The 57,671-nt window shown below is 37.3% G+C and carries 57 protein-coding genes and 3 riboswitches (1 of these 60 running past the window's edge); of the genes, 10 read left to right on the forward strand and 47 right to left on the reverse strand.

Translation table 11 applies throughout. The features are described 5' to 3' along the window. Positions 1–42 precede the first annotated feature (42 nt). The 16 genes from NQZ71_RS21390 to NQZ71_RS21465 form a co-directional block, all read right to left on the reverse strand. A complete protein-coding gene (locus NQZ71_RS21390; protein WP_144454382.1) occupies positions 43–633 on the reverse strand; it encodes a YdeI/OmpD-associated family protein in 591 nt (196 codons plus the stop codon). Between the two features lie 167 nt (positions 634–800). Continuing rightward, positions 801–2,384 (reverse strand): hypothetical protein, encoded by a 1,584-nt coding sequence (locus NQZ71_RS21395; protein WP_317012380.1) that lies wholly within the window; start codon positions 2,382–2,384, stop codon positions 801–803. Positions 2,385–2,624: 240 nt separating this feature from the next. After that, complete coding sequence (locus NQZ71_RS21400) at positions 2,625–2,813, reverse strand: hypothetical protein (protein ID WP_144454379.1); 189 nt, start codon at positions 2,811–2,813, stop codon at positions 2,625–2,627. A 56-nt stretch (positions 2,814–2,869) separates the two neighbouring features. After that, positions 2,870–3,157, reverse strand: a complete 288-nt coding sequence (locus NQZ71_RS21405; RefSeq protein ID WP_144454378.1) for a DNA-binding protein — start codon at positions 3,155–3,157, stop codon at positions 2,870–2,872. Positions 3,158–3,360: 203 nt separating this feature from the next. Further along, positions 3,361–4,761 carry a M24 family metallopeptidase gene (locus NQZ71_RS21410; RefSeq protein ID WP_275009017.1) on the reverse strand — a complete coding sequence of 467 codons (1,401 nt, stop codon included), beginning with the start codon at positions 4,759–4,761 and terminating at the stop codon, positions 3,361–3,363. A 427-nt stretch (positions 4,762–5,188) separates the two neighbouring features. Beyond that, positions 5,189–8,944 carry an alpha-L-arabinofuranosidase C-terminal domain-containing protein gene (locus NQZ71_RS21415; protein WP_317012382.1) on the reverse strand — a complete coding sequence of 1,252 codons (3,756 nt, stop codon included), beginning with the start codon at positions 8,942–8,944 and terminating at the stop codon, positions 5,189–5,191. A gap of 218 nt (positions 8,945–9,162) precedes the next feature. After that, positions 9,163–9,978 carry a uroporphyrinogen-III synthase gene (locus tag NQZ71_RS21420; protein ID WP_317012383.1) on the reverse strand — a complete coding sequence of 272 codons (816 nt, stop codon included), beginning with the start codon at positions 9,976–9,978 and terminating at the stop codon, positions 9,163–9,165. 197 nt (positions 9,979–10,175) lie between these two features. Beyond that, the gene (locus NQZ71_RS21425) at positions 10,176–10,613 is read right to left on the reverse strand and encodes a YfmQ family protein (RefSeq protein ID WP_150908985.1); all 438 of its coding nucleotides are present in this window, start codon (positions 10,611–10,613) and stop codon (positions 10,176–10,178) included. 148 nt (positions 10,614–10,761) lie between these two features. Continuing rightward, positions 10,762–11,151 (reverse strand): hypothetical protein, encoded by a 390-nt coding sequence (locus NQZ71_RS21430; RefSeq protein WP_275009013.1) that lies wholly within the window; start codon positions 11,149–11,151, stop codon positions 10,762–10,764. A gap of 177 nt (positions 11,152–11,328) precedes the next feature. Continuing rightward, entirely contained in the window at positions 11,329–12,096 is a 768-nt protein-coding gene (locus NQZ71_RS21435) for a 3-oxoacyl-ACP reductase (protein ID WP_260055342.1), read from the reverse strand. A gap of 14 nt (positions 12,097–12,110) precedes the next feature. Then, on the reverse strand, positions 12,111–13,571 hold the full coding sequence (locus NQZ71_RS21440) for an acyl-CoA reductase (protein ID WP_317012384.1): 1,461 nt from the start codon (positions 13,569–13,571) through the stop codon (positions 12,111–12,113). After that, positions 13,568–14,704: a LuxE/PaaK family acyltransferase gene (locus NQZ71_RS21445; RefSeq protein WP_317012385.1), complete on the reverse strand. Its 1,137-nt coding sequence runs from the start codon at positions 14,702–14,704 to the stop codon at positions 13,568–13,570. The genes NQZ71_RS21440 and NQZ71_RS21445 overlap by 4 nt, the downstream gene beginning before the upstream one ends. Next, on the reverse strand, positions 14,701–16,023 hold the full coding sequence (locus tag NQZ71_RS21450; RefSeq protein WP_394374150.1) for a solute carrier family 23 protein: 1,323 nt from the start codon (positions 16,021–16,023) through the stop codon (positions 14,701–14,703). Before NQZ71_RS21450 ends, NQZ71_RS21445 begins: the two co-directional genes overlap by 4 nt. A gap of 35 nt (positions 16,024–16,058) precedes the next feature. Next, positions 16,059–16,568 (reverse strand): energy coupling factor transporter S component ThiW, encoded by a 510-nt coding sequence (thiW, locus tag NQZ71_RS21455; protein ID WP_144454368.1) that lies wholly within the window; start codon positions 16,566–16,568, stop codon positions 16,059–16,061. 56 nt (positions 16,569–16,624) lie between these two features. Continuing rightward, a riboswitch (TPP riboswitch) is annotated at positions 16,625–16,734 on the reverse strand. Positions 16,735–16,812: 78 nt separating this feature from the next. Beyond that, positions 16,813–16,921, reverse strand: a riboswitch (TPP riboswitch). Positions 16,922–17,125: 204 nt separating this feature from the next. Further along, a complete protein-coding gene (locus tag NQZ71_RS21460) occupies positions 17,126–18,007 on the reverse strand; it encodes an aldose 1-epimerase family protein (protein WP_317012386.1) in 882 nt (293 codons plus the stop codon). A 365-nt stretch (positions 18,008–18,372) separates the two neighbouring features. Next, positions 18,373–18,585 (reverse strand): hypothetical protein, encoded by a 213-nt coding sequence (locus tag NQZ71_RS21465; RefSeq protein ID WP_317012387.1) that lies wholly within the window; start codon positions 18,583–18,585, stop codon positions 18,373–18,375. A 484-nt stretch (positions 18,586–19,069) separates the two neighbouring features. Here NQZ71_RS21465 and NQZ71_RS21470 point away from each other — a divergent pair, with 484 nt between their 5' ends. Next, the gene (locus NQZ71_RS21470) at positions 19,070–20,209 is read left to right on the forward strand and encodes a PP2C family protein-serine/threonine phosphatase (RefSeq protein WP_144454366.1); all 1,140 of its coding nucleotides are present in this window, start codon (positions 19,070–19,072) and stop codon (positions 20,207–20,209) included. A gap of 17 nt (positions 20,210–20,226) precedes the next feature. Here the strand turns inward: NQZ71_RS21470 and NQZ71_RS21475 are convergent, their stop codons facing one another. The 4 genes from NQZ71_RS21475 to NQZ71_RS21490 all read right to left on the reverse strand — a co-directional run bounded on the left by NQZ71_RS21475 (position 20,227) and on the right by NQZ71_RS21490 (position 25,334). Continuing rightward, positions 20,227–21,048, reverse strand: coding sequence for a CheR family methyltransferase (locus NQZ71_RS21475; protein ID WP_144454365.1), 822 nt, complete (start codon positions 21,046–21,048; stop codon positions 20,227–20,229). Between the two features lie 41 nt (positions 21,049–21,089). Beyond that, entirely contained in the window at positions 21,090–23,852 is a 2,763-nt protein-coding gene (locus NQZ71_RS21480) for a hybrid sensor histidine kinase/response regulator (RefSeq protein ID WP_317012388.1), read from the reverse strand. Between the two features lie 286 nt (positions 23,853–24,138). Then, positions 24,139–24,573 (reverse strand): hypothetical protein, encoded by a 435-nt coding sequence (locus tag NQZ71_RS21485; RefSeq protein ID WP_275009043.1) that lies wholly within the window; start codon positions 24,571–24,573, stop codon positions 24,139–24,141. 173 nt (positions 24,574–24,746) lie between these two features. After that, positions 24,747–25,334, reverse strand: a complete 588-nt coding sequence (locus NQZ71_RS21490) for an NAD(P)H-dependent oxidoreductase (protein WP_260055350.1) — start codon at positions 25,332–25,334, stop codon at positions 24,747–24,749. 234 nt (positions 25,335–25,568) lie between these two features. Between NQZ71_RS21490 and NQZ71_RS21495 the strand changes: the two genes are divergently transcribed. The 3 genes from NQZ71_RS21495 to NQZ71_RS21505 all read left to right on the forward strand — a co-directional run bounded on the left by NQZ71_RS21495 (position 25,569) and on the right by NQZ71_RS21505 (position 27,933). Next, positions 25,569–26,357 carry a HipA family kinase gene (locus NQZ71_RS21495; protein ID WP_260055351.1) on the forward strand — a complete coding sequence of 263 codons (789 nt, stop codon included), beginning with the start codon at positions 25,569–25,571 and terminating at the stop codon, positions 26,355–26,357. Positions 26,358–26,492: 135 nt separating this feature from the next. Next, positions 26,493–26,816, forward strand: a complete 324-nt coding sequence (locus NQZ71_RS21500; RefSeq protein ID WP_317012390.1) for a hypothetical protein — start codon at positions 26,493–26,495, stop codon at positions 26,814–26,816. Between the two features lie 58 nt (positions 26,817–26,874). Beyond that, positions 26,875–27,933: a tetratricopeptide repeat-containing glycosyltransferase family 2 protein gene (locus tag NQZ71_RS21505; protein ID WP_275009003.1), complete on the forward strand. Its 1,059-nt coding sequence runs from the start codon at positions 26,875–26,877 to the stop codon at positions 27,931–27,933. A gap of 42 nt (positions 27,934–27,975) precedes the next feature. Here the strand turns inward: NQZ71_RS21505 and NQZ71_RS21510 are convergent, their stop codons facing one another. After that, positions 27,976–28,587: a polysaccharide deacetylase family protein gene (locus tag NQZ71_RS21510; RefSeq protein ID WP_275009001.1), complete on the reverse strand. Its 612-nt coding sequence runs from the start codon at positions 28,585–28,587 to the stop codon at positions 27,976–27,978. Between the two features lie 155 nt (positions 28,588–28,742). On the opposite strand from NQZ71_RS21510, the gene NQZ71_RS21515 reads away from it, so the two are divergent. Both NQZ71_RS21515 and NQZ71_RS21520 read left to right on the forward strand, forming a co-directional pair. After that, positions 28,743–29,723: a CgeB family protein gene (locus NQZ71_RS21515; protein ID WP_144454359.1), complete on the forward strand. Its 981-nt coding sequence runs from the start codon at positions 28,743–28,745 to the stop codon at positions 29,721–29,723. Positions 29,724–29,974: 251 nt separating this feature from the next. Continuing rightward, on the forward strand, positions 29,975–30,454 hold the full coding sequence (locus NQZ71_RS21520) for a hypothetical protein (protein ID WP_144454358.1): 480 nt from the start codon (positions 29,975–29,977) through the stop codon (positions 30,452–30,454). Positions 30,455–30,593: 139 nt separating this feature from the next. On the opposite strand, the gene NQZ71_RS21525 is transcribed toward NQZ71_RS21520, so the two are convergent. The 16 genes from NQZ71_RS21525 to NQZ71_RS21600 form a co-directional block, all read right to left on the reverse strand. Continuing rightward, the gene (locus tag NQZ71_RS21525; protein ID WP_144454357.1) at positions 30,594–31,061 is read right to left on the reverse strand and encodes a C40 family peptidase; all 468 of its coding nucleotides are present in this window, start codon (positions 31,059–31,061) and stop codon (positions 30,594–30,596) included. Between the two features lie 254 nt (positions 31,062–31,315). Beyond that, on the reverse strand, positions 31,316–32,146 hold the full coding sequence (locus NQZ71_RS21530; protein ID WP_275009000.1) for a methyl-accepting chemotaxis protein: 831 nt from the start codon (positions 32,144–32,146) through the stop codon (positions 31,316–31,318). Between the two features lie 137 nt (positions 32,147–32,283). Continuing rightward, a riboswitch (cyclic di-GMP riboswitch) is annotated at positions 32,284–32,366 on the reverse strand. A 642-nt stretch (positions 32,367–33,008) separates the two neighbouring features. Continuing rightward, positions 33,009–34,100: a low temperature requirement protein A gene (locus tag NQZ71_RS21535; protein ID WP_144454352.1), complete on the reverse strand. Its 1,092-nt coding sequence runs from the start codon at positions 34,098–34,100 to the stop codon at positions 33,009–33,011. A 274-nt stretch (positions 34,101–34,374) separates the two neighbouring features. Next, positions 34,375–35,571 (reverse strand): DUF4085 family protein, encoded by a 1,197-nt coding sequence (locus tag NQZ71_RS21540; protein ID WP_317012392.1) that lies wholly within the window; start codon positions 35,569–35,571, stop codon positions 34,375–34,377. A gap of 254 nt (positions 35,572–35,825) precedes the next feature. Beyond that, complete coding sequence (locus NQZ71_RS21545; RefSeq protein ID WP_260055357.1) at positions 35,826–36,008, reverse strand: hypothetical protein; 183 nt, start codon at positions 36,006–36,008, stop codon at positions 35,826–35,828. A gap of 188 nt (positions 36,009–36,196) precedes the next feature. Further along, the gene (locus NQZ71_RS21550) at positions 36,197–37,141 is read right to left on the reverse strand and encodes an aminopeptidase (RefSeq protein ID WP_317012393.1); all 945 of its coding nucleotides are present in this window, start codon (positions 37,139–37,141) and stop codon (positions 36,197–36,199) included. Positions 37,142–37,154: 13 nt separating this feature from the next. Continuing rightward, entirely contained in the window at positions 37,155–37,826 is a 672-nt protein-coding gene (locus NQZ71_RS21555) for an AroM family protein (protein WP_317012506.1), read from the reverse strand. A 51-nt stretch (positions 37,827–37,877) separates the two neighbouring features. After that, on the reverse strand, positions 37,878–38,825 hold the full coding sequence (locus NQZ71_RS21560) for a DUF1177 domain-containing protein (RefSeq protein ID WP_317012394.1): 948 nt from the start codon (positions 38,823–38,825) through the stop codon (positions 37,878–37,880). A 25-nt stretch (positions 38,826–38,850) separates the two neighbouring features. After that, the gene (locus NQZ71_RS21565) at positions 38,851–39,495 is read right to left on the reverse strand and encodes an S-methyl thiohydantoin desulfurase domain-containing protein (RefSeq protein WP_394374151.1); all 645 of its coding nucleotides are present in this window, start codon (positions 39,493–39,495) and stop codon (positions 38,851–38,853) included. A gap of 131 nt (positions 39,496–39,626) precedes the next feature. Next, positions 39,627–39,911 (reverse strand): S-methyl thiohydantoin desulfurase domain-containing protein, encoded by a 285-nt coding sequence (locus NQZ71_RS21570; protein ID WP_317012395.1) that lies wholly within the window; start codon positions 39,909–39,911, stop codon positions 39,627–39,629. A 10-nt stretch (positions 39,912–39,921) separates the two neighbouring features. Further along, positions 39,922–41,544 (reverse strand): OPT/YSL family transporter, encoded by a 1,623-nt coding sequence (locus NQZ71_RS21575; RefSeq protein WP_144454346.1) that lies wholly within the window; start codon positions 41,542–41,544, stop codon positions 39,922–39,924. 61 nt (positions 41,545–41,605) lie between these two features. Continuing rightward, positions 41,606–42,277 (reverse strand): aspartate/glutamate racemase family protein, encoded by a 672-nt coding sequence (locus tag NQZ71_RS21580; RefSeq protein ID WP_317012396.1) that lies wholly within the window; start codon positions 42,275–42,277, stop codon positions 41,606–41,608. Between the two features lie 143 nt (positions 42,278–42,420). Then, entirely contained in the window at positions 42,421–43,941 is a 1,521-nt protein-coding gene (locus tag NQZ71_RS21585) for a PucR family transcriptional regulator (RefSeq protein ID WP_317012397.1), read from the reverse strand. Between the two features lie 347 nt (positions 43,942–44,288). Continuing rightward, on the reverse strand, positions 44,289–44,897 hold the full coding sequence (locus NQZ71_RS21590; protein WP_186304005.1) for an alpha/beta hydrolase: 609 nt from the start codon (positions 44,895–44,897) through the stop codon (positions 44,289–44,291). After that, entirely contained in the window at positions 44,894–45,838 is a 945-nt protein-coding gene (locus NQZ71_RS21595; protein WP_317012398.1) for a ring-cleaving dioxygenase, read from the reverse strand. Before NQZ71_RS21595 ends, NQZ71_RS21590 begins: the two co-directional genes overlap by 4 nt. A gap of 195 nt (positions 45,839–46,033) precedes the next feature. After that, positions 46,034–46,252: a hypothetical protein gene (locus tag NQZ71_RS21600; protein ID WP_317012399.1), complete on the reverse strand. Its 219-nt coding sequence runs from the start codon at positions 46,250–46,252 to the stop codon at positions 46,034–46,036. 172 nt (positions 46,253–46,424) lie between these two features. Here NQZ71_RS21600 and NQZ71_RS21605 point away from each other — a divergent pair, with 172 nt between their 5' ends. Together NQZ71_RS21605 and NQZ71_RS21610 are read left to right on the forward strand one after the other, a co-directional pair. Beyond that, positions 46,425–47,099 carry a response regulator transcription factor gene (locus NQZ71_RS21605; RefSeq protein ID WP_144454339.1) on the forward strand — a complete coding sequence of 225 codons (675 nt, stop codon included), beginning with the start codon at positions 46,425–46,427 and terminating at the stop codon, positions 47,097–47,099. After that, on the forward strand, positions 47,096–48,133 hold the full coding sequence (locus NQZ71_RS21610) for a HAMP domain-containing sensor histidine kinase (protein WP_317012400.1): 1,038 nt from the start codon (positions 47,096–47,098) through the stop codon (positions 48,131–48,133). The genes NQZ71_RS21605 and NQZ71_RS21610 overlap by 4 nt, the downstream gene beginning before the upstream one ends. A gap of 44 nt (positions 48,134–48,177) precedes the next feature. Here NQZ71_RS21610 and NQZ71_RS21615 read toward each other — a convergent pair whose 3' ends face one another. Continuing rightward, the gene (locus NQZ71_RS21615; RefSeq protein ID WP_144454337.1) at positions 48,178–48,300 is read right to left on the reverse strand and encodes an FbpB family small basic protein; all 123 of its coding nucleotides are present in this window, start codon (positions 48,298–48,300) and stop codon (positions 48,178–48,180) included. Then, on the reverse strand, positions 48,297–48,458 hold the full coding sequence (fbpA, locus tag NQZ71_RS21620; protein WP_394374152.1) for a Fur-regulated basic protein FbpA: 162 nt from the start codon (positions 48,456–48,458) through the stop codon (positions 48,297–48,299). Before fbpA ends, NQZ71_RS21615 begins: the two co-directional genes overlap by 4 nt. Before the next feature lie 421 nt (positions 48,459–48,879). On the opposite strand from fbpA, the gene NQZ71_RS21625 reads away from it, so the two are divergent. Then, complete coding sequence (locus tag NQZ71_RS21625; RefSeq protein WP_275008990.1) at positions 48,880–49,197, forward strand: winged helix-turn-helix transcriptional regulator; 318 nt, start codon at positions 48,880–48,882, stop codon at positions 49,195–49,197. 58 nt (positions 49,198–49,255) lie between these two features. After that, entirely contained in the window at positions 49,256–49,891 is a 636-nt protein-coding gene (locus NQZ71_RS21630) for an FMN-dependent NADH-azoreductase (RefSeq protein ID WP_275008989.1), read from the forward strand. Between the two features lie 49 nt (positions 49,892–49,940). On the opposite strand, the gene aroQ is transcribed toward NQZ71_RS21630, so the two are convergent. The 8 genes from aroQ to NQZ71_RS21670 form a co-directional block, all read right to left on the reverse strand. Beyond that, on the reverse strand, positions 49,941–50,384 hold the full coding sequence (aroQ, locus tag NQZ71_RS21635; protein ID WP_127739635.1) for a type II 3-dehydroquinate dehydratase: 444 nt from the start codon (positions 50,382–50,384) through the stop codon (positions 49,941–49,943). A 25-nt stretch (positions 50,385–50,409) separates the two neighbouring features. Next, the gene (locus NQZ71_RS21640) at positions 50,410–51,309 is read right to left on the reverse strand and encodes a quinate/shikimate dehydrogenase (RefSeq protein ID WP_275008987.1); all 900 of its coding nucleotides are present in this window, start codon (positions 51,307–51,309) and stop codon (positions 50,410–50,412) included. Positions 51,310–51,357: 48 nt separating this feature from the next. Then, on the reverse strand, positions 51,358–52,536 hold the full coding sequence (locus tag NQZ71_RS21645) for an MFS transporter (RefSeq protein WP_144454333.1): 1,179 nt from the start codon (positions 52,534–52,536) through the stop codon (positions 51,358–51,360). A gap of 42 nt (positions 52,537–52,578) precedes the next feature. Next, the gene (locus tag NQZ71_RS21650; protein WP_275008986.1) at positions 52,579–53,781 is read right to left on the reverse strand and encodes an MFS transporter; all 1,203 of its coding nucleotides are present in this window, start codon (positions 53,779–53,781) and stop codon (positions 52,579–52,581) included. A 522-nt stretch (positions 53,782–54,303) separates the two neighbouring features. Next, entirely contained in the window at positions 54,304–55,329 is a 1,026-nt protein-coding gene (locus tag NQZ71_RS21655; protein ID WP_394374153.1) for a LacI family DNA-binding transcriptional regulator, read from the reverse strand. A gap of 156 nt (positions 55,330–55,485) precedes the next feature. Beyond that, positions 55,486–56,028, reverse strand: coding sequence for a PadR family transcriptional regulator (locus tag NQZ71_RS21660; protein ID WP_144454330.1), 543 nt, complete (start codon positions 56,026–56,028; stop codon positions 55,486–55,488). A gap of 45 nt (positions 56,029–56,073) precedes the next feature. Next, positions 56,074–57,258, reverse strand: a complete 1,185-nt coding sequence (locus tag NQZ71_RS21665) for a YhgE/Pip domain-containing protein (RefSeq protein ID WP_317012403.1) — start codon at positions 57,256–57,258, stop codon at positions 56,074–56,076. 162 nt (positions 57,259–57,420) lie between these two features. Next, positions 57,421–57,671 carry the end of a YndJ family protein gene (locus tag NQZ71_RS21670; RefSeq protein WP_317012404.1) on the reverse strand. Its footprint extends 1,330 nt past the window's final position, so 251 of the gene's 1,581 nt are visible here — the last part of the coding sequence; its start codon lies beyond the right edge, outside the window — the gene reads right to left on this strand; its stop codon occupies positions 57,421–57,423.

Raw genomic sequence — 57,671 nt, forward strand, 5'->3', positions numbered from 1 at the left:
AAAACCTTCCAAATATAACGGAAGGTTTAATCGCAATTTTATTTACTTATCATTTAAGCCTTTCCCCTCAAGAATATGCGGTAAATACTTTTCTATTCTTGCCTCTCTTGTTTTCGCCTGTTTTGCTTGCGAAAAATGCAACAGATAGGCTCTTTGTCTCCCAGGTGTTAATGCTTCAAAAGCTTCTTTAAACGCAGGATTTTCAGCGAATTTTTGCTGAAGCTCTTCTGGTACGCTGTATTCTTCATTCTTTTTAAGCTCTACCTCTAAGCCAGCTTCCTCGACTGCTATTGCTTCGTGAATATAGGCTTTTATAACTGCTTCCTTTTCCACTATTTCTTGTAAATTAGTAAAGCGAATTTGACGGGCTGCTTGGACATTTTCTGTTTGTTGAACTAAAATCCCCTCTGGATCCTTTAGCAACGCACCTTTATGAAACAGCAATGCAACATATTCTTTAAAGCCATGTATTAACACAATGTTTTTGTTATTTAGCGTATAACAGGGATGCATCCACTTAAATTCTTCAGTAAGCTCGCAGTCGCGAATAATGCTTCTCAGCTTAATATATTCCTCCTGCCAGCTCTTGGCTTTATTTATAAACTCATCAACCTTCGGATTTAATGTTGTCATGACCAGATACCCCTTTATATTTTTTCGATTCTGACAGTGATTCTAATTATATAAAATGGCTGCCATTTCAAAATAAGGAAGTACTTGAAATGACAGAATTGTTTTCCGAGTAATAATAGGGCATTAATGGTGCGGTGTCAAGGTGAATACCGGCTGGCTCGCCTGTTCTACCCTCTTGTTTCAATCCCTTTCAAACAAAATTCAATGGCACATACCTGTTGTTGTTCTAATGCATTTCCATATTTAAATAATAAGGTTTTTATAGATTCGATTTGCTGCTTTGTTGGTAATACAAAACTGCGATTATATTGTGCAATCCATCTTTCTAGCTTTCTTTTGCCTAATCTGGAAATTTTATCGTCCTCGGCATTAACACTGAACTTTATTATATAAATAATTGCCTCCCATTTTGGGAGTGAGCTTAACAACAAAGCTGTATTGTATTTTGTATGGTCGTATATAGAATCTTTATAAAGAGTATATAGAGGTTCTTTCAAATTCTCATAATTTAGGGAAGCAATTGCCTTCATTGCTGCTTTAGAAATACCTCTATGTTTACAATTCAGCAATTCAGCAATGCTCCTTTTATATGTTTCACCGTCTAACATGGTTACTGCACGAATTGCTGCCTTCATGAAGGAAACATTGTTATGTTTTAAGTAAGGGGTAATTAATTCTGCATGCTCCTGTCTGCCAACTTCACCTAATCCTAAAATTGCTGTTTGTACAGACAGGTTAGCGGTTAACATTTGACTGTAAAACATAATGAAATCATATGTTTCATCTTGTTTTTTTATTAAAAATCTAGCAAATGCGCGAATCGCCCTGCTTTTATCTAATAAGGCTGCTTCCAGCTGTTTAAAACTTTCACTCGGAAAGTAATAATTAACTTTTTCTAATACCTTTAAACGAATTGTCGGAGACTTGTCTCTATTTAATAGAGGGTAATAGCTCTCAAAGACATCGACCGTTAAATCTCTCATCCATTCATTAAAAAGAAACAGTCGTAATGACGGCTCTTTTTCTTTGCTATAGTACTTCATAAGGGATTCTTTATTAATTACATTCAAAAACATCATCATTTGATAACAAGCTAACCGAATTGTCCTGTCTTTTGATTCTGTGCCCTTATCCAAATAAGGGAATGACTGCTTTTCGGTTAAAAGCTGCACAGTCTTTTTAAAAGCGTTGCTGTTTTCGTTGTTTATAATATACGGAAGACACTTAATAATTCCCTTCAAATGCTGTTCAGTTAACCGAGACTCTACATATTGTTCAGCTGGCTTTCTTAACTCTTGAACCCAATCATTACATCTTAATAGCAAATAAGGTAATTCTTTCCCTGTATTTTGCTGTGCTAATTTATACAGTGCTTTTTCTCTAAAATATCCATTTGGATGAAAACTGCATAAGCCTAATATAACTGTTTTCTCGTCCTCCGACATAATAGGTATAAACAGACTTTCCGGGTTTTCCTTTTCCCATCCATAAGACCAATGCTGTGATGTACGTTCTCTAAATAAAGAATCAAGCTTCAATAAATCTAAAACATTTAAGGTTGATACACACTTATACAAAACTTGAGCTGCTCTCATTTTCAATTCCGGCGAGCTTGTTAGTAATAGCTCAAAAATCGCAGGGATTTTTGTTAATAAGCTGCCTCGCGTATAATTAAGCACCTCTTCTATATATTCCTTTGAATAGTTATCTGCAGGATAATAGGATTTCTTATTAAAAAATGGCCATTTCAAATTGAAGACATCCTCCGATTCAATAATAGTTTTATTTTACTAGAGTAGCATTAAATTCTCTTGCAGAATTAAAAAATACAAATTAATAAAAAGATAACTGCCCGCGGGCAGCTATCTTAAAGGGGAATATTAACTTTTTTATAGCATAACATGGAGATATTTTTCGATTAGCAATTCCAACAGAGAAATTTACATCTTTAAAAAACTAGTCTATACCAACTTTATTTCGACTCTCCAACTTTATAGATATGTAACACCCATTGTTACATAAACAAAAACAGAAATCGCAAGGAAGCCTACAAAGAAAAATATTTTACCTCTTTTAGTCCAGCTGTTCATCCAGCCCCATCTTTTCCGATTTTTATCAAGCCAACAAAAATCAACAATCACCACTAAAAAAACAATAAAGAATACTAGAAAACTACTCATAGTCTCTTTACCCCCTTTGTTATCTTTCTTTTAGTAATCGAATAACGGAGTTCCAGCTATCTGTTTTTATAAATATCTTCTGATGAGAGCCATTGTGTGAAGTGTTCATACGGATAATAGGTAGTTCCTTTTAACACTAGCTTAGGTGCTTCGGGATACTTTACTAACAGCTCTTTCACCTCTTCTGGTCTCAAGCCTAAATAAATATATAAGTCTTTTTCTTTAATTAGAGTTGGATGTCCTGACGGGCTTCCTTTTGGATTTTTGAAATTTTTCAATCCATCTCCGATAAAATAACCAAACACAGCTAAGCCTGCACCTATCCAGAAAAAATCAATATCCACTTTTTCAGTCCCTTCATCTAATTTATATATAATTATACGATAAAAAGGGGTGTAGGTTTCCAAAAATCTTCTATTTTTTAACATTTACTGTATTATAATCAACAAAGGGTTGTTCTTCCTGTAAATAGAAAAAACAACCCTTTCTTACTTAGTGTGAAATTCGAATAGCATAAAAGCCATATCGTTCTAACTTTTATTCATTTTTAGCTTTTCACCTTAAATGCATATTGTTTGTTTAATAGGTATGGTCGCATATAGCCATTAATAGTAGACAGTGGCAGTACTTCTGGCTTGAGATTGATTCCTAATGTATTAATCATATAATCCCGTCTTGCTTGAATTCGCTCCCAAACATCTGGATATAGTGCTGCAAGCTCATCTCTTAATTTTTCGTCAGCAATCGCAACACCATCCTCTGCACTAGCACCACCATAGCCAGGGATACTTGGAATGATATCCATTTGGAATAGCATTCCACTTTCTACAGGAATTTCAGATCCAGAGTATATTGGGGATGACATCCATTCTTCTCCTGCTGTTAAGTGGCCCGGATTCAGCTTCCAGCCATATTCAGCCTTCGGAATAACCTCTTCAATCAATTCATACATTTCATTGCCACGCAAACCAATCGCGATATTTTCATACCATGCTACACTTGCAGCATAATATGGCTTGGCTACTGCCTCTAAATAGTCTCTCACCTCTTCTGGAAGATCTTCCTGTGATGTGACAGCATAACCAGATCTGCTGCTTAGGCCGCCTCTAAATCCTAATGTTGCGGAAAACTTATCACCAATGCTTACTTTTTTTGCTCGAGGTGCTACGACTGCATTTGTAAATCTGTCGCCTGTTGCAACAATCGTCTGCACATTCGTCTGCTGGCCCCAGGCTGCCAGTTCACCAGCAAGCTCCATTTCCGTCATGCCAGTTTGCAGTTTATTAAGTAAGCGCAGCATGCGGTCTGATGCTAATGAAGCACCAAACTCATAATGGGCTATTTCGTTGGCGTTCATAATGACCCGTGCCCCGGAGCCTGGATGAATAAATATGGAAGTTGCATTTAGTAATAAGCCTTGCTCTCCAACTACCTCTTTAATTGCTGTAACGATAAAATATGGCACATCATAGATTTGCTCATTATCCTCTAATGAACTTGTGAACAGCTTCCATCCGGCAATTCCCACCTTCATCCCCTGTTTTATCCCGGCATCCTCCATCAATCCAGCCAATGTTTTGCTGGTTTCCATCGGCTGATTAGGCAAAGAGAAATAAGGTGTATGTACTGCTTCCACTTTAATACGACTGTATTGCTGCATCCTTAACGATTCATTTCCTAACATCATATAAGCCTTGCCGTCTTTATGAAGTACTAATGCCGCTTCCTCAAATCTCGGTTCAAACCCAGTTAAATAGCCAAAATTCACGCCATGCTCCCTGTCTGCATATACGACTATTACATCAAGCTGCTTTTCCTGCATGCGCTTCAATATTTTCTGTTTATGCTGTTCGAGTGTTTCATCATTTAAATCTACCGGCTCATTAGCAGCCGGTGTAGTTGGTTCAGGCACTTTTGTGTACTCGATTGTCTTCCTTGTAATCATCATAAGAATTCTCCCATCTATATTTTAAATCTGTTAAAAATTTATACTCGAAAGTCACTTCTACCGTGCCTCTCTATTAAAGGCAAAAAGCTTTCTCTCTGCTAGCCATAGAGATTCGCTTCACTCTCATCATGTCATACTTCTTGCCATTTAGTCTAGTTGTTTGTAACCGCTATACTTACCTGAATTCTGTCAAATGGTTTGTAATTGGTATAAAAATGGCTTTCTGTGTTTTTATTGTTCCGCAACGGCAATTTTAAGTGTAGAGTATCTAATCTGCACCAAATCTAAAGCATATCATCACTATTATATCCCATTCTTTTCTTTTGCTTTCGGATCATTATTTGCTGAAAATTAACAAAAGAAAACCAAGACTTTTCAAATGGTCTTGGTTTTCTAATTGGGTTTTATAATAAACGAAATTTGTAGATTAGCTTAATTTCCTTGTCAATACAAGCACATTAACAGAATTAGCTGCTAATTTAACAACCGCTCCATTTTCCTTCAGACTGATTTGTGTTTCGACTGGAACAATTTGCTCGGCATTCTTTTTATTTACGTTTGGAGTATGCACAAGCGATTCTTCTCCTGTAACAGTAATCATTTTGCCTGCTGTATCAACTTGAAGGTCTTTTATTTCAAGCTTCGTCTCTTTTACAAATGGATCAGCATTAACTAGCTTAACGTATACATGATTATCGTCTTTCGTAACAGAGTGGAAAATGTCTCGGTTATAGGCTTCCAATTTATAATCAAGTTCTTTACTTGTGAAGCTTCCATCTGTGTAGGAACAGATTAGACGTTCTCCTTTACTGCCGCCATAATTGACTGTGATCGTATAGAGCTTATTATCCTCAAGCTCCTCGTAGCAGCTTGCACGTAAATTGCCTGCTGCGGTGCTTGATGAATAGTCGCCAAGCATATAGCCTTCTATTCCTTGCTTATGAACCTTTACTCCTGTTGCGTTACCATTATAGCCGATAGCATATTCTATAACGTCCTTTGTTTCTGGTGAAATATCAGTCAAGCCGACACCAACATAGATACCGTCATTACCGGAAATCTTTGCGGCAACGACTTCTACTTTATAATTAGTCCAAGCTTCATTTTTTATATATAAGCCGTTTAGTCCGCCGTTTTGCGGCTGTAATACTAGGCCTCTTTCTTCATCAATTGAGTATCCTGCTGAGCCAGGAATGTTTTCCCAGTCAGGAAGCAAGTCTTTTCTGAAATCCTGTTCAAACAATATTTCACCACTTATATTACTTATAACCTTGACTGATTTCACTTCGACTTCTGCACTTCCTGCAGCTATTTCAATACCGCCCTTTGGTGCAAGCTCAGTTAAGCTCCCATTTTGATAAGAAGAAAAGGAAGTTCCTAAAAGCTTTGTTCCAAGATATTTGCCAAACAGCTGCTGCACATAGTAGTTTGGTGTGTACCAAACTGTTTCATCGTCAAACCAAATTAAATCAGGTGTCCATCGGTACGTTCCGTCTGTGAGTACTTTATTGAAAAGTGGTGCATATGCAACTAAACGAACGACATCTGAATTCCTTTCAAATCCGGTCATTACGGCAGCTTCTGCAATTGCACCGGCAAGTGTATTTTTATCTGTTGAGGCAAATTCGCCAACAAACACTTTAGAAATATCAGTTTCGTTGATACTTCCGTCTTGTTGATATGCTCTGTAGTAATAATTATATCTGTCTGCATTGTTTAACAAATACTCATTAGAACGATAATAATGCTCATCGGCAATTGTATCCATGTAATGTGGCTGCTTTTCATACCATGTAATATTTTCTTCTGTTTCGTTCTGTCCATCTGTGAAGGTAACTGTTGCTGCTTCTGTCAGGTTGCCGCTTAGGAATTTCCAGCCTTCCTGGTACGCATCATCGTCTGCTTGAGCACCAACTGTTGAAATGATTTGCAAGTGATGGTTTGGATAATTAGTTTTCATATATTCATCAATGGCAGCTTTAAAATATTCAAAGTTAGCAAAGAACTCTGTACCCCAGTTTTCATTTCCTACCCCTAAATATGGGAGCTCGAATGGTGCTTCATGGCCCATTTGCTTGCGTAATACAGCCCATTCGTTCTCTTGAAAATCTGTGCTGATCGCAAAATCAATTAAATCTGTAAAGCTCTTAACATAATAATCTCTCAGCTCTCCACCAGCAGGATGGACATAATCAGATCGGGCCTGACAAAGCACACCACACGCCATAACAGGCAATGGAATGGCATGTAAATCTTCTGCCAGCTGGAAGTATTCCATATAGCCTAACCCCATTGTCATCATATAGCCCCATACATTAAAGTTTTCCTTGCGCAGCTCCACAGCTCCAACAGAATCCTTCCATTCATACACATTGTCCCAAATGTAGGAGCCCTCTGAAATACAGCCTCCAGGAAAGCGCAAGAAGGTTGGATGCAAGTCGACAAGTGCATTCACCAAGTCCTTACGTAAGCGATAGTTTGGATTTCCTTGATAATTAGTGTGGGCCGTAGCTGATCTTACTTCCTCACCAGCTCCCCAAACATCCTTTGGTATCAAGGAGACCATATCGATGGAAATTTCACCATCAAAGGATAAGACAAGCTGACCTAATACCGTTTCAGAACCAGTAAGGACAATCTTTGTATTTCCGCCATATTTCTCCCACGTATTCATTCCATTAACCTCAATAGTTACACTGCTGCTAATTGGGTTCCCATGCTTATCCTGAAGCTGTGCTGTAATCCTTCCAGCTTCCGTCGCTTTCGCCCATATCGTGAAATGGTAATCGTCTCCTTCTTTAATAAACATCGCACACTGATTGTTTGAATCGGTGAAGCCTTTATTAATAAGAGTGCTGCCATGTGGGACTGTAATATAATGAGAATTCACCTCTTTATCTGTGATTCCAAAAAACTCATTCAAGCCTCCTGTATTGTTGACTGTTACAGAATTAGTATCGCCAAACCAAGCATGTAGCGGCTGTCGGTTTCTTCCTGTTGAGCACCCGCAAGCTCCAGAATGGTGTGAATATGTATCGAATTCGAAGGATTCAAAGGAGCGGTTTTGAACTAGCTCTGCATAAATCCCGCCATCTGCAGCGTTATTAATATCTTCATAGAAAAGTCCGTACATTGTTTTGCTTATATCTAAAACCTCGTCATTGCCATCAATCGTTAATAAATGAGATGGAACTCCCTCAGGCAGGACAGTCAGCGGAAACTCTTTTTCTGCAGTGTCATGTCCTTTTCTTAAGATAGCTGTCAAGGTAACTCCAATCGGCTTATCAATTTTTCCAACTACACCTTCACTTGTTAGTGCTGCTGAATCACTGGATTTCCATGTGACAGACACGTTTCCACCCATTAAAAATTTAGTAAGGGCAACATTTTTTGAAACAACCGTTATTGGAAAGGCTAAATACTTATCTTTAGCAAGCTGAACAATTTCTGCATCTGTAAGAGACTCACACATTACCTCAATTACTTCATCCTGTGTCAGTCCAGCCTTATAAATGCGGAAATCAGAGACAGAGCCGTTAAAGTCAGCATCTGCTTCAAATTGTGACTTACCGATAAAATTATTGCTGTAGTTGTCCGGATAAGAAAAGGTATCGAACCAACTGCGCAGCTTAGCATATGTGCCACTTGACGTTTGGCTGATTGATCCGTCTGCAACAACTTCACCGTTCACGTAAATAACAGGGCCTGCACTGCTTAGCCTTCCGCCTTCTGTGCCGCTGACACTCATCGCCACATGAAGCCATTCACCTGCAGAGTAAGTTCTGCCTGCATCTGCGATAAGGTCTGAGCCGGAAAAACAATTGCCTCTGAAATTCCGAGTCAAAAACAGGTACGGTCCTGTTTCTCCTTTTCCAAAATCAAAAATCCGCTCCCATACATTTGAGCCTTTTCCTAAATAAAGCCATGTGCTGACAGTTATCCCTGTGTTATCATCAATATCCGCAAAAACCCCTGCAGGTAACCTTAAATAAGATGTGCCAGATTTTCCACCTGACAATGTAACAGAAGACCTTCCGCCAATTGCTTCTATTACTGGTGGTACAGTTCCTTCAGCAGTAGCTTGATTGCCATTATCGGAAACATCTTTTCCTATATTATTCGGATCATTAAATGGATATTGAGCAATGATTAGTTCTTGCAGTGAATTGCTGTTTCGATTCATTTGTATTCTCCTTATTATATATTTATAAGCGCTTACTTTTTATTGAACCTAAACTTGTATGCACCAGATGAGGAATATCACTAACTTATACTTACAACTATTATAATATTGAACTATAATTTTTCCAATGATTTTTTATAGAAATTTTCTATAAACTTAAAAACCTTAATCTAAAAAAATAAGGTATCGGTTCTAATTTCACCGATACCTCAAAATACTTATACTCTACTTTTTTCAAAGTAACGAGAAAGCTCAATAATCATTGCCCCCATACGCTCAAGCTCTGGCACAACAATTCGCTCAATCCCTTCCTCTGATAAAGCCTCTGCCGTCACTTTCCCGACTGCAACAGCTAGTGTATTGCTTTGAAATGCAGCCAATATTTCTTTCGTTATACCCTTGTCTTTAGCAAACGTAAATAACGATCTTGCTTGAATGGCGCTAGTAAAGCAAACCGCATCCACTTTCTTTTCTATGATTTCGTCAAATAGTGTTTGAACAGCGTCCCATTCTGGAGCAATATGCTGATATGGCAGGATAGTTTGAACACTTGCTCCTTTGCCCTCTAAAAACTCAATCAGCTTAGGAGCAGTTTCTCCATGAAGCTGAACAAGCACTTTTTTCCCTGTAAAATCAACATCTTCAAGAGCGCGTATCAGTCCTCTAGTTGATCCATCCTCATCCAATACAGCAGGCTCAATGTTTATTTTTTTGAGGAAGTTTTTCGTTTTATATCCTCTTATTGCCACATTCGCCTTGGCGATTTGCTGCAGGTAGGTTTCCTTCACTCCAAGTTTATCAGCGATATTCACTAACGTTTCTGTTCCGATTCCTGTCGTAAAGATTACCCAGTCCGCACCTTCCTCTACAAACTTAATTAGTTCAGGCTCAACCTCCTTCTCTGCCAAAAACACCGTTCCTTGCAGGGAACGAACAAGAGGAATGCCTCCCTGATTCTCTATCAATTTGCTCATTTCCTCTGTTTTACGAGAAGCTCCAATTGCTACGCGTTTTCCTTCTAAGCCTTTACCCATCCTGTTACCTCATTTCATTACAATTTAAAGTTTGTTTGTTCTATTAGTTTTTCTACACATATACCTTCTATTATACTAGCAGGCCGCCTTAAATTGGTATTATATTATACAATATTCTATTTATTTTGAAGATAAATTATTACACTAAAAAAGCCATATAGTGTCACTATAATGGCTAATTTGTTTCCTTCTATTTATTAAGCTTTATTCATTTTGTCGAGATCAAGCTCAAATGGGTATGTGCTATATACGACAATTTTGTTCTTATATTGTTTTACTACATCAATTCTGTCCTTATAACTAGACAACAGCAGCTTCCACTCTTTTTTGCCTGCCTTCGTATGAATAGTTAGAGAGTAATCGGCATTTTCCGGATGTAGATAGCTATCTTCACTGCCTGGATACAGACTGTATTTTTCTCTGACAATCGCTTGATTAAAATGGTTTAAAATATCGGCTTTCGTATCACCTTCAATTTTTCTGCCATTGTATAGGATATCTGTATGATCATTAGAAAGCTTCATATGCAATTTATACTTTCCAAGCAGCCACTCAACGGCGCCTGTCGGCAAGCATGTCATTAAAACCTTCACGATACAAAATAGAACTAATGCTATGATGGAAATCCAAGTCATAAATGCTCACTCCAATATTAAAATCACATCATGATAATTATATCACATTCCTATCATACTGGATTCCCCACAAAAGTTAACCATCCAATTAGGGTATTTATTGACCATCCAATTTTTAAAAATAGCGTCTTATCCCATTAATCGCAAACTATTCCATTGTATTGATTACCCAATAATGGGTGCTGCTCGTGTCAATCACCTCATTAGAATACTTTGTTTCACTTTTATTATCTGTTAGGAAGTATGTATAAAGAATATAACCCTGCATCGCAATTTCTTTCAGATTCGTTGTTCTGCCTATCGTCACAAATGGACTGTTTTGTTCCTGAGCGTGTCTTGCTGCAAACTCTGTCACTAATTCATCTTTTTCATTAATATAGGCGAACACCTCCATAGGATTAGCTCCTTTTGGTAATCTCACCTTTTCTTTTGCAAAAAAATACAGTGTATCATTTAAAATCGTTGTTGCAAAGTTAGATTTTTTTAATGTTTGTTTTAAATCCTCTATCGTCTCTTCATCCATTTTTAATATCATCATATACCCCTCTTTCGTCTTAAGTGCCGGTTGATTTAGGTTAATTATATAATAGCTTATTCTATTACAAAAGCTTCTCTAATGTTAAGGAGAAGGTTTCATATCCAAATGCAGGAACCAACATACACGAAAAAGTCCATTCTTGAATTGAATAATACATTCACGACAAGGGGCAATTTCTCATTTCATCACTAACCCGCCATCCACATATATGCATTGTCCTGTAATAAATGCAGCGAGGTCGGATGCTAAAAATAGAGCACTGCCTGCGATATCCTCTGGTTTCGCCAAACGGCCCATTGGTGTCATGTGAATGATCGATTCTCTGACAGATTCCTGCGTTTCAGAACTAGAGTCTGTCGGGTATGTCAGGCCAGGCGCAATGGCATTGACTGTTATTCCGAAAACCCCTAGCTCCTTAGCCAAGTTTCTGGTGAAGCCTAACAGCGCCATTTTTGAGGTTGTATAGTCATGATATGGAATAACGGGAAGTTCTATTAAATTTGTAACAATATTAATGATTCTCCCGTTCGTTTGCTCTTTCATATAAGGCATTACTGCCTTGCAGACATTATAGGCTCCGTGTACATTACCCTCCCACTGGCTGTTGTAATCCTCCCAGCTGATATTCCACGCTGTTTTCCGTGTTTTTGGATTAAAGGTGTAGTGGCTTAGTGCATTATTGACGACAACATCAATTGTGCCAAACAAATCACCAATTTGAGTAATCATATTGGCAACTTGTTCCTCTACTTGAACATCTGCTTGTATGGCTGCTGCCTGTCCGCCGTTTGCCTCAATTTCCTTTACCACCGAATCAGCGAGAGTCTTGTTTTTTAAATAGTTAATAATAACAAAGGCACCTTCTGCAGCAAACTTCTTTGCAATTGCAGCGCCAATGCCTCTGCTTGCACCAGTAACCAGCACGACTTTTTCCTGAAGATTCATCTATACACATCCTTTTACTCGACATCCTCGTCGTATTTTTCCATCTCATATTCAAGGTTTCTTTCCATATCAACCATCCGAACAAGCTCGATAAGATTAAAACCACCGTCATGATGCCAGCCTGGTTTTGCTGAATTCATTTCACCAATCGGGCAAAACCGATTAACACCAACAGCACCTAACAGACTTGTAATAGAAAACAATCTGGCCGGTTCAACAGCCAAACCGCACGACTGAAGGTATGTCTCATAAGATTTAAGAAGATCCGCTGCCGCTTCCAGTTTGTCGATTGCATATACATGAACAGTACGATTTAAAGGGGTTCCGCTAAAGGCTGGTTCTTCCTGATAAATAACTGTCCAAGCTGTATCCTCTTTACTACTGTAGACCGCTACTTTATCCGAACTTAAGCTTTTCAGATGATATTGATTGCGAATGTTTTGAATGGCCATTGCCTCTTCGCCTGTTAATCTTGCTCTAGGTCTTTTTAGATGATACCGTTCAAGCTCTCCAGCCAATCCTTGGGCGAATTGCTTCGGGCTTAGCGCCCCATCCTTTTCTACATAGATTACTTGAGGCGAAAGGCAGCTTTGCTGGTCGTAAATGGACACATCCTCAGCCACCTTATGCAGAGTTTTAGCGAAATGATCGGCTGTTAATGCTTCCTTGCCGATTAACGCCATACTTATCTTATGTCCATATGACAGCAGCTTCTTATGTACAGGTGTTCTTTTTTTGATTGCCTCTACTGTTTGATTAGATCCATACACAATAACAGCCTCACCCCAATCAACGGCAGCCTGTTCCAGCTCCACTGTTCCACCCTTCCACGGTATAACTGCCATAGATTCAGCTAAGGCCTCGTCCACTTCTTTCAGTGCCTGCAGAAATAATACAGGTAAAAGCGGCTCTGATAATGAGGTTTTTCCAATTGCAGCTGATTTAAGCAAAAGACCCATCACTAAACTCCATAGCTGCACACCTGGCACATTTCCTGAAAAAATATGAAATATCGTGCTTGGACCAAAGGCTCTGCTCATTCCCCCTGACTTTCTTGGGCGAAATTCATCCAGTATTGCAGGCTGATCAAATTCCTCATCAAGAAAACGAAGGAGCTCTCTCTTGCGGAATGTCCGCATATATTTTTTTAGCTCGAGGCGTACCATATCGCTATCATAGCCAGTAATTGCAGGAACAAGGGATTCGGCTAATTGTCTTAATGCATAATCAGGATTGAGCCAAAGCTGTATTACTTTATCGATTTTAGCCACTATTTCACTTGTCGGAAGGGTTGCTAAATAAGTCCTTCTATTTTCCTTAACTGCTGCAGCTATTTCCTGAAGCTCCTGTTTCTGAATAACAGGATATCTTAATAGGTAATTTACTCCGTTTACAAAGATAGGTTTTTCCTGGAAATTTTTCAGTTTAATAGAATTGGGCAGATAAAAGGCATCAACGATTACATGATTGCTCACGAGAATGATGCACCACCCTCGGCTGCCTGCATTAACTGGTCAACAGCAATCGAGCAGCCTCTTGCTTCAGAGCCTTTTATCCTGCCAAGCAGCTGAAACCCTTCGTCTGTTTGTACACCCTCATCCTGTGTCAAAATTGCTATACATGAATTCCAGTTCGCTAAATCGACATGTGCAATCACACCTTTTGTTCCTTTCTCGACAGGCTTTAAGGTTTCTGGATCAAGTATGACCGTTCTCACCCAGGCAGGGCCTGCTTTATCATGTATTACTTCACCATTGCAGCTTGACAGTATTGTCTTGTCATAAAGTTGGGAGCTTAGTTCTGTCATGCCATACATATTGATGCATTTTGATCTGCTGACGTGGAAAAATGCTTGAAAATGCTGATACAGCTCCTCCATTTCTACTTCACGGGACTGTCCCTTAAACCCGCCTGTATCAAATATCCTGCTTCCTTCTGCGAGCTGAAAGTGCAGATTTTCTTCTTGTAAATAATCAAGAATATGTACATATGCAAATGTTGCGCCAATCAATAAAACCGGTTCTTGCTTTTGCTCACATTTCTGCAATTCCTTTATCAATTCTTCCATGTCTAACCCGTTTTCTTTAAATAATAACTTGCTGTCCTCTGTACCGAAGTTGGCTACAGCATTTGATAAATACCTAGAAAGTGAAGAGTTTTTATTCAAATCCTCTGCAGGTGAAAGTACTAACATTGTCAGCTTCTCTTTATCTGGCATAACAAATTGTTTAAATGGATATTTCATAGAAGCATCCCAAACGCGTAATGTCGGGTGATAATTTCGGCCCTTTTGTTCAGGATTTGTTGTTCCACTTGTCATAAATACTGCTTCTGTCTCATCTGCCGGTTCACAGGATAATGTCAGCTCCTTATAGCCTTGAATCGGCATTGGTGGAATATGTAACCAATGCTTAACAGTAAGCGGTGTCCTTTTCTTTGTCTGACAGTATTTTTTATATGGCAAGTTATGCTGAAATTGATAGTTAAATAGCTGCAGTGACAGCGTATTAAAATCTTGTTCATATTCTTCCAGTTCTTGAAAGCCCTCTTTATATTTATCTATAAATAAGAGAATATCATTTGTTATTGCCATGGCTCTCTCTTTCATTTTCCTGTCCCCTTTCTAAACCAATTTGGGATATTAACAAACAATAGCTGCAGAATAATCGAACTGAATGCTCCAATTAAAATTGTATTAGAAAGGAACGTTCCAGCAGCACCAGTTAGTCCTGTTGCAAAGCTCGGCAATGAAATTGCCAGCAGTATAGATAATCCTATAATCATATAGTTACAATCATTTTGTTCTACCTTTGCTAATAGCGAGATTCCGGTAAATATTAATGTTGCAGCAGCAGGCAGAAAAATCCCGCCAACTACTGGACTTGGTGTTAAAGCAAGCAACGCTCCTGCTTTTGGCACAAATCCGAGGATAAGAAAAATAACTCCTGCAATCATCACTGGATATCTTGAACCAACACCTGTTAAACGAAGGAGGCCAACGTTTTGAGCATATGCAGTCGTCGGAAAGCCGCCAATCAGTGAGGAAAGCATGGAACCAGCCGATTCACCAGCAAAGCCATTTCTTATCCGCTTTGCATCTATTTCTGTTTTTAATATTGTGGACGATGCTTGATAAACACCCATTGCTTCAATCACTGCCACAATATAAGCAACAAAAAATGTTATAAATGTCGTCCATTCAAACTCCAGTCCTCCATACGGCAAGAATGTCGGAAGACCGAACCACGGCTTTTCTGCTATCATCGAATAATCTGCTTTTCCGAGGAAAATTGCGATAATATCACCAACAACTAATGCAATAAGAAAAGAAAATGATTTCAAATACCCTTTTCCAAATATCGATAGAAGGAGAACGATACATGCCGTCGGAATCGACATCATTAATATCGCTGGACTGGCAAAACCTTCGTCACCTGGTGCTCCACCAAGGAATTCTGATAGTGTAAAGCCAGACAATGAAATCCCGACTAAGAAGATAACAGTTCCCGATATCACTGGAGTAAACAGCACCTTTAATCTGCCAAGCAACCCAGTGATTGAGAGGATAAATACGATTATCGCACTCACAAGAATTGCTCCGCTCGCTGCAGCAAGCCCATTTGCTTTTCCGGCAGCTATCATGATGGAGTCAAACGCCGCTGACGGACCTTGAACGATTGGCAGCTTCACAAATCTGGCTGCTTGCAGCAATGTGACAAGCCCTGCTGCAATAAAAATCGAGTTTACTAGATTTGCAGATAAGGCAAAAGGCAGACCAATCATCGCTGCTACAAAGATAGGATCAAGCCAAACATTGGAAACAAAGACATGCTGCAATCCGTATAGAAAGTTTTTTAATGGTGGGAGCTTTTCTTCAAGCCCCACTGTTATTTGTTGCTCATCTGTTTTTGGTGTTATTTCTGTCATCTTTTTCTCCTTTTATACAAGCAATAGCTTGCCTTTTATTTCTTAAGCCAACCTGCATTTGTTAGCACAATTGATTGTTTTTTTACAAATACACTTAAAATAATGAAGCCTAGCAATGCACCGGCAATCGAGCTGAAGATAAACAGCGGGATGAATCCAAAAAGTGTCGCTTTTTGCCCAAGCAGCAAGGCAGCTATCGGATATGCCAGCATTGCGCCAAGTACACCTGTACCAACAACCTCCCCAAGAAATGCCATATACAGCTTCCTTGTCTTTAAATACAGGAAGGATGCTAACAATGCACCAACCATGCTTCCTGGGAATGCAAACAGAGAACCTGTTCCCAACATATTTCTTAACAGGGAGACGCTAAATGCTTGGAGCACTGCATAATAAGGTCCTAGCATTACTGCTGAAAGTACATTAAGAAAATGCTGGATAGGAAAGACCTTTGTAAACCCTATCGGAATAAAAAACAGATTGCTTGTCATTGTTCCAATCGCAACCATCATCGCTGTTAATGTGAGCTTCCTTGTTTTGTCCATAAAAAAATCCCTCCAGTAAAATAGCACTGAGGGAAAGGGTAGCCAAAAAAACAGCTATCTCCAAGTGAACACTTTCCTACGCTGGCATTATCCAGTTCAGGTCCAAAAGGGTCAAGACAAAAATGTCTACTCTCAGCCGATAATTCCGGCTCCCCCAGTGCGATAAAATTATTTAATTGCCATGCTTACAAACATAAAAAAAGCCAGATCTTAAAAAGACCTGGCTTAAATAGCAGTAAACAAATTACTTCACTGACTACTTTCCTACGCTGGCATCACCCAGATCAGGTCCAAAGGGTTAAAAAAATCATTTTTTCTCTCAGCCCTCTTTCTGGGCACCCCTAGTAGTTAAATCATATGTAAAATTCAGATTAAGCATAAACCTAACTTGTGCTAATGTAAAGAGAATTTTGAAATGGACTTTAAAGACTCAAAGAGAAATCTTATCTACCGACTATCTTAATAGCCAAGTAGCATTCATGTCCGAAGTTGCTAAAAATGTGTAAATCATGACAGCCTTCTGCTACTAAGGTAGTCAGCAATACTTCTCGTTACATTTATATAAACCTTACTTCGTATTCCGCTTGGAACGTTTCTCCTGTTTCCAGCTTATTTACACCGAATTTTTCATTCAGTTTGCCTGTTGTATTAAAGGTATCAGCAATTCCGTACCATGGCTCAATGCATACAAATGGGGCCATTTTTCCTTCTGTTTTGGAATAATTCGACCATATTCCTACATATGGGAAATTAGCAAACCTCACTTCTACCCCATGATTCGAAAGATTTGACGCTAACTTGATTGAATCAATATGACTATATATTAAAGCATCTTTTTCAAATAGAGAGTCTTTAATCTGAATGGCATTAATTTCATTAGCGTTACCTTTCTCATGAATAAGGGCATCCTTTAACTCATACTCTGTTACACTTTGGTTCTCTGCAGGCGTAAAATACAGTGTATAATCTGCAGCGGTTTCATTTTCTGCCAGCGGCACGTTAAAGGCAGGATGTGCACCGATAGAAAAGTACATTTCCTCGTTGTTTTCATTCACTATTTCCCAGCCAACAGCCAAAGAATCTTCTTTTAACTTGTAATGAATCAACGCTTTAAACTCATATGGATATACATCAAGGAAACGCCCACCAGATTCTACAACAAACGTAACAGCTGTGCTTGTCTGCTCAGCAACCTCAAAAATTACATCACGTAAAAAGCCATGCTGAGACATTTCATATGTCTTTCCGTTCAGTTCGTATTTATCATCCTTTAAACGTCCGACAATTGGGAATAATACTGGTGACACGCGTCCCCAATAGGCTTTATCACCTGTCCACATATAATCAAGCTCCGTTTTTTTATGCTTCACCTTGCGTAATTCTGCACCGCTGCTAGCGATTTCCACCTTAAGCAACTCATTTTCAATAACAATTGTCATGATAACTCCCTCTTTTCTCAAGTGACTTTTTTTATATGAAATACCCATTTATTTACCTACTAACCCAATTTAACATAATATCTCCATTCTCAAACATACATTATTTACATTTATTAGATTTTTTGTTATATATTATAATAAAACAAAGCATGAGGACCATTCTAAAATGAACCAGCTTATAAAAAATGTAAAAACTTATAAAATAATTATTACTTTTGGGTTATTAGCTTCTATTACGTCCATTGGCTTTTGGTTATTTAATATTACTGTCAAGCTTGGTGAAGCTGTTGGTGAACTTATCTTTCATATTACTCATTAATACATATGTTAATAATTCATTGTATAACTGATGTAAGCTATGTTTTTTAGCTTTCTGTAACTGTAACCGTTTTTGTAACTAACTCTATTAATTCAGCTAAATCCCCAACACATTTTTTTACTTCTGAAAGATGGTAAAAGGTGCAGGTTGTCTTTAGATCCTCTATCTCCTTTCCTGGAGTATAAAGAAAAGTTATCTTCCCTTGGCCAAGTGCAATCCCTAATTCTATGTGACTCCCTTTTCCTGCAGGCTGTAACATGATTAGAAAATCCGCATCTTTTACCCCTGTTAGTTCTTTCTGACCAATTTCTGTTAAAGCATCAAGTGATGATGCCCTCTTATTTTTTGTCCATATCCTTTATTGACTAATATTTCACTGACATATTGTACTAAATCTATATTTTTAAAGCATGAAGCAATGTAAAACTTATTCATCCAAACCCATCTTTCTATTTGCTTGTTTCGAACGATGATTTATTAATGACTTGACTACCGTTTTATGAAAATACTATCATAAAGATAGGTTTGTAAAGGATTCGTTTTATCTACATAATCTGTTAGAGTACGTTTTAACATGTTAGTAACCACCTGTTCCTACTGAAATTATAGCATTTTGCCGCTTTTATCTCCTTAAAATCTATCTAGAATTAATTAAATTTATTTTTTTATGTTTATTTTAATTTATAAAGGGTATTTAAAAATGTTGTATATAGAAAAACAGAAAGTAAGTGAGGGGACGATAATTGGGAATTCTGATTGTTGATGATAATGAGGCTAATTTATTCGTTATCGAAAAGTTGCTTCAGCGTGCCGGGTATATTGATTATCTGTCGTTTACTTCCGCACAGGATATGTTTAACTACTTATATTCAGATACCCCATACGTTATTGAGAGCCAGGTGGATGCTATCTTAATGGATATCATGATGCCGGAAATTGATGGAATAGAAGCATGCAAACAACTCCAGCAAGTTGAGCATTTAAAGGATATACCTGTTATTTTTGTAACAGCTTTAGAGGATTCAAGCAAGGTGGTCGAGGCTTTAGATGCAGGTGGCACAGACTACTTAATGAAACCGATTAACAAAACGGAGCTGCTTGCCAGACTTCGAGTGGCCATCCGCTTAAAATATGAAAAAGATTGGCATAAAAAGCAGGAGGAAAAAATCCGCAATGAGCTTGAGCTGTCTACACAAGTGCAAACAAGTGTATTAAGCCGTCCAATTTATAAAGAGAACCTGCTAATAAAGGCATCCTATGTGCCTGCATTTCAATTGGCAGGAGATATGTATTTCTGGTATGAGATAAGTGACCACCGTTATGCCGCCATTCAGCTTGATATGATGGGACATGGAATTTCGGCCTCGCTTGTTTGTATGTTCATTTCCTCGGTATTGCGTGATACTATTCAAACAAATCCTGATCCTGAGTATGTTATACAAGATTTAAATCGCAGGATGAGTACGCTTAACTCAAATCAGAAAATACCTTATTACTTTACAGCAATTTATTTAGTGTTAGATACGAATGAACGAACGATAGAATACATAAACGCCGGGCATCTCGACGGCTATGCTTTAATTGATGATAATCATATAGCGGAACTAAAAAGCAACACTACAGCTGTCGGTTTCTTTGACGATATAAAAACAAAAAAGAATATTATTACATACTCTGAATCTATACAGCTTATCCTCTGCACAGATGGTGTACATGAGGCCATTGATAAATATGGTCAAACAGGGATTGATTGTATCAAGGAAGCGGCTTCATGCCGACTTGCTGAAGCAAAACTATCTGAACCAATCGACTTAATTACATCTAAGGATCATCAAGACGGTGCCACAGATGATATGTGTGTAGTTCTTATTCAAGCAAATTAAAAATTTAAAGCAGTGTCCTAATAAGGAACACTGCTTTTTTTGCGGAATAATTTTTCCTGGATGTTAAAATTTTCAAAGTAGGCAGAATCACTGCGTATTGTCTCTTTGCTGCCTAATCCAAGAAAACCTCCTGCACTCAGGCTTTCATTAAATAAGTTGTATACTTGCTGCTGTAATTCAAAATTAAAGTAAATCAGCACATTACGGCATATAATTACATGAAATTCATTAAACGACCTGTCCGTTACTAGGTTATGCTGTGCGAACACGATATTTTTTAGCAATGTAGAATGTAACACCGCTCCATTGCTGTCTGCTGTGTAATATTCAGAGAAGGATCTTTTCCCGCCTGCAGCAAGATAGTTTTTCGTATATGCCTGCATTTTCGGGAGTGGAATCACTCCCCCAGCAGCTTTTTCCAATACAATGTCATTCATGTCTGTTGCATATATCTTTGTTTTGTTAGCCAAGCCCTCTTCCTCTAGCAGGATTGCCATGGAATATGCTTCCTCCCCAGTAGAACAGCCTGCATGCCATACTCGGATTTCAGGCAGCTTTCTTAAAACAGGAACTACCTCTTCCCGAAATGCCTTAAAAAAGGATGGATCTCTGAACATTTCCGTAACATTTATGGAAAAGTCTCGCAGCAGCTTGTGCAGCACGTCTTCATCATAGATAATCCTTTCTGTTAGGCCAGTAATAGTAAGCAGCTTCTCTCTGCTTAAGCGATTCTGAACACGACGCATCAAGGAGGAACGCATATATTGCCTAAAGTCATAGCCAGTAAGTCTGTAAACAGCTGTTAAAAGTAAGTCTAATTCAATTTCTTCTTTTTCCATGCAATCATTTCCTTAATTTTTTACTTGAGACTATTCCAAGCTTAGGACAGCCATACACGCATTGCAGATAATAATTGATCTAGCTTCAGAGGCTTACTGATATAATCTGACGCCCCTGCTTCTATACATTTATCCCTGTCGCCCTTCATCGCTTTTGCTGTTAATGCAATGATAGGAATATCATTATGTGTTTCCATGGTCCTAATTCGTTTGATTGTCTCATAACCATCCATAACAGGCATCATAATATCCATTAAAACAATATCAAAATGCTCCAATTCTTTCATCTTCTCAAGACATTCAGCACCATTATCAGCGGTAATAACGTTCATACCTTCTTTCGCTAACGCGTTTTTTAATGCATAGATATTCCGATAATCATCGTCCGCCACAATCACTGTTTTCCCTTGTAAAACAGTTGATGGAGTCTGCGGTGTGCTTTCCTCTGCACTGACAGCAGATTCATTCAGCTCATATTCAGGCACTTCTGTTCCTGTTGTTGAAGCTTGCTCTTCTTCTGTGTTATCTATCCCTATTAAAGGAATACCTCCTGGCAAATTAGGAATGTAAATAGTGAAGGTACTGCCTTCGCCTTCCTGACTTTCTACTTTGCACATACCGCCAAGGAGCTGCGAAAATTCTCTAGATATGGATAACCCCAGACCTGTGCCACCATACTTCCTCATTGTAGCTCCATCAACCTGCTGGAATGCCTCAAATATCATCATATGTTTATCTGCAGGTATCCCAATTCCTGTATCTGAAACAGACATTTTCACCCATATATCTGCATAGTTAGAAAGCGGCAGCTGCGATACTTCCTCCGCATTTGCTTTATTAACATTAATAGATACTTTGCCTTCTTTTGTGAATTTGAATGCGTTCGACAATAGGTTTTTCATGATTTGCTGTAATCTTTGTTCATCTGTGTAAATAATTGGCGGAACATCATCTGCGTAATTAATGTCGAAGTCTAGCTCTTTGCTTTTTGCAATTTGCGTAAAGTTACGCTTCAGCCTATCGACGAATTCACTTAAGTACACTTCTTCAAAGCTAATTTCAAGTTTTCCTGCTTCCACCTTGGAAAGGTCAAGAATATCATTGATTAAATTTAATAAATCATTACCAGAAGAATTAATAACTTTCGCAAATTCTTTTTGTTCTGGAGATAATTCTACATCAAGGTCATCTGCAAGCATTTCAGAAAGCAGCAAAATGCTGTTAAGTGGTGTGCGAAGCTCATGAGACATATTAGCCAAGAATTCAGATTTATATTTCGAGCTAAGCTGAAGCTGTTTCGCCTGCTCCTCTAATTCTTCTTTAACAGTCACAAGTTCCTCTGTTTTAAACTCTGCATCATTTGTGCGTTCTTCCAGCTGTTCATTTATCATTCGCAGCTCTTCTGTCTGTGTTTGCAGTTCTTCTGATTGCGCTTGTAATTCTTCTGATTGTGTTTGCAGCTCTTCTGTTTGGGCTTGTGATTCAAGCAATAAGCGCTCGACTTCCATTCTCCCCAGAATATTCATAATACCGATTCCCAATGTTTCCAGGACATTTTCGATAAGCTTCTGATCAGCTTTAGTGAATTCCTTAATACTCGCTATCTCCAAAACAGCAACAACATCGTCCTTCACTAATATTGGTGCAATCAGTACAGATTTCGGCTTAACCTCTCCTAAGCCAGTAGAGATTAAACGATAGTCCTCAGGAACATTATTCAAAACAATCATTTTCTTGTCGTGCACAGTTTGACCAATAAGACCTTCGCCTGCAGTAAATGCTTGTCTTCCAGTCTCTGAATCTGCATATGCAGCGACTTTTTTAAACACAGCCTCTTTGCCTGTTTCATCCATAACGTAAAATGCACCAAAACTAGCTTTTGTAGCAGTTACTACCTTCTTAATAAATTGCTCTGAAAGTGTGGATATGGAAACGTGGCGGCCATATAATTTGATGATTTCAGCAGAATTAGATTGAACCCAGTTTTGTTCGGAAATTTCGTCGACAAATTGTTTTTCCTTTGATGTGTAATTTTCAAGGGACGCAGCCATTGAATTAAATGATCTTGCAATATCACCAATTTCATCATTACTGTCCAATTGAATGCGAGGAACTTCAGCCAAATTATTAAAGTCAACATCTTTAATGACATCAACGATGGAATTAATATTTCTTGTAGTACTTCTAATAACCCATAGCATGACAGAAACAATTAGTATAAGTGCAACGGAAACAACCGAAATAAGTGCAATAACAAGCTGTTTGTATGTAGCATTGGCACCACTTAAAGCGTCACCCATTAAGGATTCCTGATAATCCTTGAACTCATCAATTTTGCTTAATAGCACCGTTCGATTTGCTGCGCCATCATTATAAATGGCTTGCAGCTCTTGTGTAGAGCCATTATTGTTGTACACAGTTAAAATCTCTGTTTCCATTTTGGCAAACTCTGTGTAACCATTACTAATTTCTTTAATTAGCGATTTTGCCTTATTTGTATTCAATATTACTTCAAGATCAGCTATTTTAGTATTAAGAAGGGTAATATCCTCCGCAGATGATTCAGCAAAATCTTTATTGATATTCGCACTTCTTCCGTTCATCAGGTTAAGCATATTACGGTCTTCCAAATAAATCTGCTGCCTGATTTCAGTAGCCTCATTCACCTTATGATAGCGGTCCTGCACAATCTCCAGCATATTATCTTTAATGGATTGCATCATAATAAGAACGATTCCCATTAAGAGAACCATACATAAGACAGTCAATCCTAATCCAAAATATTGCTTCCTTTTGTATCCCACAACTGTTCCTTCTTTCTACTTGTCAATACTTCAACTATAACAAACATTTTGCTAGTTTACTATTTTACTTCCTTAGTGTTATGTAAGCAGGAGAAATATAGTTATTTTTAATAGATTGATAATAATAGTATTTTAAAAAAGTAAATTGTTATATATCTATAATCGCTTATTAATTAATTATATCATAATAACAGATGTTTTTAATTGAATTCCCTTTATATCTTTAAGGGAAAAAGAACCTAAGCTGAAATTGCTTTGGTTCGGTTGGCTTTACTAACATGAAACTTTAGTCTTTTCTCATTATTTTTAAATGTAAAGGAAAAAAGAAAAGGAAAACAAAAATATATACTGGAATGGAATACCATGTATGCCAGCCTTTACTTATCATGTATCCTGATGCTACCGCTCCCCATTCTAACACGAACGAAGCTACTGCAAAAATCCATCTGTATAAAATAGATTTAGTAACTGTTAAAAAGTTCAAATAGATTATGCCGATTGCTGGTGGAACAAATGCCACAAATATATAGTCGATTGGAGAAGTGACAGGCGAAGGTCCAATTTGAAATCCCTTAAAAACGTCCCCTACCAACACATCTCCAAGCCAAGTGCCAAAGCCAAAGACTCCAGCACTATAATACATCTCCTTGAATGTCAGCTTTTTTGGCATAGTAATTAGGATGAGTAGAAAAATCCCTATTATCGTGTATGGATACCACATTTTCAAGCCCACAATCCTTTCACAGAATCCTTTTAGCCTTTATCCATAAAATATCCTAATTTCTTTATCGCTATACTGCCGCAAGGAACCATGGCTTACTTTTTTGTAAAAAAACAGCTGACTCTCAGCCAGCTGTTTGAAAATTAAATAATATACGTATAATACAAAGATATTCATTTGTCTATTTTCTGGAAATATCGATAAATCTTTGCTAATTTCTTGCTGTGATTTCCTTTAGGACTTTCCATATTTCCGAATTCAAAAAACTTCACCTTTTTTATTCCGACAAAATTAAATAGCGCTTTTTTCATAAGAATTTTGTGGGCGTTATTAAGCCACAGCATCGGATAATTAGTCGGCCCCTTCATTGTCGATATGCAGACAACAGATTTCCCTTTCAAAAGACCCTCCGGAAAAAGTCCTTTTTTATCTTTATAGGCAAAATTCGAGGCAAACATTTGATCAATATATCCTAGTAGCATGGCAGGTGGTCTTCCCCACCAAATAGGATAAATAAACACTAGCTTGTCAGCCCACTTTATTTGTTCTCTATATTTTTCTAACTCCGGATTAATATGCATATCACGTCTTCGCTTTTGTTCATTGAATACTAACAAGGGATTAAAGCCCTCTTCGTATAAGTCAAGCATTTGAATTCCCTTTATATTGGCGTTTTCTTTGCTCCCCTTCATTACTTGTTGGGAAAAAGCATAATTTAAGCTTTTATGATTTGGATATGTATAAACGACTAACATTTTCATCTGCACACCTCCTTATCTATTAAAAAATGTTCAGTAATTCATTAAGAATTCTGATATAGATTAGTCATCCCATTAATATTCTCCCATGTGCTTAAAAACCCTCTATTCTTGTCAGTATTCGGATGCATATACATATGTGTTTTTCTTTTTTCCAAGGGCTTTCCGCCTCACAATCTAAGTTTATGCAAATAAAATATAAAGACCTAAAAGCGAATGTTGTAAAGGAGGGGACAAATGTCTGTTTATGCAGTTGAGTATATAAAGGATGTAGAAGAGGGCGAAATGGCTGCAAAGCTATTCCTGTGCAGTGATGGGAATATATATATTGTAAAATTGATGTCCAACCCAAATGGCAAGAGATCGTTATTTAATGAATTAGTGGCATATCGACTAGGAACGCTATTACATCTTCCTATAGCAACTGGTCAAATAATAATCTTTTCAAAACATAAACTTAAAGATCCAAAATTATTAAAGAGAATGGCTATAGAAGAAGGACCACATTTCGGAAGCTTACTTATTAATAATGCCAGTATGTATACACCCGGAAAGCTTAATCATTGTAAAAACATTTCCACACTCCCAGAAATTATTGTATTTGATCACTGGATATCGAATTATGACAGAAAAGATGAGCCGCAAAACATTTTGATATCTGGCCAAAAACCTTACCAGCTTGCCTATATCGATCACGCTGATGCTTTTCATGGCCCTGGATGGACTATTGAGAGTCTTAACTATTATACATGGAACAGTCAGGTCTTCTGGGGTTCCACTTATGATGAATTTGTACCTTTCATTGATAATGCAGACCCCTTCGGATTAGCTTTGATTAAGCTTGAATCAATAAAAGATGAGGAGCTTGCTGCTGCCTTCGGGAGGGATATTCCATCGGAATGGCAAGTATCAAAAGAAGAAGTAAAAACATTGTTGTTCCATTTGATTATAAGAAAACGGCAGATGAAAAAACTTATTGCTGAGTTAAGAAGGTACTTCCCTATTTGGAATTCTTCGAAAGTCTAAAAACACCATTTCATATACAAATATACAAATATACAAAAATCTAATGAAAAACATACGCTTTGTTATATTTGTCCTAGAACTATTTTCTTGTTAACGTAATATTTTATAGTAACTTACAAAATGGAGTTGATGAATATGCCACCAAAACCTCCTAAAGGTCCAAAAGGTCCTAAAGGTCCCCATAAAAAACACCTTCTTCCACACGAGTTAAAAAAGCTTAAGGGAGTTACCGGGTTAACTGGGGTTACTGGAATTACTGGGATTACTGGGATTACTGGGATTACTGGAATTACTGGAATTACTGGGATTACTGGGATTACTGGGATTACTGGGATTACTGGGATTACTGGCACGACTGGAGTTACGGTTTCACAGAATCAAAATCCGATGACAAATGATCAAGATTATCAAACTTGGATTGAAGATTTGTACAACCAGTATATTAATCCAGAAGGCTAAACAAGATGATTGTCTGCATCCTGCCACAGGATGCAGACATATTTATATGGAGGAATGTATGATTTCAATTAGCTTATGCATGATTGTCAAAAATGAAGAGAATACACTTGCCAGATGTTTAGATTCCGTAAAGGATATAGTGGATGAAATCATTATTGTTGATACAGGTTCAACTGACCGCACAATAGATATCGCCCGAAAATATACGAATAATATTTACCAGTTTAAATGGATTGATGATTTTTCAGCTGCCCGGAATTTTGCCTTTCAGCATGCCAGCAAGGACTATGTTTTGACGATGGATGCTGATGATACCTTTCAAGATAAAGAAAAATTATTACGTTTAAAAGAAACCCTTCCATCATACGTCAATGCAATTACAATGAAATACCATGCAGCGTTTGATGAAGGAGGCAATGTTTTAGCAAGCTTGAGGCAAGTTAGACTTGTCAAACGATCCAAACAATTTAAATGGCACGGAGCAGTCCATGAATTCCTTGATGTGAGCGGTGAGGTATTGCATAGTGATATTATTATTTGCCATAAAAGAATACACCAAAATAATAACAGAAACCTGCTTATATACAGAAAGAGATTAAATGAAGGAATTCCCTTTACCCCTCGCGACCTCTTCTATTATGGCAATGAACTTTATGATAATTCCTATTACGTGGAAGCCATTCCTGTTTATAAGGATTTTATTAAGACTGAAAATCATTGGCTGGAGGATGAAAGAACAGCTTATCGTAAATTATCTGATTGTCACTCAGAAATGGGAGATGTAGACAATGCAATCCATTACATCTTAAAAACATTCCAATGTGGCTCTCCCCGTTCTGAAGACTGTTGTCGACTCGGATTTCTTTTCATGCAAAAGAATGAACCGAGAACGGCACTTCATTGGTTTCAGTATGCGACAATTCTTCCTGAAATAGATGATGGCAGTATCATAAACCATGGCTGTTCTACATGGATTCCTCATTTGCAGTTGTGCGTCTGTCATTCGATGCTGGGTAATAGCCATAAAGCCTACCAGCATATTGTTATCGCTTATAAATTCAACCCTACCAACAAATTAATCCTAGAAAACAAATATTTGTTGGAAGCGCATATTTAAAAAACTCCCCGCTATTAATTGGAGGAGTTTTTTTCCAGTCACTTATGATTTTATATTATATACATGATAAAAGTACTCAGGCATTGTCAAAAACTGATAACCTTTTTGTCTTAACTTTTCAATTATCCTAGGCAATGCCTGCACAGTTCTTTCCCTAGGACCTCCCCCATCATGCATGAGGATGATTTTATATTCCTTTTCGCCTCTGATTCCATCCATTACACGATTTTCTATTTGGTCTTCCTGTGATAAATCCCAATCATTTGTATCGATATCCCATAACACCGGTATTATACCAAGTTCATGTAATATCTGGTATGTCTCCTCATTAATTGCTCCATAGGGAGGTCGGAAGAACTTTATATCATGAACAGCAGATTTCTTGAGCTCCAAATTAAGTGTATGAATTTCCTCCAGCAATACATCTCTTGATATTTGTGTAATATCTGGATGGTTCATGGTATGGTTTGCCACCGAATGCCCATCCTCCACTATTGCTTGAAGAATTCCGGGATATTTGTCTAGACTTTCACCTAGGATAAAAAAAGTTGCTTTTACTTGAAGGGTTTTAAGGATTTTAAGAATCTCCAGTGTATAGGGTGATGGTCCATCATCAAATGTTAAAGCGATAAAGCGTTTAGAGTCATTTCTCAAAATTATCCCCTTTCTTTTGCAATAAGAGTTTTATTTATTTATAAAATATGCCAATGTTTTTCTATTTGTACCATATTTAAAATTATTTCATTCAAGCCGTTTCATGTTTGTCCATCTTTTCATATATTATTAAAAATTGCTGGTGGTGACTCCTTTTGAGAATACTCTTTATTGATAGTAATGAACTTTTAATGTTTGGGTTAGCAGCCGGGTTTAAGGATGCGGGTCATGAGGTTTTGGTTTCAGGAAAAATAGACGAAAAGACAATTCCTAATCTAATTGCGAGCTTCCGGCCTCACCTTATTTTTACCGAGGGATGGTCTGAAGAAAATGATAGTCCGTGGAAACAGAAATTAATAAGTTCACAAATAAAGGCTTCGGGTATCCCCCATATATATTGGGCTGTAGAGGATCCCCATTTTACACTTAACTTTACCCTTCCTCTGATTGCCAGAATGAAGCCAGACTTTGTTTTCACATTAAGTACAAGTTTAGTGGATTTCTATAAAAAGTTAAAAATACCTGCAGCTCATCTTGATTTCGGCTTTGAGCCTAGCATTCATTATCCGGTTTCTAATGCTCAAAATAAATATGATATTGTAGTAGTAGCAAACGCTTACCCTCATATTCTTACAGAATCTCCTGAGCATTATCGGAATAAATCCCTTCAAATGCTGATAAAGCCATTGATAGAAGAAGGAATCCGTATTGACTTTTGGGGAGCAGATTGGGATAAGATGGGCAATGTACTCGGCGTAAATATCCCAAGTGATTGGATACACGGTTATTTGCCATACAGAGATGCTTATAAAGTATACAATAGCGCAAAAATAATTATCGGCCCGCAAAATTACAAATCACAGGTGACACAACGTACCTATGAGATATTAGGTTCGGGAGGTTTCTTACTCACTTCTGACACTCCAGGTGTTAGAGATTTATTCACTCCAGGAAAAGATTTAGTTGTATCTAATAATAAGCAACAAACCCTTAGCTTAGTCGATTATTATTTAAACCATCCACAAGAAAGAACCAAAATCAAAACACAAGGACATAATACTGTGTCTGATCACTCCTATGTAAAAAGAGCTAAACAGGCTATCCAAACACTTATTAACGAAGGCATTATTAAATAATTCAGGGTGCCTTAGAAATAACATGTTATTAATGAATATTTCAGAAGGTATTTTATAGTTTCCAACACATGTAACCTGCATGCTCTTTGAAATTCTGGATCAACAGCTCGAATGGTTCAGTCTCATTACTTTATAGCCAAATTCCAGTATCCTCAGTAAATATATGTATCACATACGTTAGGATATCCATTTTATTTTTTAGGAATGAAATCCTCAGATGTTAAATAGCATTAAAGCAGGAGGTGTTTCCATTGCTAAAAATCTTTAAAAAACGGTGGATACTCTTTGATCAAGCGGTCAGCCCTTATAAACCATATGTAACGGTTGATTATGGCGTCACTTCCGTTTCACCTAGAGATATCATTGGCTTAAGCCACACACCTAAAGAAATAAAAAATGACGAAAAAATGATTGAACTACGTAAATCAGTTGAAACACAAGGCTGGGATGATGACGAATTGATAGCTGATTTACATTTAGTTCGCCTGCCTAATGGTAAGTACACAGCAATTGGTGAAGGAAATCATCTGTCATACCTTTCTGATCAATTAGATATCCCGAGAGTAAATGCTTTTGTTTCAATCCTTATTCCTGAGGAGTATATACCAGAAAACATAAAAGCAGAGATGGCCGAATACTCCACTAAGGAATATTTATTTGAGAAAAGAGCTTCAACATTGCTTTCATTAGCAAAATTTCTTAATTTACTCCCTAAGACAGGGAAAGATTAATTTCTACTATTCATTGTATATTTCCCCTCTTAAGTTCACTAATTTTCCCTCTTACCATTCCCAATCAAACACGTTAAAAAACAGAGCACCAAGGTGCTCTGTTCCTAAAAGTAATGGCATTGTTGCAAGTTAATTTAATTTAAATTCGCTTTGCACTATAGTATGCTGATTTCCAGTAGCTATTATTTAAGCTCGTAATAGTAACACCTTTAGTGGAGTCTGCATGAATGAATTTATTGTCGCCTATGTATATACCTACATGGGATGCGCCTTTTTTATATGTTTCGAAAAACACCATGTCTCCCTTTTTCAATTTGCTTTTAGAGACTTTTTGGCCTTTTTTATAAAGCTCTGTAGTTGTTCTAGGCAAGCTTTTACCTGCCTTTTTATAGGCATAGTTGACAAAACCTGAGCAATCAAACCCTGCTTTTGTTGTTCCGCCCCATTTATATTTTGTCCCAACGACCTTTTTGCCTTCTTTAACCGCTTTATCTTTATATGAAGTAGAAGATGCAGCTTCTACCTTTCCTGAATCGATAGGTGAAGGAGCTAATACTCCTGCGAATAAACTTAAACTTGCCAATCCTGCGATAATGGCCTTTTTCATATGATGGTAACCTCCAAAATTTATGTGTTTTCCATTGGCTATGTATCTCGACGTTTTAACTATCTCAGTATATCAATATTTTCAGAAAAATATAGTTAATTCTCATTACACTTATATTAAAAAATATTACTAGTATTACAGAAAATGCTAGATTTTGAAAAAATAGAGGAATATTAAGGAAAGAATTATCTTTTAGGAGATTAAATAAAAAAAACCGCCAAAATTGGCGGCAAAAAAAACTATATTAGGGTAGCTTATTTACGATTATTTAATCCTTCAAACTCATCCATCTTTCCACAAATCTCCGTTTGTGTGGTTTTAACGACTTCCTGTGAATTTTTCGTTACATCACTTACTCTAGTTACTTCTTTTGAAATGTTTTCAATGTTATTATTTATTTTTTTAATAGCTTCTTCTACACTACCGGCTAATTTTCGTACTTCCTTCGCAACAACATTAAAGCCTCGTCCATGCTCACCAGCACGGGCAGCCTCGATTCCTGCATTAAGCGCCAGAATATTTGTTTGTAAGGAAATATTTTGAATGGATTTAGACAGATGTCTGATTAATTCAGTTTGTTCCTCTAATGAATGAATCGCAATCATATTTTCCTTTGCTGTTTCTGTGACGATTTCTCCTAAATCAAATGATAGATTCTTTAATAATGAAACAAGCTCTAATGTTTGATTTTCACGTTCTGTAATATCTGTTGCTATCTTAAGAACATTTGTCACTTCACCTTCGTCTGATAAGACAGGAATGTATGTTGCTTCAAGCCATAATAAGTTGCCTTGCTTACAAACACGTTGGATTTTCTCCTGAAACTTTAGGCCCTTTCTTAAATTAGTCCAAAGCTCTTCATATTCCTTGCTAGCTTGTAATTCCTCCGTACAGAATTGCTTATGCATCATATCCTTTAATACATGAACATTATAACCAAGTGTTTTCGCAAAATTTTCATTTGCCCAAATGACCCTACCGTTCAAATCAAATTCAACAATAGCCAAATTCGACTCTAATGCAGCTAAAACAGCATTTCCTTCTAATACTTGAGTACTTATGTTAATTCCAGCAGTTGTGTTCAAGTTTCTTCTTCCTTTTTTTCATATATTAGGATACTCTATATATCCTTAAATATCTCTATTACTAACAACGACGACCAATTCACAGTTAAGCTGATAATATATACATTTATATTAAATTTCTAACTCATAAATATCCCTTTGGTAACCAAGCCATCAAAGCAAAAGCCCAGACCTGCAGTTTTTTAGTCCCTACCCTTCGATAGGTTTGCCTTTTTCATGAATTACTTTTCTATTATCCTGTATATACTTTATAACGGCTGAAAAAGCAGGATTTTTAGTAGGAAAATATGACTAAATTTTAGTTTGTTAAAGGATGAAAATATAAGTAGATAGAAATCTTAGAATAAAGGGGAACATTCACAAACAATCCTAAACTTTTTTTAATAAAATTAGATTAATAGGAAGAATTTGAAGCTGAGGAGTATAATGAATAATCCTATAACGAATAAAATCGGGGCTGTTTTTATTCGTTATAGGATTATTGAGCGGGCAAGAAATTAGAAGCAGCATTTGATTTCATTAAACAAAAGCAAATCGAAATTGTTACCCCGATACAGCATGGACACTATTTTCATTTTAAAGATGGAAATGCACTTATGGATTGTAAGTGTTGATTTCTTCAATTCAAGTATTAACAGCTATTAATTAACAAATGAGTGTTAAATAAAAATGCCAAAGACTTCAAACCTTTGGCATTTTTATTTTATGTTTTTTATATGGGCAGTGCTTACTAAGAATTAGCACAGCAATACATTCAACTTTATCAACAGATATAATAAGTACCAACGTATATAAATTCCAATCCCATTCATTGATAACACAGCTTTTATTGTTTTTCTTTCATAATCATTCCATAATTTTATTAAGTAGTAGTCAACTTAGCATACACAATGAAAAAGAATGTCATCTCTCCGACGATAACAATTGAAGGTACTGGGACTAGTAAATTAAAGATAAAAAATACTCCGAGAATCCCTAAAAATATTCCCAAATGATATATTTTCAAGCGATGGTGCACATGTCTGTATTGATGGAATACAAACGTAGTTGCGAAAAAATAAAGTAGTACGGAACCGAAAATAAAGAACAAGCTGAAGAAATATTCTACTTCATGTAAAACCAAAAGTCTGATTGATGCTGCTACGGCACTTAATGACATTAAGATAAAGAGATGTCCATAGATGATTGTTTGCCCAGCGGTTTGGATTGATTTATCTACTTTCTTCTCCACGTTATCGAAGTATTGCCACCACATTGCGATAATCAGTACAAACGATATGACTGCAAAGCCTATCGAGTGCCAATCTCCTTGGGTAGGCTGAATAACTGCCAGTGTACTGACAAGAGATTCACCAAAAAGGATAATCGTAAATAAGCCAAATCGCTCCAGCAAATGGGCGGTATTAGTTGGGACTTTAACTAAGTATTTTCGACCAAGCATTGGCACGATAATATCAATCATAATACCTAAATATAGAATAAAATAGCGAATCCACGAATCGAAGAACAGTGAAAATAAGGAGATAATAATTCCTATCCAAAAATACTTTCCTAAGTACCGTGCTGCTTCCTTTCGCGCTCCCTCTTCAATGCGCTGGACAACAAGGTACTGAATAGCAGTTACTGTTCTTAAGCCAATATAACCTATTAAAAAGGTAAGATAATATGGATCAAAATCGACATTTAAACTGGAGGTCATTACTAATGCAAAAAACATTTGCAGAATTAAAAACAGACGTTGATGAAACAAATCCTGTCCAAAGCGGTTAACAAACATAGTTTGTCCTACCCATGCCCACCAGATTGGAACAAAAATCAATACAAATTTAAATAAATATTCGGTATGAATGTGTCCGTCTTCTACATGTATCAATACATGTGTGGCAACTGCGACGGACGCCACAAATAATAAATCATAAAAAAGCTCTAACCAAGTTACTTTCTTTTCAAACACTTTTGTATTCCTCCCATTTCCCCTCTAATTATTTATCTCTTTTGACTTAATATTCAGAACACTCTATTGACAGCAAATAGTGAAAAATCTCGAAATAAAGGTATTGATTTTAGGTTTGGATAAAAATATCTTTGATTACCCCCTCCCTTTATCTCTATGATTTCATTGTTGTAAAGAATGCCTAACATAACATATTTTAACAGAATAAATACGTTATAAATAGTAAAAAAAACAAAGCTGCCAATCGGCAGCTTTGTTTAAAGTCTGGAAACAGCTAATCAATCATTGCTTGAAACTTTTGGATCACTTCATCTGTAAGGATGCCTTTTTCATTAAAATCACTGATAAATACAGCAAGCAGCATTTCATTTTCTTCTGAAATCTCTGTCTGAAGTAATACATTGTTAATCAAGTCGACATGATTCATAGGATTGGCAAACAATGTATTCCATGCACGCACCTGCAATTCCAAATCAGAGCCTAAAATGGCGGATTCTATTTCTTCCTGAGGTAAAGGTTCATTATTTTGAGCATATGGATCTTCGTACGTTTCAGAAAAGATAAAGTTGATTGGATGATATTCCTCCATGTTGTATTCATAACGACTGTTCCCGACTGAAATAATTATTTTGTCCTCTTCTAAGGACATTTTGCCATTTTCTAAAATGACTTTATTGGAATCAAACTTTATCGGACAGCTAACATCAGGGGTTATTAGCCAATAATTATGGTCAGGATTTAACTGCTGCATATAATCTTCAAAGGATAATTCTTCCGCCATCTCTTCATTATAATATATAGTGTAAAAAGCCGGTCGGTAATAGCAAGAGGCTTCTATACCCTCCATGCTTATGGTCCATTCTGATTCCGGTGCATCGAATAACACACGAAGAGCATAGCCATCCTTTATTCTCACTAGCTCATCATATATCATATACTGCCCTGTTTGCAGCGGCATGTCTGCAATTTCGGTTAATACATTCTGAAAGACTAAGTGTACATATGACTTATTATAAAAGCCGCTTTCTGTATTAATAAAAAGATGAAGGTTTTCCCCCTCTCTTTCCACACGCTCTATAATCGCGTCATGAAATCCTTCTGTCAGAACAGCTTGAGCTGTTGGCGGTAAGTTCGCTGCAGCCTTCTCTGATTGATCATAGGCAGCCTCTAATAGCTTTTCAAAAATTTCTTCCTGCTTTCTAACCCACTGTAAATAATCGTTACGCACATCCTTAGGGAGGACCGGCTGATTCAACGTACCATTTTCTAAAAATGGGATAAAGCGGCTTGGCAAAACTTGCAGTAATTCCGCTTTTGCTTCCTCTAGCTCAGCTTTAAGAGTTGTATGTATATCTTCTCCTTCTTCTTTTGCTTCCCTTAACGTTATCTCCCAATCCTCATCTGTTTCATGTATCGGCAGGGCTGTACATGTCGAAAAAGCCTTTTTTGCATCAATTGAAATATTCCACATATTATGACCTCGTTTTTTATTAATGGGATTGCCGCAAAATACTATACATTCTACGGTCATATAAGGATAAAGTTTCTAGTATTCGGAAATTTTACATAAATTATTGTTTATCCACTTAAGTTAACTATAAAATAATTATGTAAACTTTCAATATCTATCACCCCAATAATCGTAACATTGGGGTGATAGATCACTTTGTCAGTCGTAATTCTCGTTTACTTTCATTCTTAAACTTAGGCTTTTTTAAGACACTTTTACTGTCCTGGCTGCTTTCTGCTGAAGCCCTTTATTTCATTCGTTTCCCATATCAAACGTGTTTCTTTCTCTCCGTCACTTAAGTAATAGACATTGTTGTTGATTATATTGCCGTTGCTTTGTTTAAAAGGGTTGCTGATAAGAAGCTTAGAGCTTCCTGCTACCATTGTATTTTTTTCCATTTTATTTTGCTTTATTTTGTATTGGATGAGCAGCTGTCCACCATCCAAAATTTAGTGACATTTTTATATGACACTCCTCCATGTTATACATTTCAGTTATTCTCCCGAATTTTTCATATTGCACCTAATTAAACTGAACTCACAAAAAAACGGCGCCATAAGCTGCTTAAGCTTATAACGCCTGTAAATTAGTTTAGTTCCCCATTATCAATTATTCCGTTATCATCTATATAAACTGTTGGCTTCGTGACAACTCCATCAATATGTACACCTGCAGCTATTGTTCCTCCGAATGTATTGTTACTGCCAAACGCTACATGGATGGTGCCATACACCTTTTCATCCTCAAGAACAACTCCTGTAATTCTGGCTTTATCATTTGTACCAATTCCAAATTCACATAGCAGTTTGCCATCTTCTTCCCCTAAAATGGCGAGGAGCTTTTCACTTTGTTCTCCCTCGGCCTTTATAATTCGACCATTTTCAATTGTCAGCAGGACAGGTGAGTCTAATCGGCCAATTCCTGCAATGGAGCCATCAATTAAAATTTGGCCAGCTGCACTTCCTTCTATTGGTGCAATATACGCTTCTCCTGATGGCAGATTACCTGATTCACCACTGTTTACATACATCCCAGTACTCGGAATCCCTTCGCGACCGTTTATGGAAAAGGAAAGGACATATCCGCCCTTTTCTATTTTGATACTATTCCCTTTTGACAATATGTCTGTATACTTTTCTGTTAGTGCTTTTACTTTTACATAATCTGCAGCGATTGCACCCTCCAAAAACATGTCTTCTGTTATACCTGGCATTGTTGCAAGTCGTGCTCCTGCAGCTGCTGCATTTTTTCTTGCCTGTGTATGTGTCAAGGAATGCTGGGTCACACACACTACAACATCCGACCTGCTCATAGCTAGAGCAATCGGGGCTGGCGGTTCCTGTCCAGACTTGTCCCTTTCTTTCATCACAACAAGCATAGCTTCTGCACCGAGTAATTTACCAGCTTCATATAAGGATTCAGCTAATTCCTTTTTTACATCATCAGCCACGACAAGGAAGCTTTCTCCCTTTCGTAAACCAAGACAGTTCACTAATACATTTTTACTGATTTCTACTAATCTTTCGCTCATTGTAATCCTCCTATTAAACAAGTTCTGCAACTAGCTTTGCCATAATCGCATTAGACAATATAACTGGTAATCCAGTTGTATTTGCGACAATATCCCGTGCTTGCTCTGTATATCCCATACAATCGAGCAGGATAACGTCTACATTGTCTTTTAATTCATTGGCAGCATGCACAAAGCTCTCTGTATCGCCTTCATATGGAGAAGCAACAGCAAAAGATGGATTCAATCCATATAGTGAGTATTTCGGCTTTAAGTTCGTCTTTTGTTCTGGCAATGGAACAATTACGCCAAAACGTCTATGACCTACTAATGCTTTTGCTGTCGGCGGGATTATGTGATCTGGTTCAATTAAATAAGCGCTTTGTGTAGTGAGACCAGGAAACACTCCTGTGCAAAGCAACAGAATACTTTTAATCCCCTTGTTCTCTAAATAGTTAATTTTCTGCTGCAATATCGGCTTGATTTTCTCTCTTGACATGACAACAGATTCACCTGTTGTTAGTCTTGAGGTCAAAACATAATCATTTTCTTCCGGAAACAAGTTTTGCTCAATATATTCCTTTGTCATGCCATCCAGTACGCCAGCTTGAAGGAGTTCTGCTCGTCCATATAAATATTTTTCAAGAATTGGAGCAACATCCACACGTGGAGCTTGTCCTATCGTTATCATCCCAAGTCGTTCCATCATAACCCTCCATCTAAAGAAAAAGAAGAGGAATTTCCTCTTCCTCCTCCATTATTGTTGTGACGCCTTTTCACCCATTGTTTGCAGCTTTTTCATAGAACCATAAAGCTCTGTTATTTGGCTGAATTCAGCATCACTATAAAACTGACACGTTCCATTTGTTGCTTCCTTAGCTGTTTCCACAGCGAAGCGAACAGCATCTGCAATATCTGTTTCATGACTTGCTCCTGTTCCACAACCAGGAACAACCGATTGTGCTGTAATAGCTACCCCAACTACTGGTGCATCTGTCGCAACAGCTGGCTGAAGGATAGAGTTAATATGATAGAGTCCATTGCCGTATGGAGTTATATCCTGAACTGTAATCGGGAAGGTAACTGCAAATTGTCCTGTCGTCATTTCCATGATGCGCAGTAAGTCTTCGCTTACTCGCAGTATATATCCCTCTTTTACTGTTGGAGATATGGCAATGCCTTTATGGTTAATAACTCGGTTTCCTTTTGTCGTATCAATGGATAGAATGGCATCCATCTCAGAAGTTACTTCATGCTTATTCATTGTTAAAATATCGACAGGTGAATCCATAAAATCAACTGGCTCATGCGGGCGAGTTGGCGCATCAGGACAAATATGTGTTGTAATAATAACATCTCCTTGAAGATGATCTCCCTTCACTTGCATGTCTGCCAGCTTTAAAGCAGAAGCGATTGCTGCAATTGCACCGTCTGCATCTGATACTAACCCAATTCGGCTTGGGCGTGCCCCAATGCCGCCAAGTCTTCCAATAATCCCAAACGTTGGAACAGTGCCACCGTTTGTTTTCCCATTTGTCCCAGGCACGAGGATTTTTATGAAGTCTGTGCTGCCTTTTTCGCCAGTAACAGTCGTAACCGTTACCTCGACATTTGAAAATTCAGAGAATAACCCCTTTACAATTTCTCCTGTTACATATGAACTATCCAATGTTTCCAGTGCAAGCAATGTTTGTTTAAGTACCATTTTTATTTTCCCCTTTCAAACTTTATTAATAGATATATGGAATAATAGATTTATTAATAATCCCCTCAATCGGCTTCATTAATTTTTCGTTGCTCATCGTTGTACTTAAAATTAATTTTTCCTTTGGAACGGAAATAACCGTTATGTTTTGGCCTTTTTCGATTGCTGCCGAAACAATTGGTTTTGCTGTTTTAGCATCCAAAGTCATAATTAAATCAGGGAATGTGCCAAAACGATCACCGTTTTTTTCAATTGTCATATATTCATTCCAAAAGGTTAATTCATATGAGTTATTTATTGTTATTGTTCCAATATCAAAACCGCCAGTCGTTTCCAGCACAAAGTCTGTGACAGTACCTTCAGCAACAACCTTGCCGCCAAGTTTGTTCACGACTGCTGCGATTGCTGCTTCCCCTTTGTTACTTAGCAGTGCTTCACCTACCGCTACCGCCTGCTGAATAGCTCCTGCAGCGCCATTTTGCTTGGCATATGCAACAGTTACCGGATTTCTCGCAACAGCCAAAAGTCCGCCAGCTTCAATGGAGGCTTTTCGAACGACTGTAGATACCTTGTCAAGCGAGCCTGCGAGGCTTAATTCCATATAATCTGGACCCTTGCCGCCAACTGCAGCTTGGTAGGAAATATAGTCTGTTTGTTCTGATAAATTCATTGAGCCCATTGATCCAGTTGGATGTGCGCGACCGTTGCAGGGAATATCAACTACCGGGATTCCTGTAACAGCTGATTGAAACCAGCCGTTAACAGTCGTGCCTGCTCCATTTTCATTTGTGATGATGCCTTTTATGTTTTTCCAACCCTTTGAGTCAGGATTTCTAATGCTTTGGCATAATGGATTGGTTTTACATACTTATCCTTTGCTGCAGGTGCTCCAACAAGTGAGACTGTTACAAGTAAATCCTCATCTTTAAGACTATCTATCGTTATCAGCTCTGGCTGGCCAACCTCAAAGGCAAGCTTTCCAATTTGCAGACCGTCTTCAATCCAGCCACCACCGCCGCCGCCAAGAATAGCTCCACCGTATACGGCATATTCGACCGTTTTTTCATCAATGATTATTTTTGACAATGTACTCACCTCATTTTCCTAACTTAAATACTGAACTGAAGAAGCTGTAAATCGCGTCACCTGCGATAAACCCTGCTGCAAGAATACTCATAGATGCATCCGCTTCTTGTCCTTTTGCTTTTCTCCAAATAACGCGGATAATAATCCCTGCTAATACAGCAAAGCCTGCATATGGTGTTGTGATAAGTAAGCCTGTCGCAAATAAAATTCCTAATTGTCTGCTGGGACCACCAATTAATTGCAGGATAGCTCCTGGAATTGCCCATATTAATAATTGTTTAGCTACTTCCAGTGATGTGCCTGCTTGGATTGTAGAAACATATACAGCATCAACTGGCGGCACTAGATTTTGTGCGAAATAACCTTTATAAGTGAAAACAACTGTTAGAAGAGCAATCCCAAAGGCTATCATTGCCGTAATATATTGCTGCTCTCTGCCTTTCTTTTCATACTCTCTGTCCTTGCCATGCCCTCTTAAAATATGGCCTGCTTTAAAGTCATAACCCATATCAGCAAATGCTGGACCTGTCGCTGCACTGAATCCTGCAAGTAATGCAAGTGCAACTGGCGGGAAGCCGATCATCATTCCAATTAGTAAGGTAATAAAGGCAACAGCAAACGCTGGGAACCAACCAGAATGCATTGCTGCAATTCCTACGATTAATTCATGAACAAATGCTGCAAAGGCTGCAAAAAATAAGAAGCCGATAAACATGCCTGGTGACATGTCTGTCACAATCCCTCCTGTGATTGCAATAATTAGAGCTACTACAACATACGCTAAAAACCCTAAGCCTAACGCCCTTTTCGCTTCCTTTATTGGACGAGTATATTGTGAATCATCTGATAATTCTATCGATGCTGCTACTTCTGGATTACTAGATTTCTTTGATGGCTTGTCTTTCGAAAAGATCAGGATAGATACCTGTACTAATGCTACTAAGCCTGCACCAATCATAAGGCCATGTGGAATATATAATGCATTGACATCAACACCAAAGAAGGGAACGGAATATTGGCGGAACAACAAACCGATACCGAACATTGTTAGTGCCCAAATATTACCGATAAATGCTACACCGAAAGCCGACATTGGAATATGAAGGAATGCACCTATTATTCCAATTCCTGTACCTACACCTAGAAGCCCAGCTCTTTTTCCACCTTTATCACCAGCAAGAATTGCTTCCGCAGTCGCTGCTCCAGGTGCCCATGTACCTTTTGCTGGGAAAAGCTTGGAATCGAATAGTTTATATAGCACAGCTGCATCAACAAACATTGCTAAGGCCGCACCAATAAGCATTGGAATAATTAACTCTGTATTACCCATCAAAAACGGTATACCAATTGGGATTAGCAAGCTGTTGGCTGCACCAAAGGTTGCTGACGAGATGGAAGTTTGCACTAAATTTTGACGATGAATTGACTTATATTTTTTAAAGATTGTAATCGGAATTCTAGCAATAAGCATGGCAATAAGTGCACCAATGATAGATGTGTTTGGAGTTACTCCAAGTGTTGTAATTATTTGCATACCAATGATGGCACCAAAAATAGCTGTAACAGATGTTAAAATAAGTGCAACTGGTTCAAAAATTCGTGGATGTTTTGGTTCATTATGATTGTTTTTCACTTAAATCCTCCTAAGTTACCGAAAATGTTCTTTCTATTACGTTGTTAAGGCACAATCTAAATTACAAGAAGCCTGCTTGAGATGAAACAGATGGAACTGACTTTTTCAATAAATAAGAAGCAAACAAGCCTTCTGCTTCAACTGCATCAATCACTGGAATATTTAAGCTTTCTCTCAATTCTGCTGCAAGTCCGATTGTCGAAAAGCCTGTACATGCAAATACAATAGCTTCAGCACCGAGACTTATAAGATGCTCTGCTGCTTCAATTCCACTTTGTTTTCCTTGAGGTGTTAATAAATCCGTAGTATTTGTCACGCCATCAGGTCTTTTATAACCAACAAGCAACGAACTCAGTAAATCTTCCACTACTGCAGGAGCATTATTAGTAATGCCCATTACCCCAACTGGTTTACCTATAGATAAAGCGGTAAGTGCAGCAGCACTTCCTGCTCCGATTACTGGAATTGATACTGCTTTTCGAAGCTCTTCAATAGCTGGGTCTGCTGCACAGCTAATTACCAGCACCTTTGAGCCTTCTCTTTCTAGCTCTTTGCCCAATTCCACAATTTTGGGGATTGCATGTGCTTCTGTTTCTTCATTAAATATTCCAAGGGGTTGATCTTGTATACATTTGCTTACTGTAGGTATATTACTAGTACTTGTGATTACCTTTCCGTGTTGATTTAATATCTCTTTATTATCAGTCGTAAATACACGAATAACTCCTATCATGACAATCACCTCTTCATCTTGTTCTATTAATTGATTGAATATAAAGAATTATTATAATTTTAAGTATTTAATCAACCTTTTACAATGTTCCCAAAAACCAAAAATAAATAAAGCTCGTTGTGCTCTGAGCACAACGAGCTTTTTCAATTTGGATTTTTAAACAAATAATAAAAAATGCATAAATAGTAAACAAATTTCTCTCGAAAGCTTGCTATTTTAATGTTTGCGACCTTTTCTATCTTATCCATCCGGTATTTAACAGAATTGCGATGGATATACAAAAGGTTTGCAGTTTCCACTAAACTTCCATCTGTTGTCAAATAATAGAATAAAGTTTTAACTAGATCTGTATTATTTTCCTTATCATATTGACAAAGCTTGCCAATCTTCATTTCTACTACTTCATCCATATTTACATAATCAGAGGCATCAAGCAATAAATTAAATACTTCCATTTCTTCATATGTGAAGAGATGCTGTGTTAAATCTAAGCTGGAACCAAGTAGTATAGCTTTACGAGCTTGAATGAAGCTGTGCTGTACCTCCCATAGGGCTGCTTCTGTTCCAACACCAATCCTTATCTCTTTAAATTCAGTAAGAATCGGAGTAAATAATTCCTTCCACTTTTCCACAGTCCCATCTTTCGCTTGAAAAGAAAACAACAGCACTATTCTGTTTGCTTGCAAATGAATATGCATGCACGACTTTTTAAAATACAAAGCAAAATGCCGCTTTATCTCAGTCTCCATTTTCTGAAATAAAGCATGATTATCTTCCATTTCTGTTTTATTTTCCAAAACCATAATTCTCCACGAGATATCAGGGTTCAAGCCTAGTTGCCTTCCTTTGTTCATTACTTCTTGCTTGGTAAGCGGCAGTCCGGTTAACAGCTCCTCAATAAAACTGCCTCTGAGCTTTCTTTCTGTGTCAATCGCTGTTTTTCTTCGCATTAGTTCTAATGCAAATACTAATCTAGCCTGTTCAACACATACCATATCTAAGTCGTCAAGATTGTCTCTTTCAATATAAAGCTTCCCGACAATTTGTTTATCCACGGTAATTTCCCAGCACCTTATGTCAGCGAAAGCAGGGTTACTCTCTTCTTGCGGGGCAGACACAATCGTATTCCCTTTTCTGTCTAGCAGCCATATCGGCGATTTTAATAGTCCGGACACATTATCTGCTACAGTTTGTATCCCGCTGTTTTCTAGTACTAACGTTGTTAGTTTCTTGTATAATTCTTCTGACCTTCTCAGCAAGTAGGTTTGTTTATCAATTAACAGCTCCATAACAGCATTCGTAATATCAATATATGGTATCTCTGTTGGAAGCTCAATGATTGGCAGGTTGGAATCATTGCTTATCTGCAGCATCTCCTCTGGCAAATCCTGCAAATATCTTTCTCGTTTTATCGCTAATGCAGCAGCATCCGCTTGAGCTAAATGCTGCACTAAGTTTGATAGCAGCTTAGTATCGTGACGTATAGCATAAGCAGTAGTCAGCAAGAGCTCTCCCTCTCTTAACCAACCCTTTATATCAGGCACTTCCATAATGTCGAGATAACGAACCATTCTGTTTAAGCCCTTTTCACCGCTTATTACCTTCGCATCCTTTAAGACCGGCAGACGAAGCAACTCATTGATTGTTATTCCTACTGAGTTCATATATGTCACCTATTCTATTTATTGAATTTTAGAAATATTATAGCAGAAAACTATGTTTTATGTATAACCGGGTAAGTAATATATTCACTTCATTAATAGAGAGTATGGCTTGTAATTTGAGTCCGTTTCATTGCGCTGCACCCACTCGCTTTCCGCGGGGAGGAAGATGAGCCTCCTCGGCTTCGCCTGCGGGGTCTCATCCTTTCCTCTATTTCCCGCAGGAGTCGAGTGGCCTCCGCTCCATTCCACTAATATTTCCTGAATATTGAATCAAAACAAAAAACAGCAAAATAAAAAAGAACTATCAATCAAAATGATTAGATAGTTCGGTTTCAACATTCTACTTCTTAAAATACTTTCTTATACCACTCCGACGCTGCTTCTACTTCTGTTGGGGTAAGGGAATGTCCGCGGTTTTCCCAGTGGATTTCAACATTCGCATTTGCATTTTGCAATAATGATTCAAGCTCTCCAGATTCTAGCGGCGAGCAGATTGGATCATTTGTTCCTGCAGTTATGAATACAGATTTTCCTGCTAAGTCGGGCAGGTCTATTCCTCTTCTTGGAACCATCGGATGGTGAAGGATAGCGCCTTTTAATGCATCTTTGTTATGAAATAATAAGCTTGCGGCGATATTGGCTCCATTTGAGTAGCCAATCGCTACTATATTATGGCGGTCGAATTCATATTTTGCTGCTGCTTCATCTAAAAAGCTGTTCAGTTCACTTGTTCTAGCAACCAAATCCTCCTCATCAAAAATACCCTCTGCTAATCTGCGGAAAAATCTTGGCATACCGTTTTCCAATACATTGCCACGGACACTTAACACAGAAGCCTGATCATCGATTATGCCTGCAAGCGGCAGCAAATCTAATTCAGTTCCACCAGTACCATGTAGCAGCAATAATGTGGGTCTTTGAGAATCTGTTCCTTTATTAAATATATGTTTCATTATTTTTCTCCTCCAATTGAACGCACTTCTACTTTTGGTAATGCTTCTTCTAATTCTTCTCTTTTTGACTCCAACCAGTCTGGCAGCATAAGCTTATTTCCAAGCTCTTCTAAAGGCTCATCAGCAGTAAAGCCTGGCGGGTTTGTTGCTATTTCAAACAGGATGCCGCCTTCCTCGTGAAAATACAAGGCCTTAAAGTAATTGCGGTCACGTATCTCTGTTGGATAATAGCCTTTCTCCTGCAGCAATGCGCGCCATTTATGCAATTCTTCCTCATCTTCAGCTCTCCATGCTATATGATGGACAGTGCCTGCACCCATCAAGCCGCGATTGGATGGGTTAAGCTGAATATCAATGATATTTCCTAGGTCCCCTCTAGATCTGAAGCGGATAATTTCATCTTGTTGACCGACAAATTCCAATCCTAATATTTCTTCGAGCACTTCCTTTGTTTTATGTGGCCGCGCAGAATACAATACAGCTCCACCAAAGCCTTTTATTGCATGTTCTGCTGTTATTCCTGCTGTGCTCCATGTGTTTATAGGACCTTCTTTTCTTTCCACAAGCTCTAATTGCAGTCCATCTGGATCACTGAACTTGATTGTCTTCTCACCGAAACGCACGAATGATGTTAACTCTATTCCGTATTTTTTTAAACGACTTTCCCAAAATGTGGCTGAACCGATTGGAATAACATATTTAGTTATTCCGACTTGCCCTGTACCGACTCTTCCCTTCAGCTGCTTTTCCCACGGAAAAAAGGTAATGACAGTGCCAGGGTCTCCTGTTTCATTGCCGAAATATAAATGGTAAACCTCGGGGCGATCAAAATTAACCGTCTTTTTTATCAGCCTTAACCCAAGTACGCCTGCATAAAAATCAATATTGCGCTGTGCATCATTAACCATTGCTGTTATGTGGTGAATACCTAATGTTTTCGTCATTTCCTTTACCTTCTTTCCGTGTTTTGACCAGACATAATTTTTATAATTATCTCGAATTCGAGATATTATCCCAAAAAAATTTATTACTATTAATTAAAATATCTTGAATACAAGATAATAATAATCGATAAACTTATGAATGTCAATAAGAAAAAAGAAAAAGGAAGATTTCTTATTGTTGTTACACCAATAAGATCACTCCCTTAACGTTAATGGAATAATTTCAGCAATACTCATGAAGTAACCGCTGCGAAATCCCCAAACATCATCATTGCCAATAAAATGATAATTCAGCTTCTTTAATAACTCTTCTGTCTCTGCTTTTGATTCTGATAGGCTGAGCTTATATTCTTCAATTAACCGCTCATTCTCTCCCCTTATTTCGTAATTAGTGAATAATATAGTATAAGACACGCAAATTTCCCCCTGTAATATAAACAATAAGTTATTTTCTTTTACTGTGATTCCAATATAGCCTTGCAAAGTAAACTCAATATAAACATTGTGTAGGAAATAATTGATTTTCAGTTTACATTTCAACGCTAAAATCTTTTATGTCATAATAGTTATATGGAGGAGCTCAATTATGTTTAAAATATTAGTGGTTGAAGATGATGTGAATACAAGAAAGCTGATGTGTGCTGTATTAAAGCAGTACGGCTTCGATGCTTATGCTGCGGAGGATGGCATCTCTGCACTTCACTTTATGGAAAGTCAGCATGTTGATTTAGTGGTGCTTGATTTAATGATGCCAAATATGGACGGCTATGAATTAACAAGACAGCTCCGGTCCTCATGGGAGCATCTGCCTATTTTAATGGTTACAGCAAAGCAGGAACCAAACGATAAAAAACAAGGGTTTCTTGCTGGTACAGATGATTATATGACAAAGCCAGTCGATGAAGAGGAAATGGTACTGCGTATTAAAGCATTGCTTCGCAGAGCCCAAATAGCAAGTGAGCATAAACTGACAGTTGGTAAATCTGTCTTAGATTATGATGCTTTGACTGTTTCAAACAGAGATACTGTGATTGCATTGCCTCCAAAGGAGTTTTATCTTTTGTTTAAGCTGCTTTCCTATCCGAACATGATTTTTACACGTATGCAGCTGATGGACGAAATTTGGGGACTCGAATCAGAAACAAATGACCGCACATTAAATGTTCATATTAATCGGTTGCGGGACAGGTTTAAAGATTGGTCTGACTTTGACATTGTGACTGTCAGAGGTCTTGGCTACAAGGCTGTGAAAAGAGCATGAGGGAGTTCTTTAAAAAAAGGTTAAGCCTTGCTATAACATTAGTTATTTTTGTATTTTTTGTGTTTTTGGCAACATTTATTATTGCACTAGCTATTACTATCTTTTTAAACTATATAGGTTATGTAAAACATAGTGATATGACAAAAGCCCTTCCCTTCTTTGGTTTTGTCGGCTTTTGCATATTGCTTGGTACTTCACTGACGGCTTTTCTCAGTAAAAAAGCATTAAATCCGATACGAACCGTTATTGATGCTACACATAAGGTGGCAGATGGCGATTTTTCAGTAAAGGTTAATATAAAGGGCATTGGCGAATTGGAGGAGCTTTCACAAAGCTTTAATAAGATGACTTATGAACTTTCTAGTATTGAGACATTAAGAAGTGATTTCGTCAATAATTTCTCTCATGAATTTAAAACACCAATCGTTTCAATCCGGGGATTTGCTAAGCTCTTAAAGGAAAATAATTTGACAGAGGAAGAACGGCAAGAGTATCTACATATTATCATGACAGAATCAGAGCGTCTTGCTGCTCTATCTACAAATGTACTTGCATTATCAAAATATGAGCACTCAGAAATTATTTCGGATAAGATGCCGTTTAGGTTAGATGAACAAATTAGAAAAACAATTGTTCTGATGGAGCCAAAGTGGTCAGCAAAAGATATCACTGTAAATGTGGAATTGGACAATGTAACCTTCAGCGGCAATGAAGATTTAACACAACAAATATGGGTTAATTTAATTGATAATGCCATTAAATTTTCCCATAACGGCAGCGCAATTCATATTAGTCTTAGTAATAAGACTGATAAAATTGAATTTGCCATTCAAGATGACGGCATCGGGATGGACAGCCAGACAAAAGCTCGTCTTTTTGATAAATTTTATCAAGGAGATATCTCTCATGCAAAACAAGGAAACGGGTTAGGACTTTCCCTTGTCAAACGAATTGTCCAGCTATGCAGTGGGACCATTTATGTAGAAAGCGCAAAGGATGAAGGCAGTAAATTCACCATCATCCTTCCAAAATAAGATGAACGAAAGCCGATAATTGAGAAATCAATTATCGGCTTTTATCATTTTTGCGGCTGCAAATGTTTATCGTCAATCTTCTTATATATTTGTTCAACAGACTTTTGGTCATCTAAAATAATTTTCTTGTTCTCATTAACTAATTCTTTAAAGGTCTTTTTCCTCACAGCCTTTTCCCCCTAATATGTAAGTAATACTCACTTTCTAATTCACTAAGACTTAGCTCATATAACTGGACATTTTCTTTTTTATATATACCGATGCTTAACAGCTGATCTATTATAAACGCTCTTCTTACTTCTACTGCATTACTCCATATAGACAAAGGAATCATCTCCTCTAATTGATAATAATTTTCATTCTCATTAATATCTTACTGGATAGAATGGAAAAATTCAACTTTTTCACGATGGATTTGGCAAATACCATTAATTTTACTTTTCACAAATACAGCTGTAGAGCAGCAGATAAAGAACTCTATTTATTTTCGAAACCAATAAAAGATTCAGGAATCGCATAAAACTACTTCATGTAAAGGTTGGAGTGCTTCTATTTATTATCATGTGGAACTAGCCTCCTGAGAAAAAAAGTCGTTTATCCCCCCTTTTCCCCGCTATTTTTACTTTTATTAATTACTATAATGCTAATTTGTTAAACTTCTCACAAATTTAATTTATAATATACCTATAATAACTAATAATAAAAGAACGAAGAGATTTATAATTTGTCTTGAAGGAGATTTATGAATGAACGATCAGCATCAATTAGGTCCTAAAGTTGAAAGAAGCTTTGAGCTTATAGGGAAAAGATGGACGGGCTTAATTATTTATGTTTTGTTAAGCGGACCAAAGCGCTTTAGTGAGATACACAAAATCATTCCTGATTTAAGCAAACGAATGCTTACTGAACGAATGAAAGAGTTAGAAGATCACGGGATCGTAATCCGGCATATAGTCAAAGAAAGACCCGTTCGCGCCGAATACTTATTGACGGAAAAAGGAATGGAATTAGGAAAAATACTTGGTCCGCTAAGCCAATGGGGTGAAAGCTGGATGAGTGACTAGTTTAATTTTCTACTACACGTTAAGTAACCGTACCTAAAAGACGACAAAGGAGCTAATAATGGCTAATATACTATATATCACAGCAAACCCCTATGATGAAACAACATCATATAGTATGGCAGTGGGACGAGAATTTATTGAGGCATATAAAAAACTAAATCCCGAGGATAATATTGTTCATCTTGACTTGTATGAGGCAGAAATACCTTATTTAGATAGAGATGTATTTAACGGCTGGGAAAAGCTTAAAGCAGGCACCCCTTTCGAGAAGCTGTCGCATTCTGAAAGATTAAAAACAGGACGGCTTGCAGAATTAGGAGGACAGTTCTTATTGGCAGACAAATATGTATTTGTAAATCCTATGTGGAACTTCTCGATTCCTGCTGTCATGAAGACATATATTGATGCCGTGACTGTCTCTGGAAAAACATTCAAATACACAAAGGAAGGTTCCGTTGGGCTATTAAAAGGGAAAAAAGCCTTCCATATTCAATCAAGCGGTGATATTTATTCATATGGTCCTGAAGCTAAAAATGAAATGAGCAATCGATATTTAGAGGTTATGATGAATTTCTTCGAGGTGTCTTCATTTGAAAGTATTATTATTGAAGGCCAACAAAGATTTCCAGAAAAAGCGGAGGATATTAAAGCAAAGGCACTTTTCCAAGCACATGAGGCCGCTGCTAAATTTTAATAAGCATAATAAAAGGCCAGACATCAAATATCTGGCCTTCCTTTATTTTTTATTTTTGACTTGCTGCGACTGCTGCGCGAATGCCAAGCAAGTAGCTTTCCTCACCGAATCCAGAAATTTGACCTGTTGCAATGTCTGCAAACACGGATGTATGACGGAATTCTTCTCGTGAATGAATGTTAGACATATGAATTTCCACTACAGGTACAGTCAAAATAGCTAATGCATCTCTAATCGCATAGCTGTAATGTGTCCATGCTCCTGCGTTTAAGACTACACCATCTATGCCATTTAGGAATGCTTCGTGAATCTTTTCGACCATTTCCCCTTCATGGTTTGTTTGATATGCTTCCACTTCGATCTGCAGTTCGTTTGCTAAAGCTTGAATATTGCTGTTAATTTCTTCTAAAGTAATTGTGCCATATTGCTTCGGATCACGTTTACCGAACATATTATGATTGACGCCATGTAACATAAGGAATTTTTTGCTCATTGCTTCTCTCTCCCATCTTAATATTTTATTGATTGTCGCCGAATAATATTTCCTTAACTTGCTCAACAGGCATATCAACACCTGTAAACAGCTTAAATCCTAAAGCTCCTTGCCATAACATCATTCCTAAACCGTTAATAGCTGTTGCACCAGCCTCTTCTGCCTGTGCCAACAATTTAGATTTTTGCGGGTTGTAAACAACATCTGTTACGACTAAGTCCTTACGAAGCACATCCAACGCATCGTCAATAATACTTAAATGATCGAGCGGCTTCATGCCAAGGCTTGTACCATTAGCAAGTATTGCACTTTCTGCTACTTCACGACGGAATGCTTCTTTATCTTCTAGTGGAAACAGATTAGCTTTTACACCGAATTGCTTCATTTCCTTATTAATATAATCTACGTTTTCCTCAGCTTGAACGAAGAACGCATCATTACGAGCGAAAATGCTGATTTCTTTTATACCTGATTGCACTAACTGGATTGCGATTGGTGTCGCAGCACCGCCAGATCCAACGAGTGTTACTTTTTTGCCTTCAAGTGTTACTCCATGTTCCAATAAATTCTTCACATATCCTTGTCCATCTGTATTGTAGCCTATTAATTTGCCGTCACGGTTCACTACTGTATTGCTGGCACGAGCATATTTTGCAGAATCATCTAGTTCATCCAAGTACTCTAACACCTTCATTTTATTAGGCATAGAAACATTGAAGCCTGCCGCTCCTGCTGCTTTTAAGCCTTTAACTGTTGCTTCTAACTCATCATTGCCAACTTCGAATGCAAGATAAGCATAGTTTAGATCTGTTAAAGTGTATGCAAGATTATGCATGCGTGGTGACAAACTATGACCGATTGGTGTTGCAAGCAATCCTACTAATTTTGTTTTTCCATCGATATTTTTTTCATGTACGTTAGACATATAAGCAATCTCCCTTATTTCATAAATTTGTATTTTTATAATTAACTATTAAGCAAATATTTTTTTAAATCTGCTTAATACATATACAGCAAGAAGAACACTGATTACGGCGATAACCATATCAAATACTAAAGTCATTGATATGCCAGCAGAACCTACTAAACTACTTGTAATTATTGGAACAAGTATAAAGGATGCACTTGAAGCAATATTTACATATGAGGATGCAGTTGCTTTGTTTTTTGGGAACAGCTTCATCATAATACTTAATGCTAATTGCAGAATTCCTGATGTAAACAGACCCATTAAGAATGTACAAACCAGAACAATTCCATAAGAATTCACCATGAACAGAACAAGCATGGAGATAAATGCGCCGATTGGATAAACAATCGCCACCATAATTGGTGAGATGAATTTGTCTAATACAACAGCTAGTAACAATACAGATACAAGTGCACCAATACTGAAGTAAGAAAGCAATTGCACCGCTTGACTTGAATCAAGACCAATAAATTGTTTACCTAGCTGCGGCAGCCATGTTTGCCATACTACGAATAGTGCTGTTGATGTAAATCCTAGTAAAATAACGGCAATCCCTTCCCCTGCAAACTTTGGCTGAGCCTTAAACACAGTTTCAGCGACACCGTCTGCTTTTGTTACATTTTTATGGTTTGGGAAAGGCATAAATATTAAGTAAATGCCAGTTAGTAAATATAAAACGCCAAGTCCAAAGAATGTCCAGCCCCAGAAAATATGATTAGCTACTAGGATTGCCATAATAAATGGCAGCAATGTTGCACCGATTGATACCGATGCTTTCACTAATACAGAAGCAGAGCTTGCTTTTTTCGGGAATGACTCGGTTAAGGCTGGATATGTTCCAGAGTCAAGCAGCGAATTGGCAATACCAGCTGATATCGCAAAGATAAATGCTACGACATAATTAGTTGTCGTTGGGACACCAATTAAAAAGACAAGATAAAGGAAGTTAGCTGTTATAATAACTGGCTTTCTCCCTAATTTGTCGGAAAGACGCCCGACAAAAAACAAAGCAATCAATTTCCCAATTCCGATCGCTGATACGAGCAGACTTATTTGTCCAACAGTAACTGCGTATCGTTCTGAAAGATTATCCATATTGGAGGCGATGATAATATTGATCATGCCGAGCATGAAGTAATTCATATACATTCCAAATGATGACTTAATATAAGGATTTTTCATTTTTACACTCCTAAATACAAAAGCTTATTTTCTGATAAGTAATTATTTCTTTAAAATTAAATCGCTTCGCTTATTCCTTTGAGTTACTGATATAAACAAAGCAAGAATCGTGCTTATAAAGGCAATAACCAGGTCTAGCATAAATACGGAGGAAACGCCGATATACTTGATAAACAGTCCTGTAATGAAAGGGATTACAATAAAAGCGATACTGGCAGCCGCACTTACATACGAAACACTTACTCCCTTTTTATGAGGAAACAGTTCTATCATGACAGTAACGGTTAATTGAAATATCCCTGACATAAATAACCCAAGACAAAAGGAAATAATAGGAAGCAACGTCGGATTATCATTAATGATTAACAGCAATAATGCAAGGAACGCAAAAGCTGGCAGGATCACTATGGCCGTTATTGGTTTTATCGTTCTTTTTAATAAGACTGCCAGCAATAAAATCGAGATAAGCCCGCCTGTACTGTAAAAGCTAAGCAATCCAATTGATTTCAGCTTGTCTAAATGAAGAACCTCTTGTCCATATGTTGGCAGCCAAGTTTGTACGACCGTAAATAAGGAGACAGAGCTAAAGCCTAATAATATAAGGGCAGCACCTTCTCTCCAAAGCTTCGGTCCAGTCGAAGCTGCAGTCTCTGAAATGATGACGTCTTGTGATGCCTTTTCTTCCTTAAACTTTGGAAAGCTGACCTTCATTAAAAACAACCCATTGAATAGAAACAGCAATGCTGGAACAAAAAATACTAGTCCATAAAATAGTTTTTCTACAACAAAAAAATTAATCATCATTGGAAGCAAGGATGCACCAAAGGATATAAAGGCCTTTAAAAGTACTGTTGCTGTTCCAGAAGCTTCATCAAATGCTTCATTAAGTGCAGGGTATGTCCCTGAATCGAGTAAGGAATTACAGATACCTGCAATAAATGCCAATCCCATTGCAATTTGGTAATGTGATGTCAGCGGAATTCCGATTAAGAAAACCATATACAGTATGGTTGCTGCCACAACTAATGGTTTTCTGCCGTAACGATCAGAAAATCGTCCTGCAATATTAATTGATAGTAAGTGCCCTACCCCTACGACAGAAATCAATAAGCTAATATCGGTTTTTTCTACATTCAGTTGCTCAGATAAAAAACTCATATTTGAAGCTAAGATAATATTAATCATTCCTAGCAAGAAATAACTCATATATAAACCTAGCGCCATGTTTAAATATTTATGTTTCATGGAATGCTCCTAATTTTCAAGGCTTAAACGCTAACACCATTACTATTTGTTTTCAACTTGTTTTTATGCACAAACCAAGGTTTTACAAGCTGACTTATTTTTAGATTTTTATCCAATTTAGTACATCGTTCTACTAAAAAATCATAGGATATACAACCTTCTCTCATAATAATATAACTAATCAACACCTTTCCTTCAGTATATCGTTCTACTAAATTCTAAAAAAATATATCTCCCCATCTATTAAGTTAAACTTTTTAGTACATCGTTCTACTAAAAATATTTAATTATAGATAATGAAGAATCTATCCAAAATAAATTAGTTATTTTTAGTAACCTCGGTTACTTTACGTACCTATAATAATCCTAAATTTACTTAGAGTCAAGAATTAAATTTCATATTAACAAGATGATAAACTGACAAAATGGGGAAAACATGCATTAGACGGGGAGATAGAAGATAACAAAGCATAAAAAAAATCTTTATATGAAGATTTTCGCTTTATTATCTCCAGCTTTAAATTATGTTGAGGTTTCTCTTATTACTAGCTCTGGATTTAAGATGATTCTTTGTTGGATGGAGTCATCTTGGTCCAATTTATTATACAAAATCGTCGCTGCCTTAATACCTATCGTTCTTGGGAAAGACGAGACCGTTGTTAATGGCGGATGATATATTTCTGCTTCAGGAATATTGTCAAAGCCTACAATATCTATGTCTTGTCCAGGTATTATTCCCTGCATGCTTAAACCTTGCAGAACACCAAATGCCACAAGATCACTGAAACAAAAAATAGCTGTTGGAGGATTGGGGTTTTTAAGCACCTCCAAAACTGTTTGAACACCACCTTCACTTGTTGGCAAGCCATCAATAACAAGTGATTTATCCACCGATACTTCAGCATTATCATGGGCTTCTTGAAATCCCTTCATACGGTCCTTCCATGTAGAGGACATCTTTATGCCGCCAAGAAAGGCAATTCTTGTATGTCCTTTTTTTAACAAATGACTTACAGCAAGGTAAGTACCTTTTATGTAATCAATTCCTACATAATCACAATTCACATGCTCCACTTCTCTGTTTGCGAGCACGACAGGCAGTTCAAGGTGATTCAATTGACTTATTGTACTTTTATTGGTTTTTGAAGCAGCATTTATAATCAATCCGTCAACTCTATGCTCGACCATCGTTGAAATTAATCGCTCCTGTTTCGAGACAGAATCGAAAGTTGTTCCCAATAATACGGTATAATCCATTTTCTCAAGTGTTTGTTGAACACCTATTAAAAACTCCGAGATAAATTTATTGGAGATATCCGTCACAATGACTCCAATAATTTTTGAGCTTTGTGACCTTAATTTAGCCGCAACTCGGTCGTATACATATCCCAGCTCTTCAATGGAATTTAATACCTTTTTCTTCGTTGCATCTGAAATCCGGGGATGATTGCGAATAACTAAAGAAGCCGTCGAAGTCGAAACACCGGCATGCTTAGCAACATCTTGAAGCGTAATCCTCCGTTTTTTTTGTTTCAAAAAAATCACCATCTTATTCTTTTTAAGTTATCTACTATTATAATCGATTATCCAACATTTGCGTCATTTGTTGTATCAATTTGACTATTTTAAACTTCAATCAGCATTTTTACATCATTTTCCACCTCGACAAAAAAACAAGCCGAAATCTAATTCCGGCTTGTCTCCTTATATTTCCTCATTTTTCAATCTGTTGATTAGCTCTTCCATCCAACGTATTGTATGGTCAGTTCTTGTTGAATAATACCCGCTTATAAAATTAATCAGCTTTTCCTTATCTGGGTAAAACTCCACTTTATCAAATGTCTTCACTTGCTCCCACCGTGCAGTAAAGCTTTCCAGCTTTTTTTCAAGTATATCTATGATTTTGTTGCGGTCAACATAATCCAAGTTAGATAAACCTACGAGCATATCTGTGATAGCATCAGCATTCTCAAACAGCTTATATATTTTCTTCGGCAATTCTTGCCTTCCTTTTTCAGTAATGCCAAATACTTGTTTATCTGGTCTGTGTTCTTCTTTTATTATTTCAACAATTTCGATCAAACCTTGCTTTACTAGTGAATCAAAGTGATAGTAAAGCTTGCTTTCTGTTAAACCAACAAGCTGATCAAGTGGAATTGGCTCTGAAAGCTGTTTTTTAATTTTATAAGGATAATTATTTTCCTCCATCAGCCTGCTTAAGATGAAGATTTGAATTTGAGTGGACATAACGATTGTACTCCTTCACAGAGAATTATCCTTATTCTAGCAAAATTAAGCAGTAATTTCAGCACCATTCTTAACATTTACCTCTGCTTCTTGGTCTTCCACTGGCACATGCTTGTGAACAAATGTAACGATGACGATATTAATCAACATCGCAGCAGCACCAATTGCGACCATTGACCAAATATATGGACTTGGGCTGATGCCTCCATACATGTTTGCAAAGTAAGCTTGAACAGAGTAATACATTGGTGAAATATGACTCATCCATTCATATGGCAAGTACATCATATCTCTTGGAATTGTTGCACCATTCGCTAATGTTTGGAATAAAAGAATTGGCAGGTTCAATATCATGCCGCCTTCTCCCACTAAGAAAAGCAAAATTGCTGTAAAGTTAAAGCTAACTAGGTAGTTCAGAATTTGCTGGCCAAGAATTCCAAAGAATAATTCACCGCTTGGCTGGTTCACTAAATAAGTAATACCTAAAGCAATCAAAGATGATGTTACGGCAATCAATAATGCTGTTGATTGTACATAAAGAAATAGTTTTGTTTTGCTTGCTTTACCGCGGCTAGCTTTAAATGCAGCTACTAGTTGCATTGCACCAATCATCGCACCAACATAACCTGCCATTGTTAAAAACATCGGCAGCATATTATTATTCATGCCATCTGGAATTTCATTAATGGATACGACATTTCCTGTGTAGGCTGTCTCAATTTTTTTCGCTAATTCTGCAGCTTGATCTTCGGGCACATTAAAGTTCATTAACACACCTTGTGCTGTTTGCTGGGAGAACTGTGTACTCAGTTGATTGTTTATTTGTGTGACAACTGAATTCATTGTTGAGGAAACAGTAGTTGCACCTGCTTCATTAATGGTGAAATCAATACTTGATGAAACCTCTCCTTTTTGCATATCTGCAGAGAATGTTTCTGGAATATGAACAACTAACGCTAAATCGTTTTTATCTAAATCTTTTAACGCTTGGCTGTTGGACAGGTCTGTTTGGATATTTTTAAAAGGCAAGTTCTCCTCTAACTGACTCGCAATCTGTGCACCATATTCCCCTTTATCATCGTTGACAAAGGCAATTGGAAATTTATCTACATTTCCTGGAATTGCAGAGTAACCTGGCAAGAAGATGCCGAGCATAGCAATAGCATAAAAAATCCCCATAAAGATGGCAGCAATTGCACCTCTTGTTTTTAAGAACTGTTTAAACTTCATGTTTTTTACATCCCCTTAATAAAATTAAAGTACTCAAATTAAAGTACTTTTTATAAAGTATTTCACTATTTTATTTTATAATTTATGTCCTGTCAACTAATAAATTCTCTTCAGTCCATCAATAAAAAGAGGCTAAAAGTTTCTTTTAGCCTCTGGAATAGTTCAAATATGAAGTTTACGTTTAGGTATGTTTTTTTCTATTATATGATAGTTAATCCGCAGAAAAGGAAGGCCAAATAGCTTCATTTTATGTATAGCGGTAAGTTCTCCAGCTTGTTTTTCCTCAATCAAAAAGTCTTCAGATAATGGCAGCTTAAATAGCAGTTTCCCTGTTGCCAGGTATATACCCTGATCCCCATCTCCTCGACTAGACAGCACAAGAGATTTATTTCTCTTTTCAAGATGCAGGATTC

Origin of the sequence: Niallia taxi (assembly GCF_032818155.1) — a bacterium.
In the GTDB taxonomy this organism is placed as follows: domain Bacteria; phylum Bacillota; class Bacilli; order Bacillales; family Cytobacillaceae; genus Niallia; species Niallia taxi_A.

What these genes read in the sequence shown, in the direction of transcription:
- NQZ71_RS21435 (WP_260055342.1), bottom strand. Translation starts at nt 12,096, where the DNA reads ATGAATCTTCAGGAAAAAGTCGTGCTGGTTACTGGTGCAAGCAGAGGC.
- NQZ71_RS21485 (WP_275009043.1), bottom strand. Translation starts at nt 24,573, where the DNA reads ATGTGGTATCCATACACGATAATAGGGATTTTTCTACTCATCCTAATT.
- NQZ71_RS21425 (WP_150908985.1), bottom strand. Translation starts at nt 10,613, where the DNA reads ATGACTTGGATTTCCATCATAGCATTAGTTCTATTTTGTATCGTGAAG.
- NQZ71_RS21645 (WP_144454333.1), bottom strand. Translation starts at nt 52,536, where the DNA reads ATGAAAAATCCTTATATTAAGTCATCATTTGGAATGTATATGAATTAC.
- NQZ71_RS21495 (WP_260055351.1), top strand. Translation starts at nt 25,569, where the DNA reads ATGTCTGTTTATGCAGTTGAGTATATAAAGGATGTAGAAGAGGGCGAA.
- NQZ71_RS21585 (WP_317012397.1), bottom strand. Translation starts at nt 43,941, where the DNA reads ATGAACTCAGTAGGAATAACAATCAATGAGTTGCTTCGTCTGCCGGTC.
- NQZ71_RS21390 (WP_144454382.1), bottom strand. Translation starts at nt 633, where the DNA reads ATGACAACATTAAATCCGAAGGTTGATGAGTTTATAAATAAAGCCAAG.
- NQZ71_RS21450 (WP_394374150.1), bottom strand. Translation starts at nt 16,023, where the DNA reads ATGACAGAAATAACACCAAAAACAGATGAGCAACAAATAACAGTGGGG.
- NQZ71_RS21560 (WP_317012394.1), bottom strand. Translation starts at nt 38,825, where the DNA reads ATGGTACTTAAACAAACATTGCTTGCACTGGAAACATTGGATAGTTCA.
- NQZ71_RS21660 (WP_144454330.1), bottom strand. Translation starts at nt 56,028, where the DNA reads ATGTCCACTCAAATTCAAATCTTCATCTTAAGCAGGCTGATGGAGGAA.
- NQZ71_RS21550 (WP_317012393.1), bottom strand. Translation starts at nt 37,141, where the DNA reads ATGAGCGAAAGATTAGTAGAAATCAGTAAAAATGTATTAGTGAACTGT.
- aroQ (WP_127739635.1), bottom strand. Translation starts at nt 50,384, where the DNA reads ATGAGCAAAAAATTCCTTATGTTACATGGCGTCAATCATAATATGTTC.
- NQZ71_RS21605 (WP_144454339.1), top strand. Translation starts at nt 46,425, where the DNA reads ATGTTTAAAATATTAGTGGTTGAAGATGATGTGAATACAAGAAAGCTG.
- NQZ71_RS21630 (WP_275008989.1), top strand. Translation starts at nt 49,256, where the DNA reads ATGGCTAATATACTATATATCACAGCAAACCCCTATGATGAAACAACA.
- thiW (WP_144454368.1), bottom strand. Translation starts at nt 16,568, where the DNA reads ATGGACAAAACAAGGAAGCTCACATTAACAGCGATGATGGTTGCGATT.
- NQZ71_RS21475 (WP_144454365.1), bottom strand. Translation starts at nt 21,048, where the DNA reads ATGGAAAAAGAAGAAATTGAATTAGACTTACTTTTAACAGCTGTTTAC.
- NQZ71_RS21420 (WP_317012383.1), bottom strand. Translation starts at nt 9,978, where the DNA reads ATGGGTAAAGGCTTAGAAGGAAAACGCGTAGCAATTGGAGCTTCTCGT.
- NQZ71_RS21565 (WP_394374151.1), bottom strand. Translation starts at nt 39,495, where the DNA reads ATGAATTTATCAGAACAAACAGACTATATTTCCTACCAAGCTGCAGTT.
- NQZ71_RS21505 (WP_275009003.1), top strand. Translation starts at nt 26,875, where the DNA reads ATGATTTCAATTAGCTTATGCATGATTGTCAAAAATGAAGAGAATACA.
- NQZ71_RS21625 (WP_275008990.1), top strand. Translation starts at nt 48,880, where the DNA reads ATGAACGATCAGCATCAATTAGGTCCTAAAGTTGAAAGAAGCTTTGAG.
- NQZ71_RS21640 (WP_275008987.1), bottom strand. Translation starts at nt 51,309, where the DNA reads ATGTCTAACGTACATGAAAAAAATATCGATGGAAAAACAAAATTAGTA.
- NQZ71_RS21555 (WP_317012506.1), bottom strand. Translation starts at nt 37,826, where the DNA reads ATGGAACGACTTGGGATGATAACGATAGGACAAGCTCCACGTGTGGAT.
- NQZ71_RS21665 (WP_317012403.1), bottom strand. Translation starts at nt 57,258, where the DNA reads ATGAAGTTTAAACAGTTCTTAAAAACAAGAGGTGCAATTGCTGCCATC.
- NQZ71_RS21400 (WP_144454379.1), bottom strand. Translation starts at nt 2,813, where the DNA reads ATGAGTAGTTTTCTAGTATTCTTTATTGTTTTTTTAGTGGTGATTGTT.
- NQZ71_RS21545 (WP_260055357.1), bottom strand. Translation starts at nt 36,008, where the DNA reads ATGGAAAAAAATACAATGGTAGCAGGAAGCTCTAAGCTTCTTATCAGC.
- NQZ71_RS21465 (WP_317012387.1), bottom strand. Translation starts at nt 18,585, where the DNA reads ATGTTACAGCCTGCAGGAAAAGGGAGTCACATAGAATTAGGGATTGCA.
- NQZ71_RS21430 (WP_275009013.1), bottom strand. Translation starts at nt 11,151, where the DNA reads ATGATGATATTAAAAATGGATGAAGAGACGATAGAGGATTTAAAACAA.
- NQZ71_RS21580 (WP_317012396.1), bottom strand. Translation starts at nt 42,277, where the DNA reads ATGATAGGAGTTATTCGTGTATTTACGACTGATAATAAAGAGATATTA.
- NQZ71_RS21410 (WP_275009017.1), bottom strand. Translation starts at nt 4,761, where the DNA reads ATGATGATTACAAGGAAGACAATCGAGTACACAAAAGTGCCTGAACCA.
- NQZ71_RS21610 (WP_317012400.1), top strand. Translation starts at nt 47,096, where the DNA reads ATGAGGGAGTTCTTTAAAAAAAGGTTAAGCCTTGCTATAACATTAGTT.
- NQZ71_RS21655 (WP_394374153.1), bottom strand. Translation starts at nt 55,329, where the DNA reads ATGGTGATTTTTTTGAAACAAAAAAAACGGAGGATTACGCTTCAAGAT.
- NQZ71_RS21500 (WP_317012390.1), top strand. Translation starts at nt 26,493, where the DNA reads ATGCCACCAAAACCTCCTAAAGGTCCAAAAGGTCCTAAAGGTCCCCAT.
- NQZ71_RS21525 (WP_144454357.1), bottom strand. Translation starts at nt 31,061, where the DNA reads ATGAAAAAGGCCATTATCGCAGGATTGGCAAGTTTAAGTTTATTCGCA.
- NQZ71_RS21595 (WP_317012398.1), bottom strand. Translation starts at nt 45,838, where the DNA reads ATGACGAAAACATTAGGTATTCACCACATAACAGCAATGGTTAATGAT.
- NQZ71_RS21540 (WP_317012392.1), bottom strand. Translation starts at nt 35,571, where the DNA reads ATGTGGAATATTTCAATTGATGCAAAAAAGGCTTTTTCGACATGTACA.
- NQZ71_RS21650 (WP_275008986.1), bottom strand. Translation starts at nt 53,781, where the DNA reads ATGAAACATAAATATTTAAACATGGCGCTAGGTTTATATATGAGTTAT.
- NQZ71_RS21415 (WP_317012382.1), bottom strand. Translation starts at nt 8,944, where the DNA reads ATGAATCGAAACAGCAATTCACTGCAAGAACTAATCATTGCTCAATAT.
- NQZ71_RS21460 (WP_317012386.1), bottom strand. Translation starts at nt 18,007, where the DNA reads ATGACAATTGTTATTGAAAATGAGTTGCTTAAGGTGGAAATCGCTAGC.
- NQZ71_RS21445 (WP_317012385.1), bottom strand. Translation starts at nt 14,704, where the DNA reads ATGAAAGAGAGAGCCATGGCAATAACAAATGATATTCTCTTATTTATA.
- NQZ71_RS21490 (WP_260055350.1), bottom strand. Translation starts at nt 25,334, where the DNA reads ATGAAAATGTTAGTCGTTTATACATATCCAAATCATAAAAGCTTAAAT.